At 59.5% G+C, this 56818-nt stretch carries 54 protein-coding genes, 1 tRNA gene and 5 pseudogenes (1 of these 60 only partly in view); 39 read left to right on the top strand and 21 right to left on the bottom strand.

Annotated features, from left to right (window positions below; genetic code table 11):
* Positions 1 to 75 precede the first annotated feature (75 nt).
* Positions 76 to 693, bottom strand: coding sequence for a response regulator transcription factor (locus ACFQ3C_RS15275; protein ID WP_380793573.1), 618 nt, complete (start codon positions 691 to 693; stop codon positions 76 to 78).
* 100 nt (positions 694 to 793) lie between these two features.
* Between ACFQ3C_RS15275 and ACFQ3C_RS15280 the strand changes: the two genes are divergently transcribed.
* Both ACFQ3C_RS15280 and ACFQ3C_RS15285 read left to right on the top strand, forming a co-directional pair.
* Positions 794 to 928 (top strand): hypothetical protein, encoded by a 135-nt coding sequence (locus ACFQ3C_RS15280; protein ID WP_380793576.1) that lies wholly within the window; start codon positions 794 to 796, stop codon positions 926 to 928.
* Between the two features lie 6 nt (positions 929 to 934).
* Entirely contained in the window at positions 935 to 3595 is a 2661-nt protein-coding gene (locus tag ACFQ3C_RS15285; protein ID WP_380793580.1) for an ATP-binding protein, read from the top strand.
* Positions 3596 to 3717: 122 nt separating this feature from the next.
* Here the strand turns inward: ACFQ3C_RS15285 and ACFQ3C_RS15290 are convergent, their stop codons facing one another.
* Both ACFQ3C_RS15290 and ACFQ3C_RS15295 read right to left on the bottom strand, forming a co-directional pair.
* On the bottom strand, positions 3718 to 4305 hold the full coding sequence (locus tag ACFQ3C_RS15290) for a hypothetical protein (protein WP_380793584.1): 588 nt from the start codon (positions 4303 to 4305) through the stop codon (positions 3718 to 3720).
* Positions 4306 to 4316: 11 nt separating this feature from the next.
* The gene (locus ACFQ3C_RS15295) at positions 4317 to 4955 is read right to left on the bottom strand and encodes a hypothetical protein (protein WP_380793587.1); all 639 of its coding nucleotides are present in this window, start codon (positions 4953 to 4955) and stop codon (positions 4317 to 4319) included.
* An 803-nt stretch (positions 4956 to 5758) separates the two neighbouring features.
* On the opposite strand from ACFQ3C_RS15295, the gene ACFQ3C_RS15300 reads away from it, so the two are divergent.
* The 16 genes and pseudogenes from ACFQ3C_RS15300 to ACFQ3C_RS15375 all read left to right on the top strand — a co-directional run bounded on the left by ACFQ3C_RS15300 (position 5759) and on the right by ACFQ3C_RS15375 (position 20811).
* Entirely contained in the window at positions 5759 to 6328 is a 570-nt protein-coding gene (locus tag ACFQ3C_RS15300) for a hypothetical protein (RefSeq protein WP_380793589.1), read from the top strand.
* Positions 6329 to 6487: 159 nt separating this feature from the next.
* Positions 6488 to 6994, top strand: a complete 507-nt coding sequence (locus tag ACFQ3C_RS15305; protein ID WP_380793591.1) for a hypothetical protein — start codon at positions 6488 to 6490, stop codon at positions 6992 to 6994.
* A 30-nt stretch (positions 6995 to 7024) separates the two neighbouring features.
* Positions 7025 to 7510: an A24 family peptidase gene (locus tag ACFQ3C_RS15310; RefSeq protein ID WP_380793593.1), complete on the top strand. Its 486-nt coding sequence runs from the start codon at positions 7025 to 7027 to the stop codon at positions 7508 to 7510.
* Positions 7511 to 7682: 172 nt separating this feature from the next.
* A complete protein-coding gene (locus ACFQ3C_RS15315; RefSeq protein ID WP_380793595.1) occupies positions 7683 to 9302 on the top strand; it encodes a pilus assembly protein TadG-related protein in 1620 nt (539 codons plus the stop codon).
* A 228-nt stretch (positions 9303 to 9530) separates the two neighbouring features.
* Positions 9531 to 10170: pseudogene (locus ACFQ3C_RS15320) on the top strand (transposase); the annotation flags it as partial.
* A 70-nt stretch (positions 10171 to 10240) separates the two neighbouring features.
* A complete protein-coding gene (locus tag ACFQ3C_RS15325) occupies positions 10241 to 10444 on the top strand; it encodes a hypothetical protein (RefSeq protein ID WP_380793597.1) in 204 nt (67 codons plus the stop codon).
* Between the two features lie 793 nt (positions 10445 to 11237).
* Entirely contained in the window at positions 11238 to 11474 is a 237-nt protein-coding gene (locus ACFQ3C_RS15330) for a Flp family type IVb pilin (RefSeq protein ID WP_380793599.1), read from the top strand.
* A 230-nt stretch (positions 11475 to 11704) separates the two neighbouring features.
* On the top strand, positions 11705 to 12754 hold the full coding sequence (gene cpaB / locus ACFQ3C_RS15335) for a Flp pilus assembly protein CpaB (protein WP_380793601.1): 1050 nt from the start codon (positions 11705 to 11707) through the stop codon (positions 12752 to 12754).
* Positions 12755 to 12842: 88 nt separating this feature from the next.
* On the top strand, positions 12843 to 14276 hold the full coding sequence (locus ACFQ3C_RS15340; protein ID WP_380793603.1) for a type II and III secretion system protein family protein: 1434 nt from the start codon (positions 12843 to 12845) through the stop codon (positions 14274 to 14276).
* Between the two features lie 307 nt (positions 14277 to 14583).
* Positions 14584 to 15078 carry a TadE/TadG family type IV pilus assembly protein gene (locus ACFQ3C_RS15345; protein WP_380793605.1) on the top strand — a complete coding sequence of 165 codons (495 nt, stop codon included), beginning with the start codon at positions 14584 to 14586 and terminating at the stop codon, positions 15076 to 15078.
* Positions 15072 to 15683: a TadE/TadG family type IV pilus assembly protein gene (locus tag ACFQ3C_RS15350; protein WP_380793607.1), complete on the top strand. Its 612-nt coding sequence runs from the start codon at positions 15072 to 15074 to the stop codon at positions 15681 to 15683. The genes ACFQ3C_RS15345 and ACFQ3C_RS15350 overlap by 7 nt, the downstream gene beginning before the upstream one ends.
* Complete coding sequence (locus tag ACFQ3C_RS15355) at positions 15680 to 16867, top strand: response regulator (RefSeq protein WP_380793609.1); 1188 nt, start codon at positions 15680 to 15682, stop codon at positions 16865 to 16867. The genes ACFQ3C_RS15350 and ACFQ3C_RS15355 overlap by 4 nt, the downstream gene beginning before the upstream one ends.
* On the top strand, positions 16864 to 17421 hold the full coding sequence (locus tag ACFQ3C_RS15360) for a L,D-transpeptidase (RefSeq protein WP_380793611.1): 558 nt from the start codon (positions 16864 to 16866) through the stop codon (positions 17419 to 17421). The genes ACFQ3C_RS15355 and ACFQ3C_RS15360 overlap by 4 nt, the downstream gene beginning before the upstream one ends.
* A 25-nt stretch (positions 17422 to 17446) precedes the next feature.
* Positions 17447 to 18886 (top strand): CpaF family protein, encoded by a 1440-nt coding sequence (locus tag ACFQ3C_RS15365; RefSeq protein ID WP_380793613.1) that lies wholly within the window; start codon positions 17447 to 17449, stop codon positions 18884 to 18886.
* A gap of 48 nt (positions 18887 to 18934) precedes the next feature.
* Complete coding sequence (locus tag ACFQ3C_RS15370) at positions 18935 to 19843, top strand: type II secretion system F family protein (RefSeq protein WP_380793615.1); 909 nt, start codon at positions 18935 to 18937, stop codon at positions 19841 to 19843.
* 38 nt (positions 19844 to 19881) lie between these two features.
* Positions 19882 to 20811 (top strand): type II secretion system F family protein, encoded by a 930-nt coding sequence (locus tag ACFQ3C_RS15375; RefSeq protein ID WP_380793617.1) that lies wholly within the window; start codon positions 19882 to 19884, stop codon positions 20809 to 20811.
* 126 nt (positions 20812 to 20937) lie between these two features.
* Here ACFQ3C_RS15375 and ACFQ3C_RS15380 read toward each other — a convergent pair.
* The 8 genes and pseudogenes from ACFQ3C_RS15380 to ACFQ3C_RS15415 all read right to left on the bottom strand — a co-directional run bounded on the left by ACFQ3C_RS15380 (position 20938) and on the right by ACFQ3C_RS15415 (position 28915).
* Positions 20938 to 22065: pseudogene (locus ACFQ3C_RS15380) on the bottom strand (IS3 family transposase).
* Between the two features lie 72 nt (positions 22066 to 22137).
* Positions 22138 to 22543, bottom strand: a pseudogene (locus ACFQ3C_RS15385) (transposase); the annotation flags it as partial.
* 147 nt (positions 22544 to 22690) lie between these two features.
* Positions 22691 to 23743 carry a hypothetical protein gene (locus ACFQ3C_RS15390; RefSeq protein ID WP_380793619.1) on the bottom strand — a complete coding sequence of 351 codons (1053 nt, stop codon included), beginning with the start codon at positions 23741 to 23743 and terminating at the stop codon, positions 22691 to 22693.
* Positions 23744 to 24079: 336 nt separating this feature from the next.
* Positions 24080 to 25168, bottom strand: a complete 1089-nt coding sequence (locus ACFQ3C_RS15395) for an MBOAT family O-acyltransferase (RefSeq protein WP_380793621.1) — start codon at positions 25166 to 25168, stop codon at positions 24080 to 24082.
* Positions 25161 to 26267 (bottom strand): hypothetical protein, encoded by a 1107-nt coding sequence (locus ACFQ3C_RS15400; protein ID WP_380793623.1) that lies wholly within the window; start codon positions 26265 to 26267, stop codon positions 25161 to 25163. Before ACFQ3C_RS15400 ends, ACFQ3C_RS15395 begins: the two co-directional genes overlap by 8 nt.
* Positions 26268 to 26284: 17 nt before the next feature.
* Positions 26285 to 27802 carry an AMP-binding protein gene (locus ACFQ3C_RS15405; RefSeq protein WP_380793625.1) on the bottom strand — a complete coding sequence of 506 codons (1518 nt, stop codon included), beginning with the start codon at positions 27800 to 27802 and terminating at the stop codon, positions 26285 to 26287.
* Positions 27799 to 28053: an acyl carrier protein gene (locus tag ACFQ3C_RS15410; RefSeq protein ID WP_380793627.1), complete on the bottom strand. Its 255-nt coding sequence runs from the start codon at positions 28051 to 28053 to the stop codon at positions 27799 to 27801. The genes ACFQ3C_RS15405 and ACFQ3C_RS15410 overlap by 4 nt, the downstream gene beginning before the upstream one ends.
* Positions 28043 to 28915, bottom strand: coding sequence for a hypothetical protein (locus ACFQ3C_RS15415; protein WP_380793629.1), 873 nt, complete (start codon positions 28913 to 28915; stop codon positions 28043 to 28045). The genes ACFQ3C_RS15410 and ACFQ3C_RS15415 overlap by 11 nt, the downstream gene beginning before the upstream one ends.
* A 59-nt stretch (positions 28916 to 28974) precedes the next feature.
* Here ACFQ3C_RS15415 and ACFQ3C_RS15420 point away from each other — a divergent pair.
* Positions 28975 to 29184: pseudogene (locus ACFQ3C_RS15420) on the top strand (IS481 family transposase); the annotation flags it as partial.
* 186 nt (positions 29185 to 29370) lie between these two features.
* Here the strand turns inward: ACFQ3C_RS15420 and ACFQ3C_RS15425 are convergent.
* A tRNA-Ser gene (locus ACFQ3C_RS15425) sits at positions 29371 to 29460 on the bottom strand.
* Between the two features lie 201 nt (positions 29461 to 29661).
* On the opposite strand from ACFQ3C_RS15425, the gene ACFQ3C_RS15430 reads away from it, so the two are divergent.
* The 8 genes and pseudogenes from ACFQ3C_RS15430 to ACFQ3C_RS15465 all read left to right on the top strand — a co-directional run bounded on the left by ACFQ3C_RS15430 (position 29662) and on the right by ACFQ3C_RS15465 (position 36895).
* Positions 29662 to 30558, top strand: a complete 897-nt coding sequence (locus ACFQ3C_RS15430) for a DUF2059 domain-containing protein (protein ID WP_380793631.1) — start codon at positions 29662 to 29664, stop codon at positions 30556 to 30558.
* 1 nt (position 30559) lies between these two features.
* The gene (locus tag ACFQ3C_RS15435; RefSeq protein ID WP_380793633.1) at positions 30560 to 31495 is read left to right on the top strand and encodes a DUF2059 domain-containing protein; all 936 of its coding nucleotides are present in this window, start codon (positions 30560 to 30562) and stop codon (positions 31493 to 31495) included.
* Between the two features lie 256 nt (positions 31496 to 31751).
* A pseudogene (rplU, locus tag ACFQ3C_RS15440) lies at positions 31752 to 32210 on the top strand (50S ribosomal protein L21); the annotation flags it as partial.
* Positions 32211 to 32264: 54 nt separating this feature from the next.
* Positions 32265 to 32534 (top strand): 50S ribosomal protein L27, encoded by a 270-nt coding sequence (rpmA, locus tag ACFQ3C_RS15445; protein WP_380793635.1) that lies wholly within the window; start codon positions 32265 to 32267, stop codon positions 32532 to 32534.
* 290 nt (positions 32535 to 32824) lie between these two features.
* Positions 32825 to 33364, top strand: coding sequence for a GNAT family N-acetyltransferase (locus tag ACFQ3C_RS15450; protein WP_380793637.1), 540 nt, complete (start codon positions 32825 to 32827; stop codon positions 33362 to 33364).
* Between the two features lie 32 nt (positions 33365 to 33396).
* The gene (gene obgE / locus ACFQ3C_RS15455; protein WP_380793639.1) at positions 33397 to 34437 is read left to right on the top strand and encodes a GTPase ObgE; all 1041 of its coding nucleotides are present in this window, start codon (positions 33397 to 33399) and stop codon (positions 34435 to 34437) included.
* A 26-nt stretch (positions 34438 to 34463) separates the two neighbouring features.
* On the top strand, positions 34464 to 35561 hold the full coding sequence (gene proB / locus ACFQ3C_RS15460; protein WP_380794113.1) for a glutamate 5-kinase: 1098 nt from the start codon (positions 34464 to 34466) through the stop codon (positions 35559 to 35561).
* 23 nt (positions 35562 to 35584) lie between these two features.
* Entirely contained in the window at positions 35585 to 36895 is a 1311-nt protein-coding gene (locus ACFQ3C_RS15465; protein ID WP_380794116.1) for a glutamate-5-semialdehyde dehydrogenase, read from the top strand.
* A gap of 6 nt (positions 36896 to 36901) precedes the next feature.
* Here the strand turns inward: ACFQ3C_RS15465 and ACFQ3C_RS15470 are convergent, their stop codons facing one another.
* Positions 36902 to 37471, bottom strand: coding sequence for a histidine phosphotransferase family protein (locus ACFQ3C_RS15470; RefSeq protein ID WP_380793642.1), 570 nt, complete (start codon positions 37469 to 37471; stop codon positions 36902 to 36904).
* 56 nt (positions 37472 to 37527) lie between these two features.
* Here ACFQ3C_RS15470 and ACFQ3C_RS15475 point away from each other — a divergent pair, with 56 nt between their 5' ends.
* The 3 genes from ACFQ3C_RS15475 (at position 37528) to ACFQ3C_RS15485 (ending at position 39526) form a co-directional block, all read left to right on the top strand.
* Positions 37528 to 37716, top strand: a complete 189-nt coding sequence (locus tag ACFQ3C_RS15475) for a DUF3553 domain-containing protein (RefSeq protein ID WP_380793643.1) — start codon at positions 37528 to 37530, stop codon at positions 37714 to 37716.
* Positions 37717 to 37907: 191 nt separating this feature from the next.
* Positions 37908 to 38696: a GNAT family N-acetyltransferase gene (locus tag ACFQ3C_RS15480; RefSeq protein ID WP_380793645.1), complete on the top strand. Its 789-nt coding sequence runs from the start codon at positions 37908 to 37910 to the stop codon at positions 38694 to 38696.
* On the top strand, positions 38693 to 39526 hold the full coding sequence (locus tag ACFQ3C_RS15485) for a lysophospholipid acyltransferase family protein (RefSeq protein ID WP_380793647.1): 834 nt from the start codon (positions 38693 to 38695) through the stop codon (positions 39524 to 39526). The genes ACFQ3C_RS15480 and ACFQ3C_RS15485 overlap by 4 nt, the downstream gene beginning before the upstream one ends.
* Positions 39527 to 39533: 7 nt before the next feature.
* Here ACFQ3C_RS15485 and ACFQ3C_RS15490 read toward each other — a convergent pair whose 3' ends face one another.
* The gene (locus ACFQ3C_RS15490) at positions 39534 to 40169 is read right to left on the bottom strand and encodes a thiamine phosphate synthase (RefSeq protein ID WP_380793649.1); all 636 of its coding nucleotides are present in this window, start codon (positions 40167 to 40169) and stop codon (positions 39534 to 39536) included.
* Positions 40170 to 40307: 138 nt separating this feature from the next.
* On the opposite strand from ACFQ3C_RS15490, the gene ACFQ3C_RS15495 reads away from it, so the two are divergent.
* Genes ACFQ3C_RS15495 through ACFQ3C_RS15505 form a run of 3 tightly spaced genes read left to right on the top strand, consistent with a single transcriptional unit; the run spans position 40308 to position 43753 of the window.
* Positions 40308 to 41051, top strand: a complete 744-nt coding sequence (locus tag ACFQ3C_RS15495; protein WP_380793651.1) for an RNA methyltransferase — start codon at positions 40308 to 40310, stop codon at positions 41049 to 41051.
* A gap of 54 nt (positions 41052 to 41105) precedes the next feature.
* The gene (gene ctaA, locus ACFQ3C_RS15500; RefSeq protein ID WP_380793653.1) at positions 41106 to 42254 is read left to right on the top strand and encodes a heme A synthase; all 1149 of its coding nucleotides are present in this window, start codon (positions 41106 to 41108) and stop codon (positions 42252 to 42254) included.
* Entirely contained in the window at positions 42251 to 43753 is a 1503-nt protein-coding gene (locus ACFQ3C_RS15505) for a carboxypeptidase M32 (RefSeq protein WP_380793655.1), read from the top strand. The genes ctaA and ACFQ3C_RS15505 overlap by 4 nt, the downstream gene beginning before the upstream one ends.
* A 6-nt stretch (positions 43754 to 43759) precedes the next feature.
* Here the strand turns inward: ACFQ3C_RS15505 and ACFQ3C_RS15510 are convergent, their stop codons facing one another.
* Positions 43760 to 44110, bottom strand: a complete 351-nt coding sequence (locus ACFQ3C_RS15510; RefSeq protein ID WP_380793657.1) for a DUF6614 family protein — start codon at positions 44108 to 44110, stop codon at positions 43760 to 43762.
* A 148-nt stretch (positions 44111 to 44258) separates the two neighbouring features.
* Entirely contained in the window at positions 44259 to 46991 is a 2733-nt protein-coding gene (gene gyrA, locus ACFQ3C_RS15515) for a DNA gyrase subunit A (RefSeq protein WP_380793659.1), read from the bottom strand.
* Between the two features lie 194 nt (positions 46992 to 47185).
* Between gyrA and ACFQ3C_RS15520 the strand changes: the two genes are divergently transcribed.
* Positions 47186 to 47455 (top strand): usg protein, encoded by a 270-nt coding sequence (locus ACFQ3C_RS15520; protein WP_380793661.1) that lies wholly within the window; start codon positions 47186 to 47188, stop codon positions 47453 to 47455.
* Between the two features lie 53 nt (positions 47456 to 47508).
* On the opposite strand, the gene ACFQ3C_RS15525 is transcribed toward ACFQ3C_RS15520, so the two are convergent.
* Complete coding sequence (locus ACFQ3C_RS15525) at positions 47509 to 48069, bottom strand: lipid-binding SYLF domain-containing protein (RefSeq protein ID WP_380793663.1); 561 nt, start codon at positions 48067 to 48069, stop codon at positions 47509 to 47511.
* A 181-nt stretch (positions 48070 to 48250) separates the two neighbouring features.
* Positions 48251 to 49252 (bottom strand): porphobilinogen synthase, encoded by a 1002-nt coding sequence (hemB, locus tag ACFQ3C_RS15530; RefSeq protein ID WP_380793665.1) that lies wholly within the window; start codon positions 49250 to 49252, stop codon positions 48251 to 48253.
* Between the two features lie 118 nt (positions 49253 to 49370).
* Between hemB and ACFQ3C_RS15535 the strand changes: the two genes are divergently transcribed.
* Both ACFQ3C_RS15535 and mfd read left to right on the top strand, forming a co-directional pair.
* The gene (locus ACFQ3C_RS15535; protein WP_380793667.1) at positions 49371 to 49916 is read left to right on the top strand and encodes a component of SufBCD complex; all 546 of its coding nucleotides are present in this window, start codon (positions 49371 to 49373) and stop codon (positions 49914 to 49916) included.
* Positions 49917 to 49925: 9 nt separating this feature from the next.
* Positions 49926 to 53393, top strand: coding sequence for a transcription-repair coupling factor (gene mfd / locus ACFQ3C_RS15540; RefSeq protein WP_380793669.1), 3468 nt, complete (start codon positions 49926 to 49928; stop codon positions 53391 to 53393).
* Between the two features lie 34 nt (positions 53394 to 53427).
* Here the strand turns inward: mfd and ACFQ3C_RS15545 are convergent, their stop codons facing one another.
* From ACFQ3C_RS15545 to ACFQ3C_RS15555, 3 genes are read right to left on the bottom strand one after another with little or no spacing between them, the layout of a single operon-like run.
* Positions 53428 to 54003 carry an HD domain-containing protein gene (locus ACFQ3C_RS15545; protein ID WP_380793671.1) on the bottom strand — a complete coding sequence of 192 codons (576 nt, stop codon included), beginning with the start codon at positions 54001 to 54003 and terminating at the stop codon, positions 53428 to 53430.
* The gene (locus ACFQ3C_RS15550) at positions 54000 to 54242 is read right to left on the bottom strand and encodes a hypothetical protein (protein WP_380793673.1); all 243 of its coding nucleotides are present in this window, start codon (positions 54240 to 54242) and stop codon (positions 54000 to 54002) included. The genes ACFQ3C_RS15545 and ACFQ3C_RS15550 overlap by 4 nt, the downstream gene beginning before the upstream one ends.
* Positions 54243 to 54246: 4 nt before the next feature.
* On the bottom strand, positions 54247 to 54903 hold the full coding sequence (locus ACFQ3C_RS15555; RefSeq protein WP_380793675.1) for an alpha/beta hydrolase: 657 nt from the start codon (positions 54901 to 54903) through the stop codon (positions 54247 to 54249).
* A gap of 157 nt (positions 54904 to 55060) precedes the next feature.
* Between ACFQ3C_RS15555 and ACFQ3C_RS15560 the strand changes: the two genes are divergently transcribed.
* The 3 genes from ACFQ3C_RS15560 to sufB all read left to right on the top strand — a co-directional run.
* On the top strand, positions 55061 to 55528 hold the full coding sequence (locus ACFQ3C_RS15560) for a Fe-S cluster assembly transcriptional regulator IscR (RefSeq protein WP_380793677.1): 468 nt from the start codon (positions 55061 to 55063) through the stop codon (positions 55526 to 55528).
* A 39-nt stretch (positions 55529 to 55567) separates the two neighbouring features.
* Complete coding sequence (locus tag ACFQ3C_RS15565) at positions 55568 to 56608, top strand: cysteine desulfurase family protein (protein ID WP_380793679.1); 1041 nt, start codon at positions 55568 to 55570, stop codon at positions 56606 to 56608.
* Positions 56609 to 56669: 61 nt separating this feature from the next.
* On the top strand, positions 56670 to 56818 hold the beginning of the coding sequence (gene sufB / locus ACFQ3C_RS15570) for a Fe-S cluster assembly protein SufB (RefSeq protein WP_380793681.1). 1372 nt of this gene lie beyond the right edge of the window; the window shows 149 of its 1521 coding nt (coding positions 1-149); it begins with the start codon at positions 56670 to 56672; its stop codon lies beyond the right edge, outside the window.

Consider the following 56818-nt stretch of genomic DNA (forward strand, 5'->3'; position numbering starts at 1 on the left):
ACCTGCGGCACAGATGCGAAAGCCGGGCATGAAGCCCGGCTTTTTGCGTGGCGGCCTGTTCAGGCGGGCCTCAGATCAGATCAGGTGCAGATCACGTGCGATCAGGGCGGCATGGGTGCGGTTGCGCGCATCCAGCTTGCGGCTGAGGGTTCTGAAGTGCAGCTTGACCGTCACCTCCTGCACGTCGAGATCCTGGGCGATTTCCCGGTTGGATTTGCCAGCACAGATACCTTGCAGAACCTCCCGTTCCCGACGGGTCAGCACCGGTGTGCCGCGCGTCTGGGCATCGCCCGCTGTGTCACCTGTTTCCCGTGGGCGGGCGACGTCCCCAGCCAGAATCCGCTTGATGCGGTCAACCAGGGCGTTCGGCGCCAGCGTCTTGGGCAGATAATCCGCCGCACCATCCAGAATCGCGCGATGTTCGATATCCTCGGACGTGGTGCCGGTCAGCAATGCCACGGGTCCGGGGCGGTTCGCCTCGAGGCAGCGGATCAGCCCGCTGGGCATCGTCATGCCGGGCATGGTCAGGTCCAGCAGCACAAGATCGAACGCGCCGTCGGTGCCGATGAGCGCCAATGCGCCGTCAAGATCACGGCTTTGGCTGACATCCACATCAACTTCTTTGGCAAGGTAGCTTGCAAGCGTTTCGCGCACGAGATCGTGGTCGTCCGCGATCAGTATTCTTGATTTCAAGTCATCATTCCCGCATTTCGCAAAAGCTTTGGCATATCCCCGCTTTTGCCTGTTATTAAATCTATGATAATGTCCAAGTTGACTTTTTTCCAGCGCACAGTTGCCTGATGTCGATGCGAAAACAGATGCTGTGAAAAGCGCGATTGAAATGGCGAGTATCCCGGTTTCATCAGCATCCGGGCCGACGATGAAAACGCGCCGTGAACAGATGAATGTGGCTTTTGGTGGGGCATGAAGGACCGTGACTGAGGAGAACCGTCCTGACGATGCCGGCGACCGTTTCAGGCTGCGTGTCCTGCCCTTCATTGCCGCCATTTGCGCCACGCTGTCGCTTTCTGTCCTGATGATCCAGATACCCGGCATATGGCGGCAGATCGACAGGTTGAGCCAGGCAGATATCCTGGCCATCAGCCGTGCCGCGGATGATCTGGAAGCGACATATCTTGAGATGGAGCTTGGCGTTCTGCAGGCCATGGGCCGCAATGGGCAGGCCATGGATCTGTTGCGCGGGCAAGACGACGCCTTGAGGGCCGGGATCGCCCGGCTGGAACAGGCGGTCACCGCGTGGGCGACCTTGCCGGACCCTGCGCTGCTGGCGGAAACGATGCGATCACTCGACGCCTTCAGCGGCCAAAGCGCGATCCTGTCGGCATCCCTCCGCGCGAATGATGCGGAAGCCACCGACGCGCTGGCGCTTGTGGTGTCATCGCTCAAGGATACCCGCGCAACGCTTGCCGAAGTGCTGGACGCCACCGACCGGATGATTGCCCTGAATGACGTGAAGGCCCGAAGCGACCTTGGGCGTTCGCTGTTCCTGCTTGTGGTGGCCACGGTGCTGCTGTTCGCCTCGACCGCTGTTCTGGCCTCGGTTTTCTGGCGGCTCTACCGGATCAACCTGCAAAGGGTAAAGGAAAACCGTCTGGTCAGCGCACGGCTGGAAACGGTTGTGGATACCTCGCAGGATGCGATCATCGTGACCGATCCGTCAGGCAGCATCACGGGGTTCAGCCGTGCGGCCGAAACCATCTTCGGCATGGCCGGCAGCATCGCCCGCGGGCGCATGATCGGCGACATGATAAGCGAGGCCGACGGCCGCGCCCTGTCACCGGAGCGGATGGGCAGGGCGCAGGTCCAGCGCATGCAGATGGTCGGCCGCGATGCGGTCGGCAGCGAATTTCCGGTCGAGGTATCGCTTGGCACAGCCCTGCGGGACGGCAATACGATCCATGTCCTTTTTCTGCGCGACATCTCTGCCCGGCTTGCGGCGGAACAGGATTTGCGCGCCTCGCGCGACAAGGCGCTGGCCAGTGAACGCGCCAAGGCGCATTTCCTGGCGGTGATGAGCCACGAGATGCGTACACCGCTGACCGGCATCCTTGGCGCGATCGAATTGATGCAGACGAATGCCGACGGTCTGGACAGGAAGGACTACCTGGATATCCTTCAATCATCGGGCGAGCTTTTGCTGGGCCATATCAACGATGTGCTGGACCTGACCGAGATCGAGTCCATGGGCATCAATCTGACAGAGCGCGCCTTCGATCTGGATGCGCTTCTGGACGAGGTGACACGCAGTCTCAGGCCATCGGCGGAACGTCAGTCCAGCACCCTCACATTGCACAAATCCGCCCCCGGGCTGGGATGGTTCCGCGGCGATCCGGTGCGTATCCGCCAAATCCTTATCAACCTGATCGGCAACGCCATCAAGTTCACCCTCAAGGGCAGCATTGACATCGAGGTGCATGTCGCCCCCGACACCGAGGGTCTGGTACTGGACCGCCAGCGGATCGAGATACAGATCGCCGATACCGGAACCGGGATCGCGCAGAACCAGCTTGACCGCATCTTCGAGGATTTCGTCCGGCTTGAGGACACGGCCACGCGCAAGACCGAAGGCACCGGATTGGGGCTTGGCATCGTCAAGCGCCTGGTCAACGCCATGGGCGGCAAACTGGGGGCCGAAAGCGTTCTGGGCGCGGGAAGCCTGTTCTGGGTAAGCCTGCCGCTGCCCCCGGTCGAATTGCCCGTGGACCTTGGCACGGCCGAGACTGACCCGTCGGATGTGCCCCGGTCCAAGGTTCTGGTGGTCGAGGACAACGCCATCAATCGTTTCATTCTGCGGCAGATGTTGACACGGGACGGGCACCACGTGGCCGAAGCGTCCGATGGCGGCGAAGGGGTCGCCCTTGCCGCAGCCGAGACCTTTGACCTGATCCTGATGGACATCAACATGCCCCAGATGAATGGCGTTCAGGCCGCCCAGGCCATTCGCTCGGGCAAGGGCAAATCCGCCGGCGCGCGGATCGTGGCGCTGACCGCGCATGTCTTTGATCATGATCTGCGACGCTTCAGGGATGCCGGCATGGATGATGTCGTCATCAAACCCCTGCGCTGGGATGGTCTGCGGCGGGTGATACGGGGCAGTCAGGCCGCCGCCGCAGGGGGGCAACCGGACGAGGCGGCCCTGACCGGCGGCGCATCTTCGCCACCATTGCTGGACCGGGACGTTCTGACCCATTTGCAGGATACGCTGGGCCCTGAACAACTTGGCCGGCTGCTGGACAGGTTCACCACCGAGGCCGAAACCGCCCTTGCCGAGATCCGCGACGGTCTTGAAGGGTCCCGTCAGGTGCTGCGCGACCGTCTGCATGGTTTCGCGGGGGCCAGCGCAACATTCGGCGCACGCCGTCTTCACAGTCATCTTGGCATGCTCGAGGATGAGGTGCTTGCGATGGCGGCCACCGATCTTGCACGCCTACCGGTCCGGCTGGAAGGTCTGTGGGATCTCACCCGCAGGGAAGTGCGCGCCGTGCGCGCATCGCTGCCCGGCGTCGCCCGCACTGCCGAAATCCGTCTGAAAGGTCCGTTGCGCGACGCAAACGATCCGCGCCGGATGATCTGAAGACCTGATCAACACTCTTTTAGGTTATTGCTTCAGGAAGGCCGTTATCAAGGGGCGGTGAAGAAATAAAATATTGAAAAAAAAATTTCGCTTGATTGGCTTCTGGATGTACAACTTTAGCGCTACTTTGGGTTTGTTTCGGGATTTGAGGCTTCTTGATTGGAAGCGACAGTTTCATTGCCCTCTGCAACCCACAGCCATTCTCTGAATGCCTTGCGTCTTTGGGCTTGGGCCTCGCCAATGTATCGTTTCAACAACCTTTGCCTTCCCCTATTCGCAACAAGCTTTTCCAGAAGAGACATTATTGATACTAGTGACCGAACTCCTTTTTCTGAAATTGCTCCGTGATCAAGCGCGCCAAATAAGTGCTGCGCCGCCTCTTGTGCCCCTTTTGGATTGTCAGGCTCACAAGATCGCTCAGCTTCAAAGGCCTGAAGGGCGCGTTCAGCTGCAACCAGCTTTGTTTCCGCCTCTGCAAGAGCCAGCGCCCGAAATTCCATTTCGTCCCGTGGGACGAAACCCCTCATCGGGCGTGACGGATCATCCAGAATAATGGCAAGCCAACAGGCGATACTTTCGGGGTCGGGGCGCCCAGTGGCGCCATGCCTGATCGCATTCGCTGCAACGACAGACTTGCCCTGGGCGGTCTTGGGGCCTGTGCTTTTCTGTGCATTTGCCTTGTTTCGAACCGCGATCTTGACATTGCTCATTCCTTGATCACCTAGGCCTGGATCGGGCGGGCTCTTTGAAGCAGGTCGTAATCACGCTTGACCTCGCGCCGACGTTTCTCCAACTGCTGAACCTTGCTATCGTGGTCCGTCACCGAGCTGCGGGAGGACCGATAGGCTTCCTTCATCAAGTCAAATGGCTCCAGACCGAGAGAAGCGATTTCTTGATGTGCTGCGATCCGGGTCTGAATATCATCGGAAATTGCACGATCCGCCAGGGCGAGACCTGCCGCCAAGGCGTCTTCCTCATCAAAGTCATCTGGTGGCTGCCAATCTTGCTTCGTTCCGCCAGCACGTATATGTGCATCCCACTGTTCATCAACACCGACCTCGTGTTCGTATTGGAGATATGCTGCGACGGCCTTGCAGATCTCGTCCCGGATGATGTCGCGCAGTCCCGTCTCGCGCATGCGCCTCTGCAGCAATAGCTCCCATTCTATGGATACGAGGTTTTCCGCCACAACACATTCGTAGGGTGTTGTCGGGGCGAGATCCTGAGTTAGCGCTGTGTGAAACGCAAGGAATGAGCCTGGCTCTTCCCCGATGATCTGATCTCTGCCGGGCAGTATGTCTGCGAAAGAGGTCAGGTTGAACCGACCGGGGTCAGGCGCGACGATGGTTTTCTTTGGCATTTTTTCATTTCCACGAAGCTATCGATCTATTGCTGAAGACTGCTTCGTTGCATCTGCCATTTTGCATGGCTACTATATCTTGCTTAATGCAAAAATTCAACACCGATATCTTGATTGGTGTATTACGGGTTTCTTTTTAGCTCAAAAGTATATCGTTACATCAACCAATAGTGTCATCTTAAGCTCGACTGGTTTAGGCGAGTTCACAAGTGCCGAGGCTTGTTTCTTACGAGGTGACGGAATTATGGCGAGCGTGTTGCCGTTGATCTCTGTGCATCGACCCGGAGTTAAACCCGGACCCATAAAGTTTCAAACTTAGGGACTTGCGCAAACCTCAAGGTGGTAGGTGCAGCCTCGTCTGCCTGCAACTTGAAGAGCGATCGGCACGCCCCAGCCACATGATTTATACATGTGACAGGGGAGCTTGCGCGCGGCTTGTCCTGTCTCGTCGCGCTAAAAACAACAATTGACTGAAGGGATGCAGCGCACCGTGAACGAATGCCCTGCAAAGGCCGTAAATCCGACCCAAAATGGCCAATTCCCCCGGGCAGATTTATAGATAACAGGAAACAATGAGGCCTGAAATGCTGGAAATTCTATCTGCTGCGCTGATTTCTGTGCTGACATTGCGCGCTCTGGCGGGGTCAATTGTCACAACCGGTGGACGGCTTGCGCTGCCGCAACTCGACCTTGGATCCCTGCGCCTATGGATCCTGCTGTCCTTGGCGGCAGTCCTCGTTTTCAAGCCACTTTACGGATCCGCGTTGGTTCTCGCGCTCTTGCTTCACGAAATGGGACATGTCATGGCGCATCGGCTTTTGGGGCACGAGGATGCGCGTTTCCGCCTTGCACCGCTGTTTACGACCACCCCGATTTCCGAACGCACAATTCCTAGCCATGCGCGGGATTTCTTCGTGACCATCATGGGGGCGGGCTTCAGCCTTGTGCCGATGATCGTGACCCTTGTTGCCGCCGACATGGTCAAAACCGTCGCGCCGGGACTTGCGAGCATCCTTATTGCCATCGGATCGGCGATCGGCGCTCTGAACTTCATCAACCTGTTGCCGCTTCTGCCGCTGGACGGGGGGCGCTGCCTGCGCCAGATCCTGGTTACGCTGAGCCCACGAACCGGTCTGCATATCCTGCTGTCCTTGTCAGCCTGCGCGGCAGCCGTGTCGTTCGTACAAGAGTCCCTGTCTTTGATCGCGTTGGTTTGCCTGGGCGGTCTTGTCTTCTTCCGTCCTGAACCTGCCATCAGTGACAAGGCGCCCATGTCCAAGGGCATGGCGGCACTGGCGCTTGCAGCCTATGGCTTCACAATGGCCGCACATGCTACCGGTGGATGGTGGCTGATCCGCTGGTATTTCTGGTAATAAACGATATCCAAAAGCATGGATGTATTTTTGGTTAGTGATAAATAAGGCACAGGGACTTCAAGCAGATGTTCACGCCAGTTTACAGATGCATGTCGTTCAATTTATCGTTCCTTTAATTGAGCAGCAAAGTTGGGCCGAAAAATGCGAGCCACTATCATGATTGTATCCCTGATGGGACTTGCCGCCTGTACGGAAGGTGGCATTGCGAACTTCTCGTCCTTCGGAGATAAAGCGTCGACGATATCTGACACATCTGACCGCGACTATTACCCGGACGATCAGTTGCTTGTCGCAGCAAAGCTTCAGTTCCAGAACGACAACTATGGCAAGGCCAACAGCTTGTTCAAGCGGGCGCTGGACGTGGCGCCAAATGACCCTCAGGCGCTGCTGGGCTATGCGGCCACATCCGATATGTTGCGTCGCTTTGACCAATCCGACATGGCTTATCGCAAGCTGCAGCCGATCATCGGGAACCGGATCGAGTTTCACAACAACTATGGCTATTCTCAGTTGCTGCGAGGCAACCTTCAGGTGGCGCGTCGCCATTTCCTAATTGCCTATGAGATGGACCCCAGCAATGAATTCTCGGCCAACAATCTCGAACTGCTACGCAATTCGGTGAATTACCAGCGCCGCTCGCGTGGTGATCTGCGCGGGATCTAAGGGATCACAGGGGATCGGACGAACTGAGCCATGGCAGTAGCCTATCAGATCATGATTTGGTTCTGTTTTGGTTTCCTTCTGTATCTGGCTTGGCAGGATTTCCTGACTTTCCGTATCCGCAACCGTGATGTTCTGATTTTTTCGGGCATGGTTCTGGCGCTACTTGCCTTGCGTGGGTTTGAAGGTGCGCTTCCTGATGTTATGGCAGGGCTGCTCTTGTTTGGGCTGGGCTTCGTCATGTGGTTGCTGGGCGCCATGGGGGCAGGGGACGTCAAGCTTTACCTGCCTCTCGGTGTCTTCGTGGGTTGGTCGATGCTGCCGATCTATGTAGTGTTCCTGCTGCTGGGCTCAGTGCTGCTGCTGATGTCGATCCTGGCGGCGCGGCGGTTTCCCTCGGAAAAGGGGCTCCTGCGCGCGCGTCTTACGAAGATAGCGAGAACCAAGGGCGTACCTTATGCTGTGCCGATGGCCTTTGGCGCGATACTGACCATGTTGCCGCATGCCATCCAAATGTGATCAAGCCTTGGTTTACAGAGTGCACGGCTTTCGGCATAGTGATAAAATGAAGAAGGTAGGCGCAAATTTGCAGGTTTTCCTAGACCGGCAGATTTGGTTGCCGGTCCTATTAGTTGCCGGAAACGCGCCTTCTTCCATCATCAGTTACGCCCTTTGCTAAAGGACTGTCCTAATGCGTTTTTTCCGATCCGACAGCGGTTATGCGTTGGTTCTCACGCTTCTGTTCATGCCGGTTTTCATTGGTATGTCTTTGTTAGTCATTGACATCAGTCGCGGCAACAATGCCCATTCCGACCTGCAGGCCGCAGCTGACGCCCTCGCGCTGGCTGGTGCGCGTGAGCTGGATGGGGGCGTCGATTCCATCGACCGCGCCATCGAGGCGATGCAAGAAATAAGCAACACGGTCAGTTTCTTGGGCCGCACTGATGAGGACGCGAGCATACGCCTAACTTTCGGGGTCGAGGGCGACCCGGTTGCATTCGAAGTGAGGTTTTTAACGGAACTTCCGGAAAATGATGACGATCCGGTAGATTTGTCAGCTTGCGTAACCCATCCGTCAAGTACTTGTGATAGCCCAGTCGAGAACACGGACCAAACTACTGCGCGGTTCGTTAATGTCCGCGCGCAGTCGCGCGATCTCGGCCCGTTTTTTGGTCTGTTTTTCGACGGGGTGAACCCAGTTGTCAATGTGCCGATAGCAGCTGTGGCTGTGGCTGCTTATCGGGAAGTCGCGTGTGAAGCGCCACCAATGTTCGTGTGCAACCCTTTGGCAGGGAACCTGACTTACAGTAGCGTTTCGGAGGCCTTTAACGCAGGGTGGTTTCATGCCCGCCTTTTCAGGCTCAGGGACAATTCCAACTCAGGCAACTTCGGCTTCCTGAACCTTGGTGACCTGCTGGGTGTGGGGAACCTTACCAACCCAACTTTCAGGCAGGATATTCTTCCAGCAAACCAAACTCTCGACAGTTGTGGCGTGACACTTGATAGCCTGGAAACCCGAACGGGTCAGATCACTTCCTTTAATGACGAATACAATACACGTTTCGGACTGTACCGGCAGAACCCGCTAACAGCCTATGCCAGCGATGTCGTTGTCCGAAAGGGCTTCATCATGGAAAGCAATGGATGCCGTGGGGAAATTGATCCTACTTTCAGGGATTACCTTTTGAACGCATCATCGATAGACCCGGCGCTTTTTTCAATAGATTCAACCGATGGTTCTTGGACCTATAATGGATTTAACCTGGCAGCAATGGGATATCCTGCCAATTATACGATGCCGGAACCTCTGGATGGAGTAGTGATTGGCGGTGCATCTGTGACCGACGGCAACGACCACATATGGCCTGTAGAAGACTATTTGAGGTTCAATTACCCTGCAGAGGCTGACGATATATTGGCAGAGATCGTCCCACAATCGTATGCCGCAGGCGACGACGTCGCAAACCCGAACATTGATACACCATCTCGCCATGATGTGTACCTTTACGAAGTTGCTAACAGGAACACATTGGGCGATGTCACGGATCCTGATCCGCTAGAGGCTAGCTGTACCGCAGCACCTACAGTTGATGAGGGGCGGATAATGTATCTGGCAATCGGTGATTGCTCTGGAGGGTTGACGGGCGGGTCGCTGCCGATTGAAGTCATCACTTATGCCAGAGTATTTTTGACAAACCCCGTGACTGGTCCTTCCGACCCGGCTATCACCTTCGAGGTCATCGACGTTACAGATCAAGGTGCGGGAACGACTGACTTGGTCTTCCGTGATGAAGCTTATCTGGTGCGCTGAGGCCGTAGGCCTTTTTGTTCGTTAGAAAGGGGCATAACCTTAGCTGTGCCCCTTTTGCCATTTCCGGTCCGCTTTCCACGGCCGCGAAAGCTTTACTCGCTTTAGATGCTATTTTGCTGGCGACTACTAACTCTAGAGTTAGCCACGAGAATCTGCACAGATGATGACGTGCTCCCCTGAAACGTCCGGAATTTAAAGTTAGTCTGTTCGTTACGCAGTAGACAGTCGATGAAGCGATCAAGGCTCACTGAAGAACAGGTCATCTGCATTTTGAGCATCAGTCAAGGCTTGGCGCGAAAGAGTTGTGTTTTAAGCACGGGGTCAGTGATGCAACCTTTTATAAATGGCGGGCCAAATTTGGGTGCATGGACGTGTCGGACGCCGAGAAGTTGAGCGCGCTGGAGGCCGAGAATCCCAAACTCAAGAAGCTTCTGGCCGAGCAGAGGATGGACGTCTCGACGCCCAAGAAAATTTTGGCAAAAAACTTCTAAGGCCTGGTACTCGGCGTCGCGCCGTGGACTGGGCCGTGACACAGAAGGGATACCTGCAGCGGCGGGCCTTAGCTTTGGCAGGGATCGATCTGCGGGTGTATCGGCGACTAACAACGCGTTCAGAAGACACTGACTTGCGGGCGCGCGTCAAAGATTTGTCGTCGAAATGACAGTGGTTCGAGTGTCAGCGGCTGCAGATCCTCCTGCGGCGAGAGAATTGGTCCGCAAACTGGAAGAAGTTGTGTCACATCAACAAGGAAGAGGGGGTCACCGCGCGCACACGTGGCTGCAGGAAGCAAGCTCTCGGCACCTGAGCACCCATAGCAATCTCGCAGGGGCTAAATCAGCTCTGGAGCCTTGAATTCGCGTCCGACAGCCCGTCCTGAGAAGTGGCTGCGAAAATCTCAAAAGCTGGGATAAGTAAATTTTCTGCGCAACAGCAGCATGATGCTGCGAGCTCTGCTGATCCAGGAAGACTTCAAGGTCGGACGACTGCATGTGGCCACACTGATGAAGCGCATGGGGTTCGAGGCGCTCTATCGCAAGCCCACCACCTCGAAACCAGCAAAGGATCAACAGATATATCCTTATTTCCTTAGAAAGCTGCCAATCACCCAGTCCAATCAGCTCTGGGCGACCATTGCCCGATAGGTGATTGCTCGCAATCCCCGTAAGGAGACATTACGTGCATTCCCGTGCGGAGCTTCATTTACTTGGCTGCCGTGCTGTACTGGTTCACACGACGCGTCTTGGCATGGCATTTGTCGATCAATCTGCAGGCAGGTGTCTTCTGCGAAGCTGCCTAAGAGGCACTAGTGAAGCACGGCACGCCCGAAATCTTCATCAACAATCAAGGAAGTCAACTCACCGCGACCGAGTTCAACAAAGTCCTTGCTGCGCCTGGGACCAAGATCAGAGTGGATGGCAAGGGCGCCTGACGGAACATCAAATACGAAGAGGTCAACCTCCGGGCCTGTGCCAGCGTACACAAGGCGCGGACAGGCATCAGTCGATATCTCAGCTTCTACAATAGCCGACGGCCACCTTCATCGCTTGACGGGAAAACGCTCGAATACTGTTCAGAGAAACCGAATTACCTCTACTCGCGAATCGGAATTGTGGCAAAAAAATGCAAATTGTGGCAAAAATAGTCGCAACAGTTGGTGGACTTTCGACCGTTAAAACTATCCTAAAGTATAGGTAATGTCTCTTGTTTCTTGAACAATCCTTCAGAATTTTACTGAATGATCGCTCAAAGCGCTGAATATCAATCAACACTTGAACTATACAAAGGGTTAGAGCAAATATTGAGGCATAAGGAAGGCGGGAAGCCACCGACCTTGTAACAGAGTGGTAGAGAGTTCGGCATTTTGGCAAATTTTGGGCGAGGCGGGGGCCAGCGCTCTAAGCAACAAACACTTGAAACTGATGGAGAATTAAAATGATGATCAAGGCAATCACCACGCTTCAGGCGTACAGCGCCACAAAGATTAAGAAGTTCCGCAAGGAAGAAGATGGTTTGGCGCTGACCGAATACCTGGTCGTTCTTGGCCTTCTGGTGGGAGGTGTCATCGTAGCGGTTGGTCTGTTCGGGGACGCCTTGTCCGACACGTGGGACAACTGGACGACTTGGGTCGGAGGCCTGGATGACAACGTCGTTGCTGCTCCTGCTGCTCCTTAAAGCAGACAGCCGACTGTCACTATTTGACAACTGGTTTTCATAACCAGAGAGTTCCCCGGTTTATTTTTTGTAAACTGGGGAACTTTATTTATAGTGAAACTTGATCATGGGCTCTTATGTGGGCTTGTTTTTCTGAGTTCCCAAGCGGCGTAAGACCGAGGCCTGGCACCGTAGATGCCTTTAAACAAGGGTCGGGTTTCCCGAACGGGTAGAGCAATAGGACTTTTATGATGCGGGCATCGACTTTTTTAAGCATAGCAATAGCTATTATGCTAGCGGTAGCCGCCGTATTCGGCGTGCAGACATATCTGGATAGTCAACGCCAGCAGATTGAGCAGGCCTCCCGAGGTGAGCGCGGAGTGCCTTTGAACACAATCGTAGTGGCGCGCAGTCAGATGCGTTTTGGCGAGCGGATAACCGCGGAAAAACTTCAGGTGATCCCCTGGGCGAGTGAAACCCTACCTGATGGTGCGTTTACCGATACGGCTGCGATCGAAGGTGCGACGGACGAGACCGCTCGTTTCGTTCTGTCTTCGATTGAGCGAGGTGAGCCGGTCTTGGCTAGTAAGATCACAGATCCCGGGCAGCGAGCTAAGCTTTCTACTGCCATCTCGCCCGGGAAGAAGGCGGTGTCTATTCGGGTGAATGACGTGCTGGGAGTGGCGGGCTTCGTGCTCCCTGGCGATCGCGTCGATGTTTTGCTGACGCGCAATGGAGGAGGGCGCGGCGGAGAGGCGTTTGTCGATGTGTTGCTTCAGGGTGTGCGTGTCGTGGCCATAGACCAGACTGCCGACGATACGCGAGACCAGCCTAGCGTTGTGCGCACCGTGACATTCGAAGTGACTACCGAGGAGGCGCAGAAGTTGACCCTTGGCGCGACCGTAGGCACCCTCTCGCTGGCATTGCTAAACGTCGTGTCGGCTGATGGCGAAGTGCCCGAGCGAATGACCCTGAGCGAGCTTGACGATAGCGCATCGGCAGCGGCGCTGGCTGCTGAACGGGCTGCCGCCGAGGAGGCACAGCGAAGGATCGAGCAGGAGCGTCTTGATGCGCAGACTGCGCGTCTGGCTGCGTTGGAAGAGATGATTCGCAGCATGGGCAGCGACGTGACCGATAAACTTGCCGAAGTCGAGCAGAACCTCGTCGCCGCACGTGCCGGCGAACCGCAGGTCGTGGAAAAAGAAGTGGTCGTCGAGGTGCCGCCTGCAGCGCCAAGCTTTGTCACTATCGGCGTGGCGCGGAACGGTCAACGCCAGGAATACAGAGTGGAAACCAAATGACATGCCCCGGAATTAAGGGGCATGCTTCGACCTAGAGGCAGACAGGGCGCCGCATTCACAAGGCGCCGTAACACGGAGCGGGACGAACATGAAGCATTTGAAAGACAGGTTGACAGGTTTTGGGCAGGGGGTCGTGGCATTTGCTTCGCACGCCCTGTTCCTTGCCATCATGGTGCCGGCGCTTGCGGGATGGGCCGCGACGCTACATGCCCAGGAGCGTATGGTAGCGCTGGGTGGTGACAGCGTGGTGGAACCCTTGATGTTGAAACCCGGCTTTACCCTGACGGTGCGAACTGATCGCCCGTTCAACGATATCGTGGTCGGAAATACTTCGGTCGCGGATGTGTTTCCACTGACCAACAGCTCGGTCTATGTGCAGGCCAACAACCCCGGCTCCACGAACGTGTCCTTCTATGGGCAGAACAAGGAATTGCTGGGTGCGATGATCCTGAATGTGCGGGTCGATTTCGAGGAATTGCAGCAGGCGATCAACCGTGCGGTCCCGAATGCGCAAGTTTCTGTGGCCAATTTGAACGGGCGCGTGCGTGTGTCTGGCGAGGTACGTGACGGGCCATCGCTTGATCGTGTTCTCGAGATTGCGCAGCAGTTCAGCGATCAGCCGGTGGTGAACGCTATCCGCATTACCGATCCGCAGCAGGTCCAGTTGGATGTCCGGATTCTGGAAGTCAGCCGCCGCGCCGGGCGTGAACTGGGCGTGGAGCTGTCAAGCAATCGCATGACGACAGGAGGTAGGGGTGGAAGTGTCCCCTTCGGCAGCTTCGTGGGCAACCTTCTGGCCGGCGCTGGCGCCGATATCGACATCGTGATCAATGCGCTGGAAACCAAGGGGCTGGCCCGTCGTCTCGCAAACCCGACCCTAGTGACGTCCAATGGGGTAGAGGCCAATTTCGTGGTCGGCGGCGAGGTTCCGATCGATTCTTTTGAACGGGACGCAGACGGCAATGTCACCGTGAGCGGCACCGATTACCGTGAATATGGTGTGCGACTGAACTTCCGCCCGGTGGTTCTGGACGATTCGCTGATCAGCCTGCGGATCCGTCCTGAAGTCAGCGATATCGACACTTCGGCTCCTACTGCTGCTGGAGATGTGGCCTTCATCACGCGTCGCGCTGATACCACCGTGTCGCTGCGCGACGGGCAGAGCTTTGCGATTGCAGGTCTTCTGCAGACCGACAACGAGCGCAACGTTCAGCAGGTTCCGTGGATCGGGCAGATCCCGATCCTGGGTGCTCTATTCCGTTCGACCGAGTTCCAGAAGCGGGAAACCGATCTGGTGATCCTGGTAACCCCGCGCCTTGTACGCCCCAGCACGCAGAACGAGCCACTTGGCTCTCCGCTGGATAATGCGCGGGCGTCCAACGATGTCGAGCTGTTTCTGCTGGGCATGCTGGAAGTAAACAAGGACATGATCCGTTCCTTCGTCGATGGCGAAGGTATCATCGGTCCCTATGGCCACATGATTGATCTGGAGTTTGATGATGCGCTTGTCCAAAAGAAATAGGGCCTTGGTCGCCGTTATGCTGCTGGCTAGCCTTTCGGCCTGCGCGGATTATCTTAATCGCCGTGATTCCGTGAGTTTCGGGGCTGGTGATGCCTCGGAGAGTAACACGGGGATTCACACGATTAATCCGTTCCCTCCCGCGGCCTCGAACACCACAATTGTCGTGGATGGCTGAAACCTGAGGCGCGGCAGGGTGATAGCTTTGCCGCGCCTCTTTCGGATCGGGCCGGTCGATCGTTGATTTCGAAAGCGCGGCAAGGCGTTAGCGTTGGCATGCATTGAAGCAGTTTGGGTCCATATGTCGGCTATGAACAGAAAATCCGCTCTTCAGAGGCTCCGGACTTTCGTTTCGGGGACAGAGGGTGCTCTGTTTACCGAAACACTGATCGTTGTTCCTGTCGTTACGATTTTTGCTGTGGGCATCCTGGAATTTGGAAATGTCTTCTGGCAGCGAAGTCAGGTTCAAGTAGGGGTGCGGGACGCCGCGCGTTACATGGCGCGCTGTCGCGCCATAGCGCCTTACAATACCTGTACTCAGGACATCGCCCGCAACCTGGCATTTTATGGTAACCCTGCGGGAACTGGCACACCGCGTGTGCCGGGCTGGGATGGAGTAGCGCCTGATGATACGTCTCTTGTTGAGCTGGAATTTTTCAACCTTCCGACAACAGCGATCCCCACACCCGAAATTATAACTGTGACCGGACGGCACCAATATACAGGTTCGCCTTTGTTCGGCCTGCTGCAGATCGATGCCTTCACCTTCACCTACACGCATAACCAGAGGTACATGGGATGGTGAAGCGCGCGCGACTTTTCCGCCGCTCCGAGGAAGGGGCTACCTTGGTCGAAGGGCTTATTGTTTTTCCGATCATCCTCCTAACCTTTGCCACCTTCATAGAATTCGGCGTGGCCGTGGTGCAATGGAACCAGACCGTCAAGGCGATGCAATATGGTGCGCGGTTTCTAGCCGTATCAGACCCTTTAGTAAGTTTGGGACCATTTGAGACGTATACCTCCCCAGCCCCTGAAGTTGGCGACCCTGTTCCACAAGACGGATTACAAATTTCCTGTGGAGCCGGGGCTGCGGCTTGCAACACTGACGGGATAAACCGGTTGGTGTTTGGAAGCTCAACAGATCTGACGTGCGACCCGAGTGCCGGAAACCGGCTTGGGATGTGCGATTTGAACGGTCTGATCAGGCCGGAAAACATCCGTGTCACCTATTATCGTTCCGGCCTTGGCTATGTGGGGCGCCCCGGCGGGCCGGTGGTGTCGATCACTGTCGAGACACGTGATCTGAACTTCAATTTTTTCTTCCTTGGCGCACTGCTGGGGCTTAACAACATCACTATCCCCGCTCATCCCGTCACCATCACAAGCGAAGATCTGTCAAACACAATATGAATATGATTGAAAACGATATTCTTCCCGGGCGCAACAAGATGCGCAAGAATACGGTGCTGGTCCTGGATACAGGGCAGCCCGACTTCTCCGTCATCGCTCACCATGTCGAGAAGATGTCGCATTTCCTGCGTGAGGTTGCGACATTCGAAGAAATGATGCGCGCACCGGGCGGCTATACGCCCGATATCATAGTCTTGGACATTGGCAGTGTGACGGCATCGGAACTTGAGATACTTTCCTCGATCCGAGGGCATTATGGCGACGTTCCTATCGTGATCGTCTCCGAGGCGCTGGATGATGCCCAGGTGCGCAAACTTCTGAAGCTCAAGGTGCATGATTGGCTGCGCAAGCCGGTGAATTTCGGTGAATTCCTCAATTCGATCCAGAGCGGAATCCGGACTTCTAAGCAGTCCAGCACGCGTGTGCATGCGATCATTTCCGCTGTCGGCGGGTCGGGGGCCACGACTGTTGCTGTATCGCTGTCCGAGATCATTGCGCGCCGTCTGGCTAAGGATAAGGCGAATGGGAGCGTTGCACTGTTCGACCTGGATTTCTCAACCGGGTCATGTGGTTACTTGCTCAACCTTACATCGGGCTTTAACCTTGACAGCGTGATCTCAAACCCCAGCCGGATCGACAGCGAGTTCGTGAATCTGCTGCAGCAGAAGCATGATCACGGCATGATCGTCTATTCCTTTAAGCGCCGCGAAGTTGTGACCAGCCTCAACTGTTATGAGCTGGTGCTGAGGATGCTGGATGTGGTGACCGTGCAGCACACTCATACAGTGCTGGATATTCCCTATTATGAGACAGACTGGCGCCAGGATGTATTATCAGGCGTCAATACCGTCACGATTGTCTGTGAAATGAACCTGCCCTCGATCAAGCACACGATGGACATGTTGGAAAGCATCCGCGAGATGGGCGGCCCCAAGAAGCCTGTGCATGTACTTATCAACAAGCGGCGCAAGGGGCTCTTCAGCGGGGACCGCATCCCCAAGGCCAAGCTGAAGCAGTTGTTCGGCGAGACACCCTTCGATTACCTGCCGGACGAGCACGATCTGATGGCCGAGGCAATGGATCGCGGCGTGACGCTGAGCGATGTCAACTCGTCTTCCAAGTTTTTAAAGGCGCTGACGAAGTACGCCAATGACGTGGTGTTGGCAGAAAAGGTGCAGGCATGACGACCCGTCTGACACGTCGCGACGCGCTTGCCGGTTTGACGGCTCTGTCCGTTTTTCCGGGTATGGCGCAGGCCGAACTGAAGCGCGTGCCCCGTGACCATGGCGCGACATCGCGCCAGATTGTGCCTTTTCAAAGCAATGAGAAGCCGGGCACGATCATCATTTCGAACACCGAGCGCACGCTGCATGTGGTGCTGGGCAACAACCAGGCGGCGCGTTATGAGATCAGCGTGGGACGCGACGGTTTTGTCTGGACCGGCACAACGACCGTCGGACGAAAAGCCACTTGGCCGGAATGGCGTCCGCCAGCCGATATGCGGCGCCGCGATCCGTCGTTGCCGACCTTCGTGCCCTCGGGTCCCTATAACCCATTGGGCGCGCGTGCTATTTACCTTTATAGCGGGGGCCGCGACACGCTTTACCGCATCCATGGCACCAACAACGCCGAGACCGTGGGCGGATACGAGACATCGGGATGTTTTCGATTGACCAATGCCGATGTAATCGAGTTGTTCGACAAAGTTGCTGTTGGAACGAAAGTGATAGTGAAATGAGTCTCATGCGACGGGAGGATAACACGTGGTAGGTCGGTTTTTCAGAAAGCCTCCGGAACAGGAACAGCCACAGGGGCTTGGCGGACATGCGCCGCTGCATCCTGACGCCAGCCCGCGGGGTGCAGATCAGACACCCGATACATCAATTGTGCCACCGCCTGCCGCCACTCGCAATCCCGATGACGCCGCAGGGATGCCCGACATGGTCGCAGAACGGGTCAACCTGCATCGCTATCTGCTGGACAAGATCAACCTAGCGGTCCTTGATCAGATGGAAGAGACGCAACTTCATAACGAGTTGCGACCCCTTGTGCGTGACTATGTCAAGGCGCAGAATCTCCCTCTAAACGCTAAGGAACTCGATTCGCTGATCTCCGATCTTGGCGACGAGATGCTTGGCCTCGGTCCAATCGAGCCGCTTCTGAAGGACGATACGATCTCGGATATCCTGATTGTGGGACCAAAGACGGTCTATATCGAACGGGGCGGGCGGTTGAAGAGGACCGATGTGCGCTTCAAGGACGAACAGCATCTTCTGCGGATCATTAACAAAATTGTGGCATCGGTCGGCCGACGCGTCGATGAGTCCTCGCCTCTCGTCGATGCTCGCTTAGCAGATGGCTCGCGCGTCAACGCAGCAATTAGACCCGTGGCCGTGGACGGCCCACAGGTCTCGATCCGAAAATTTTCGAAAAAGCCGCTCCAGCTTGAAACGCTTGTGAATTACGGCGCTATCCCCCCCGGTATGGCGAAACTTCTTGCCGCGGCCGTCGAAGGCAAGATTTCGATGGTGATTTCGGGCGGAACAGGCTCAGGCAAGACTACGTTTCTGAATGCGCTATCGGCCTTCATTCCGCATGAAGAACGTCTTGTAACAATCGAGGATGCAGCAGAACTTCAATTACAGCAGCCGCATGTAGTCCGGCTTGAAACGCGCCCGCCAACTTTGGATGGACGCAACGAAATTGCGCAGCGTGATCTCGTAAAGAACGCGCTGCGGATGCGGCCTGACCGCATCATTATCGGCGAGGTGAGGGGAGGCGAGGCATTCGACATGCTTCAGGCCATGAACACGGGTCATGAAGGCTCTATGTCCACGATCCATGCCAACAACCCGCGCGATGCACTCAGCCGTATGGAACAGATGGTCGGCATGGCTGGAATGCCCATGAGCCAGCTAAGCATCCGTTCGCAGATCGCTTCCGCTATTCAATTGATCATCCAGTTGTCGCGCATGCGGGACGGCTCGCGGCGGGTGACGGCGATTTCGGAGCTGACAGGGATGGAGGGCGACGTCGTCCAGATCCAGGATATCATGAAATACCAGCGCACTGGGGTGGACGACGACGGGCGCGTAATAGGAGAATTCCGCCCGACAGGGATCCGTCCGCGGTTCCTGTCCGATATCAGCACCATCGGCCTTAAGGTGGACATGTCCATCTTCGATCCGACCACCAAGCTCTGACGGGGTCCAATGTCAATTATAGTCATATACGGCTTCATTTTCGGCGCAGTGCTGCTACTTTCCGATGTGATCCTACGGCGTCTTTTTAGCGCGCGCAGCGCAAATCGCGAGACCAACGCGCGGATGGAGCGGCTGAAGGGCGGTGCCGATCAGTTGACAGCCTATAAAGGTCTGCTAAGCGATCGCGGCGTCGATCGCGTCGGATTTTTTTCGTTTGGATGGTTGTCGCGGATCTACCGGCAATCCGGTCTTTTGCTGTCTGTTCCTCGTCGTGTTTTCTATGCGATGGTCATCATGCTGGGAGCATGGCTTGTTGCGGCCTGGCTAACCCCTGACACGACATTTCGTGTTCTTCTGACGCTTGCAATCGGTCCAGGCGCGATTATTGCGCTAGTAATGCGGGCACGGACGCGGCGCATCGCGAAATTCGTCGAACAGCTTCCTGATGCGCTAGACATTATTGTGCGCAGTATGAACTCAGGCCATCCGCTGACCTCTGCGATCGCACTCGTGGGCCGTGAGATGCCAGATCCGATCGGCAGCGAATTTGGTATTCTTAGTGATCAGCTTACTTTCGGCTCCGAACTGGACGACGCGATGCTGCGTATGGTGGACCGAGTCGGTGCGGATGAGCTGAACCTGCTGACCGTGACCGTAACCGTGCAGCGCAGCACTGGCGGCAACCTGTCCGAAATCCTCGAGAACCTTTCGGGAATGATCCGCGACCGGTCCATGCTGCGCAACAAGATTCGTGCGATCTCGGCCGAGGGGCGGATCACATCGATCATTATGGCTGCCTTTCCCTTCCTTCTCTATCTTATGATATCGACCCTGGTTCCTTCATATTTCGATCCGGTCTGGGACAGCGGCTATGGCACCGTGGTGGTCGTCACGATCCTGGTCCTTATGAGCATTGGCATGCTGATCCTAAACAAACTTGTGAGATTCGACTTCTGAATTAATGACCATAGAAAGCGGGAAAATGGCAAAACACCATGAATGACACATTGATCCTCGTCGCGGTCTTCGTTGCCGTCCTGATCCTGATCTTTACCATTCTAAATTCTGTGGTGCGCAGCCGCGAGATCAGGCGCAATCTGGATCAGGTATCGGTTGAGCAACAACTGCGCGATGCGCGAGCTGAGGCGGTTTTTGCCTCTGAAAACGACGACATCCAGCATTATTACGAGGTGATGCGCCGCAACGAGCCTCAAGGTCTTGAGATGCGCCTAATAAGGGCCGGATATTTTTCCCGGGACGCCAAGCGGACATTTCAACTTCTCCGCCTGGCGGTGACCTCTGTCGTCTTTCCATTCGTTTGGTATGGAGTGATGAATCTTTCGGGGGCATTGACCTCAACCATTGCGTTGGTTCTAGCAGCAATCGTGTCGGGTCTCGCTTTCATCTTGGTTAACGCGATGCTGGATCGACAGGCCAATAAGAACCAGATTGCTTATCGTCGTCTTTTCCCGGATTTTATGGATCTTCTAGTTGTTTGCGTGGACTCAGGCATGAGCATCGAGGCCGCAATCGACCGCGTGGCTCACGAATTCCTGCACACCAAGCCAAGCTTCGGCCAGCATTTGTCCATTATCTCTCTTGAGGTGCGCGCAGGCCGTCCGTTGCATGAGGCACTGAATAACTTTGCTAACCGAATTCACTTGGACGAGGCGCGCACGCTCTCGGTCCTGTTCCGCCAATCGATGGAGTTAGGATCAAGTGTAATCAAGACCCTGCGTGTCTTCAGCAAGGAAATGCGTCAGACACGCCTCATCAAAGCCGAGGAAAAGGCAAACGCGTTGCCGATCAAGATGCTGTTCCCGATGGCAACCTGCCTTTTTCCGGTGAATCTTATCATCGTGTTGGTTCCGATCATGATGCAGATCGCGGAACTGTTCTCGACCATGGCGCCATCTGGCAACTGAGGAACAGGAACTGTTTGCGTGCTGGTTGTCGACCAACTGTCCGCAAACGCATCTGTGTTTGAGTGGCCAATTACGAAGAAACTTTGAACTACTGGGCTGCCCCCATCGAGTGGTCCGGTGTGAATGTTAGTGTATGGTCGGCCTCTGGTCTATTGGGACGATGCTTTCGGGTGCTGGTGGCCGGTATCCCAGAGCGCTGTGCGGTCTGACTGTGTTGTAGTGGCGCCGCCATCTCTCGATCAGGATCTGGGCCTCTCGCAGCGTATAGAAGACCTCGCCGTTCAAAAGCTCGTCCCGGAAGCGGGCATTGAAGCTTTCGCAATAGCCGTTCTCCCATGGAGATCCTGGTGCGATGAAGGCCGTCTTGGCGCCTACCGCGCCAATCCAGGTGCGCACCTTCTTGGCGATAAATTCCGCGCCATTGTCGGACCTTATAAACGCGGGCGGGCCGCGCAAGATGAACAAGTCAGTCAGAGCATCGACCACGTCGGTTGAATTGAGCTTGCGTTTGACACGGATGACCAGGGCCTCCTTCGTGAACTCATCGATGATATTGAGGGTGCGGAAGATCCGCCCGTCGTGGGTTCGATCCTGGACGAAGTCATAGGACCAAACGTGGTTTGGGCGTTCTGGCCGCAGCCGGACGCACGACCCATCATTCAGCCAGAGCCGTCCCTTCTTGGGTTGTTTTTGCGGGACTTTCAGCCCCTCCTGCCGCCAGATCCGTTCGACCGTCTTATGGTTCACATGCCAGCCGCTGTTGTTCAGCATCCCGGTGATCATGCGATATCCATAGCGCCCGAACACTCGCGCCAGCTCAATGATGTCATCGGTCAGTTGCTCTTCGTCCGGCAGGCCACAGGGAACCTTGCGCTGCGTGGAACGATGCTGCCCGAGGGTGCGGCAAGCCCGGCGCTCAGACACGCCAAGGGCCTGCCGCACATGATCTATGCACTGACGACGGCGGGGAAGGGCTCAGAAGTTTCCCCGGGCGGCCTCGGTCAGGATCATCTTGTCCAGCGTCAAGTCCGACACGGCACGCCTGAGCCGGGCTTTCTCGGTCTCCAACTCCTTCAGCCGCTTCAACTGATCACGGCTCATGCCACCATATTCTTTGCGCCATCGATAATAGGTCTGCTGCGTTACGCCGATCTGCCGAACAGCATCAGCGATCGAGTTGCCCTGTCCTTGCAGAACTTCAACCTGCCGCAGCTTCAGCACGATCTCTTCCGGTTTGTCTCGCTTTCCAGCCATCTCTTGGTCCTCCTGAAATCGGGATAAGAATATCCCACTTGGTGGACCACTTCAGTGGGGGCACTCCAGTGCCCGGAAGTCAGTGTCTTCCGATCGCGTTGGCGGTCGTCGATACACACGCGGATCAATCCCCGCCAAAGCGCAGTCCCTCAGCTGCGGTATCCCTTCTGTGTCATGGCCCAGTCTAGGGCACGCCGCCGCGCACCAGGCTTCGGAAGTTTTTTCCCAGCATTTCCTTCAATATGGGCACATCCATCATCTTTTCGGTCGTTAGCTTCTTGAACTGAGCATTCTCGGTCTCCAGCGCCATCAGCTTCTTCGCATCCGACACTTCCATGCTGCCAAACTTGGCACGCCATTTGTAAAAGATCGTATCGCTGACGCTGTGCTTCCGACACAGACCCTTGGCCCCAAGCCCCGCTTGTTGTTCTTTCAATATGCCAATGATCTGTGCTTTCGTGAACCATGAACACTTCATCGTCTGTCTCCTTCGATAGGAGACAGACTTACCGCAAATCGCGGACTTTTGCGGGGAGCAGGTCAACTAAGAAGTATGCAAGCTGCTGCCGCGCAGGCTTGGACCAATTTGGGCGCAGGTGCACCCGGCACCGTTTCTTTTTTGGGCCTACGATTCGAGGTCGAGAGTCTTTTGCAGGTCCGGCTTGCGCAGCTTCCAGATCTTGCTGTCAACGATGTAGTGGTGGAAGTTGACAATCTGGTAAAGCACGATCGTTGCCGAGAGCCCTGCAAAGAAAAGCCAGTCTATCGCGCGCAAAACACCCCAGTAGATGACGCCGGTGATCGCGACGCAAACCAACATGTAGAGCCAGAGACGACCGTCCTGGGAAATGTAAGACAGGAACTTCGCGTCTTTGTCCACGCCCTTGCCAAATCGTTTGTTGTTGAACATCCAGACAAACAGAATGTACTGAGCATTGTGCCAGATGTTGATCATCAGCCAGCCAAGTGTGATGTCGCTCGTCGCCACATAAGCGAGGTAGAATATGGTGAAGTGCGTAAGCAGATACATTGTATGCACCGCCGCCAAACGTCCCTCTTTCGCAGCGACGAAGCGGGCAAGAACCCAATAGGTCAACAACGCGACGGCAATGTATCCGCTAACATCCGCAACCATGGACGGAACAGGGAATGACCATAGTTCCATCCCGATAAACGTTGGGTGTTGCTCGGCAGAGCGCGAAATAATGCCGAAAACCGGAATCGAATAGAAGATCCCCTGATCCAGCCAACCATTTTCGTAAAGCGCTTCGCGATCCTTGCCGCGATACGCCCGCGAAATACCCCAGCTCTGGCGCGTGTAGTGATACCATTGCCAATAGAAATAAATGGTTACGACCACCCAAAGCCCGAAGATCCACACCACCCCGAGCGTGCCAACAATCACAGCGGGCAACAGAACAAAAAGCAATGATTTGTGCTCTGCGTAGCTTTCCTTGTCGAAACAGATGCGTGTGTAGGTCGAGATGACGTGGTGATACCCGAGAAACCAAAGGTCGATGACGAGAATCGGATAAAACAGCGAAGGCTCTAGTAGGATAACCGCACCCGTGATGCAAGACAGGGCCAAAAGCCCGAAGATGAAAAAGAAATCAAATCGTGCGTTTCTGATCCACGGAAGCTCCACGTTTGATCGGGGTTGGATTTCTGCATCTGTCACTGCTCTGATCCTGCTCGGTTTTTTTAATAGCTCTTCCTTTTACGCGAGCTATCGGTTTTTTCATAGTTCTTCCTTTACGCGAGCTATCGGAAAACTAAGGCGAGTTTTGGGCTGAAGCTCGACAATTCTGGTTTTGGGCTAAGATTGTGTCGGAGCGGCTTCAGCTGTGCCTTTTCGATCCAACTTTACGCGCGCTTTTGCCTTACTCGGATTATGAGTGCTCTTTTTAGAAGCGGACGTAGGGCGCTTCGGTTGCGTCAAAGGTTCCGAAAACGATCCACAACCCAAGGATGATCGTGCAGACCAAGATGTACAAGATGCGCTTGTGATCCATCTTCAAAACCAAACTCTATGTGCGACCGACGACAACGAAACCACGTATGTCAGCGACACAACCCGGATGGCGAGCGGTGGAAAACCGTTTCTTTTGGCCCACGGCATACCATAGGCCAGCCCCACGCCGTGCCCGAGCCCCCAGATCAGGAAGTTTGGTGAAAAGTCGTGCCATAAGCCCATAAATACAAAAGCAGATATCAGCGCGACCTTTGCGTTAGCCCAAGTCACCATAATTGGCAGGTATATATATTGCATCACAAAATCTGCCATCGATCTGTGCCATCTCTTCCAGTAGTCTCCTAGATCACGCGCAAGATGCGGTTTGTCGAAGTTCTGCGGCACGGAAAAACCGAGTACGAGGGCTACACCTTCCGCCGTGCGCGAGTACCCGTAGAACGTTCCGAAAAGGAAACCGAACGAAAAAAGAGGCAAGAGCACAAAATGCAGCCCAGCGTAGGCCAAAGTGTTTCCATGCTGTGCAAAGCCGTGTTCGAGCATGCGAATATGCTCGACCCCCATACTCATGAAGCCCGAGATTGCAAAAAGAAACACGAAGCCTTCAAAAATCCGATAATATCCTTCACCAAATTGCGGCAGATTTCGTTTCTTCAGATCCTTCATCACATCCAAGCCGTTAAAAACCGGACCGGAGGGCAGGGCAGCGAAAAAGAAACTCGCTGCAAGAAGCGCGGGCAGGTAGTCTGAAAATAGTATTTTTTTCTTGATGGCCTGCGCCGTGGTCATCATTTGACGGATAATGAAAAACGCGCTGCCGAGAAACAGGACCGGCGCGCCGCGCAGCTCGTTGAATACATCCGGAACGAACAACAGCAGCAAGACAAGGTAAGGTGCCCGGGCACTCAAGCGCGGGTTGTCGATCCGGTTGCAGATGCACAGCACCGCTATATTCGCAGCGATTGCAAAGGCCGCAAACAACAACGCGGTTACATTCGTGATGAAGAGAAGCAAGATCCCAGGAGCGGTTATCCAGAAGAGGCGGGCCCCGAGAGATGTGCCGAGTCCGGGCAACCCGTTTGCGAGGCCGAGCACGACGAGGATCAGCAAAATATATGAGACCGCATCAATCACGTTGTGCCATCACCTCGATCAGCGTCTCAAGGCGCGCGGACAACAGCGCCGTTGTCAGCACGCCAGTCGGGAATTTCTCGATATGCGCATCGTCATACCAATACGTGCTGAAGTCCGTCCCGATTTGATCGTAGATTTCGAGGACCTCCACGCCATCAGGGAGCAACTTAACCAGATACTCCAGGGCGGCGGGATCGATCCGGTATCCATAAAGCGGCATAGGGACGACAAGGACATGCGCTCCGACGGCTAGTGCTCTTTCCACCATATCCAAAAAATAACGCATTTCGCCTTGCCTGTAACCGGCCTGGAAATCGTAAGGATAACTCCGGCCCACAGGTTGAGATGTTTGCCAGTCCTGCAGGTCCCGCGTTGCGGCGCCCTCTTCGAGCTCCGCCCTCAGCCCGAATATGAAGTCAGGCAATGGGCCCTCGATGCGGTAGTCGTCATAGGCAAAGGAAAAATCTGCCGGCCAGGAGGCTTCGCGCGCGAAATCAGCGCGTTCGCAATCTTCAATCGACCAGCTGTCAAAAGGCGCTTTGGCGAACTGATAGGCCAAGGCTCCTGCACGCGAGACGGCGCCGCGCAGTCTGAACTGCCACAGGGCCGATAGGGCTTCCGGCTCAGTATATGGCATTGCGACAGACGGTTGCGTTAGCAATTGCCCGAAACTCATCAGATTGAGATCGCGCGTCAGAAGGTAGTGTTCGGAGGGCGTTCCGTTTGCCGCCGGCGCTAGGCGAGCAACTGTGCGTGGTGTTATGAACGTGGGCTCAAGAACGACAACGTCAGGTGCCCCGCGCCGTTGTAGATAGGTTTCGAGCAGCGCATCGGAAACGCGCAGAGTGATGTTGCCCATGGCGATGCGGTCGACGGTAAGATCGCTCCGCAGATCGGTTTGCAACCTACCCTGAATGGCAACAGGATCGAAGGCCACACCGGAGCGGCTGCTGCCAATCAGCAAGACATTCGCTGGTGGCTTGTCCGCGCGCGCAAGCGCAAGGTTGCATCGTGACAAATTGGTCGCGGGCCCCCCGCGCGCGCGGTCGATCCACATAAGCGCACCGATCACCGCGACCAGAGCCAATAGCGCGATCATGGATTTGGCGCGGCCAATCAACACTCGTTTTCTTCCAGAAGTGATTGCAGCGCTATACGGTCCAGTTTGCCATGAGGTGTGACCGGAAGAGCTTTGACGCTGATGCAGCGTTTGGGCAGCATGTAGGTTGGCAAGCCGAGGGGTTCGGCCGCGAGACGTGGGATGAGGTCCTGACCTTCAATGAAAAGAACAAGTTCTGTAGGTTGCTGGCGGGGATATGTGACGACGGCCAGAGCGTCTGTTTTCAGAGCTTTGCGCAAGTGCCATTCGACTTCCATAAGTTCGATCCGATGCCCGCGGATTTTGACCTGATGATCAAGCCGACCAAGGTGGAAAAGCCGACCGTCCCGCCAAAGCACCCGGTCGCCTGTCTTGTAGTAGACTGAGCCCCGCGCGTCGTGAAAAAAAGGTGGCGTAATTGCCGCGTCCGCGTACCCGCAAAAACATTGAGGGGTCTTGAGCAGCAGTTCCCCCGACCTGCTCGTTGTGGTTGAGTGCAGAGGAAAAAAGGTGTGGTCGTCGAGCAGAGCGATCTCGCAGTTCGGAATAGGGACACCGATCGAGACCACGTCGATCTCGGACAAGTCTTCGCGATCTTCCCACTTCTGCGCGGTAACCGCGACGGTACACTCTGTCGGACCATATGAATTCCAGACCGTGGCACCGGGGATCGCCGCCTGCCATTCCCGCGCGATGCTGACTGTCAGAGGCTCACCATTGAAAATTGAAAGGCGAACGCTTTCGAGCGCCAAAGGCTGGCGTTTTTGGTTGGACAGTATCACGCGGACGAGAGACGGAACCGAAATCCAAACCGTTATTTGATTTTTCGAAATAAATTCTGCCGGATTGAAAAGGTCTATCTGGCGCGCCGGACAAAGTGTGCAGCCACTGAGCAAGGCCTGATATATTTCGTGGACGCTGAAATCGAAGGAAAGCTCGCAGACCTGAGAGCAGACGCTGTCTGGCGGATAGGGGATCGTCTGTGTAATATTATCGGCGAATGCCAGCAGGTTGTCATAGGTGATCGGCACGCCCTTTGGCTGTCCGGTAGAGCCGGATGTATAAAGGATATATGCGATCGTGTTTTTGCTGCGTCTCCCGGCCAAGGCACTGGCGCCCCAATCCGCACCTTCCAAATCCGAGTCGACTGAAAGAATACGGTCAGGCTCAATACCCAAGTCTAGGGCCTTGTCTTGCAGCTTGGGGTCGCAGAATACATGCTCTATGCCTGCAGCCTCGATGATTGTGCGAAGACGGCTCGTCGGGTACCTCGGGTTCAGGGGCACATAAGCACGCCCCTCGGATATTGCCGCCCACATTGCCGCATAAGCCTCTGCGGACCGGTCGAGCAACAATCCAACTGGGGATTGCGCCTTGGGTTCAGCGCAATGCAAGACCGCGCGAAACGCGCCGACCATTTGGCCGAACTCGGCGTAGGTGATCCGTCGTGAAGCGTCGCGAACGGCCAAGGCGTCGGCGCGGATTTCGACAACCGCCTGAAAGCGGCGCAACAAGTCTTTGCGACCATCGGTCACTGCGCAGTCTCTTTGCGCAAGAACTCGGTCAGGGTTGAAATGGAGGTGTAATGTATCGCCTCGTCGAAGTCCGGGCTGATGCCAAAGACTTCGTTGACCCCCATAAACACCTTCATAAAGCTCATGGAATCCCACTCAGTTATGGTGTCCATCGAGTCGTCGGGTGAAATCGAAAGATCACCCTTACCACTGTCTTCTCTCAGCGTGTCCTGAACAATGGAAATAACGCGCAATTGCAGGTCATCGGTCATAAATTTTCTCCTCCAGAGGCAGGGCAAGCTTCTCGTAAAGTCTGCGTTCAGCCTTGCTCCAATCAGCGACGGCACCAATCTGGTAGGCCGCCCTATGGTTGGTTCTATGCGCTGACAAGGCAGCGCAACTTTCTACATTTTCATGCGAATTGCCGCCTATAGCTCCAAGGAGCGCCTCCCAGAACTTTCGTGGCTCGTCGACCAGGTCTTCGAAAAGAAGCTTATGTCGCGTATTCGAATCTTGGATAAAGTGGAACAGACGCTTGTTTACCGCACTCCAAAGCCAAATGTTGCGCTGAATGCCCGTCCACTCGTCCCAAACCTTGCCGAATTCGCTGTCCTCTGAGGGTTTCAGTCGCCCAAGCTCGATGAATTTTTCTCTGTCCGTCAAGGGCTTTTGTCGGTCTGGCCAGCCTGCGGGTTGCATATCTTCACCAGTCACGATGGTTGCCGACCTGACGAAGCCCTCGCAGCGTCGAAAGATTGCAAGAAACTTCGCCTCGGGGTGCAGGTTCGCGAAAGCCTCCATGAAAGGAGTGTTGTTGAAGGCAATGTCGACGAAAGTAGACGCATCGCCAGCAGCCTTGGCCAATACAGCTTTCGACCGCATCTGTTCGGCTATGCGCGTGGCATATCCCGGATCGTACCATGCCTTACGGTTGTGATAGTTCACGAGGGGGAGAATTGCTGGCTTGGTCTCTTCAACCAACTGCCCCTCATGCGTCGCTAAAATATCCGGAAGGGTGTTGAGCGTTTTCGCGATGAACATCGTCGCCGTTCGGCCTGTGCTGGCACAAAAGGCCAGTGAGAACCCAAAGGTTTTTCCGCGTTTCTGCTCCAAGCTCGCCGCCGCGTCGACCATTACCAGATTGCTCCTATTTTAAGAGTAAAACCTAGCATCCGCTTTGCTCGAAGCGCAACAAGGACGCGACCGTCAAACACTTCCACTACGAAGACCACAACCAGTTGCGAACACATCTTGCCGACTTCATGGCAGACTACAACGTCGCCCGCAGGCTCAGAACTTTCAGCGGGCTTACGCCTTACGAATACATCTGCAAGATCTGGACTTCGGAACCAGATCGATTCATCCCAAATCCGATCCACCAAATGCTGGGACTGAACACCTAGTTATTTTGTTAGCAAGGAAATTTAGCCCTAACCGAAGCGCGTGATGGTGCCTTTAGAGGCCGGGCAGTTAAATTGCGCAATCGGGGGATTGCGGGTGTCTCTTCTGAAGATGACATAGCCCAAGAGCCCTACAACCCAGAGAAAAACAGGACAAGAAAGATTGTGCTGACAGACACAAAAGTAAGATGGCGGAGAGACAGGGATTCGAACCCTGGGACCCCTTGCAGGATCAACGGTTTTCGAGACCGCCCCGTTCGACCACTCCGGCACCTCTCCGCGGTCTGGTGGCTGCGTTTAATCTCTCCCGTGGGCGGTGACAAGGGGGCTTTTCGCAAATCTTTCCCGATGTTTCCGGCAAGGGCGCGTCCGGTTTTACGGCTTCACCGGGTTTTGCATTGTCTGCCCGGACAAATGGCTTAGGCTTTGCCCCATGAGATGCCCCGGCCGGCATCGTTCCAGGACAAGGACACCGCACAGATGATCCATCGGATAACCCTCCCGTCGCGTATCGGCCCCGGTCTGACCGGCATAGCCCTGATGTGGCGGATGGCTTGGGTTTTGCTAGTTTGCGCGCTCTGGGCCCCGCAAGCAGCACCTCTGTGGGCGCAGGCCGGGCAGGATCGTGACCGGCTGGAAGCGTTTCTGACCGTGACCGGCTTTGACAAGGCGCTGGAATCGATTGCCCTGTCGGCGGGGGATGCCCCGTTGATGCTGGGGCGGGATGTGTCGGAATTCGGCGGCGACTGGACCCGCGCCGTGGCCGAGATATTCGATACCGATCTGATGCATGACATGGCGATCGGCATCCTTGATCGCGCACTTGAAGATGATCTGCTGACCCATGCCGTCGATTTCTACGCCTCGGACCTGGGGCGGCGGCTTGTCGCGGTCGAGAACGCAGCGCATCTGTCCGACGATGCGGAAGGTGCCCGCGCCGACGGCGAAAGCATCATCGCCGATCTGGTGCGGCAGGGCGCGCCGCGCCTGACCATCCTGCAACGCATGGGGCCGGCCATCGACCCGCAGGATACATCTGTTCGCGCGGTGGAAGAGATACAGGTCAGGTTCCTGCTGAGTGCCGCGGCCGCCGGTGTTTTGCCGATGGAGCTGGACGAGGCGACCCTGCGCAGCCTGATGGCCGACCAGCGCGGAGAGCTGCGCCAGAGGATGCGCGAATCCGCGCTGATTCAGTCCGCCCATGTCTACAAGAGCTTTTCGGATGCCGAGCTTGAAGCCTATGTGGCCGCACTGGAACATCCCAGCATGCAGCGTGTCTACGAGTTGATGAACGGCATCCAGTACGAGATCATGGCTAACCGCTTCGAGGTGCTGGCCCGCCGCATGGCAGACCTCCACCCCGGTGAGGAATTGTGACATGCCCCTGCGCCGCGTCCTTTCACTTGTCCACAGCGCGGCCGGCGCGCTGCTGTCGCTTGCCCTGCTGCTGGGGCTGGCTGCCGCACTGATCCCGGCGGCCCAGGCACAGGCCCAGGCCCAGTCACAGGCCCAGTCACAGGCGCAAGCTGGCCAGGATGGGGACCGGATCAGCCATCTGATGGCCTTGATGGGCATGGAAGAGATTGTCCAGATCATGCGCGAGGAAGGTCTGGCCTATGGTGGCGAGCTTGGCCGCGGCATGCTGTCCGGCGAAGGCGGGCCGATCTGGGACCAGCAGGTGGACCGCATCTATGACGTCGCGGCGATGACCGCTCTTGTGCAAGCACGGTTCCGCGCGGCTTTCGGCACCGCCGATCCCGAACCGCTGATCGACTTTTTCGAAGACGAGACCGGGCAACAGATCGTGGCTCTGGAAATCGCCGCGCGCCGGGCCTTCATGGACGAACAGATCGAGGAGACGGCGCGCGAAGCCTTTCGCGAGGTCGAGGCCGATCTGGACGCGCCCAGCCCCCGCGCCATTGATCCGCATCTCTCCGCCATCGAATCCTATGTGGAGGCGAATGACCTGATCGGTTTCAACGTGATGGGGGCGATGAACGCCAACATGCTGTTCTATCGCGGCCTGATCGACGGCGGCGCGTTGAACATGACTGAGGCGGAAATCCTGTCCGATGTCTGGGAACAGGAGGAAGAGACGCACGCCGAAACCCGTGAATGGCTTTATGCCTTCTTGATGCTGGCCTATCAGCCGCTTGATGCGGGGCAGATCAGCGCCTATGCGGATCTGTCCCTGACCCCGCATGGCCGCGCCATGAACCGGGCGCTGTTCTCGGCCTTTGACGACATGTATGGTGCATTGTCCCATGCCCTCGGGCTGGCGATCGCGGCGCGGATCATGACCGAGGATCTTTGATCCCGCAGCCCCCGGGTTCTGCCGACCGGGCCGCAGGCGGGGCAGGGGGAATGCCCGCCAAGCCCCTTGACTTCCCCTCGGATGGGCCGCATAAGCCGCCATCTCGGAAGGGGCGCAGTGCCTCTGCCGTGATGTTTATTCACAACCGTCCGCAAGGGCGCGCTGTTCGAGGTGGCTGGCAGACCTTCCCAGGGGAGGAAAGCAGCCGAAACGCCCGCAAGGGGACCACAGGACGCGGTAACAAGGGAAGACAGATATGTTCGCGGTTCTGAAAACCGGCGGCAAACAGTACAAGGTCCAGGCCGGCGATACGCTGCGCGTGGAGAAACTGGCCGCTGATGCAGGTGAAACAGTCCAATTCAACGAAGTGCTGATGCTGGGTGGTGACACCACCGTTCTCGGCGCGCCCATGGTGGCAGGCGCCGCCGTGCAGGCCGAAGTGATCGATCAGGTCAAGGGTGAGAAAGTCATCCACTTCGTCAAGCGTCGTCGTAAGCACGGCTCGCAGCGCACCAAGGGTCACCGTCAGAAGCTGACCCTCGTCCGGATCACCGAGATCCTGGCAGCCGGCGCTGACAAGACGGGCGTGAAGGCCGCAATCGGCACCATCCCGGCTGGCGCCGCAGTGGCAGAAGCTGCCCCCGCGACCAAAGCCGCGCCCGCCAAGAAGGCCGCAAAGGCGAAAGCCCCCGCTGCCGCTGCGGGCGACGCTGCCGCGAAACCGAAACGCGCCGCCAAAAAAGCGGCCGAGACCAAGGAGTAATCCCCCATGGCACATAAAAAAGCAGGCGGTTCCTCCCGCAACGGTCGCGACTCTGACGGCCGGCGCCTTGGCGTCAAGCTGTTCGGCGGCCAGGCCGCGATCCCGGGCAACATCATCGTGCGTCAGCGCGGCACCAAGTGGTGGCCGGGCGAGGGCGTGGGCATCGGTCGTGACCACACGATCTTCGCCACGAGCGAGGGCAAGGTAACCTTCCATAAGGGCCTCAAGGGCCGCACCTTCATTTCGGTTCTGCCGGTGGCGGAGGCCGCTGAATAAGCCGTTCTTCAGGTGACATGCATCAGGGGACCGGCAAGACCGCCGGTCCCCTTTTCCTTTTCCGCAGGTCCGGCGCGTGACAGCCCGGCTCTGGCTCTGCGGGGGCCGGGTTTCGTCCAGATATGTTCACAGAACTGCCATGCAGTCATGTCACAGACAGGGGCAGACCAGTGACAGACCTGCAAGTTTCTCCGGGGAGGGGGCGACCGGCAGGCGTGAAGAGTAACAGCGCGACAGGGGGCCAGACCCCGCACGGTTTCAGCACCACGTATTTTCGGAGGAGAACGCGGATGAAGATCGATCCCATCTATGCCCAGCCGGTGATTGCGACCGAGCGCTTCGACCTGCGCCCGCTGCGCCAGTCGGACAAGGGGCTGATCGAGATGTATGGCGCGGACCGTCGTGTGGCCATGAACACCCGCGCGATCCCCCATCCGCTGCCGCCCGGCGCGATTGAGGCTTTCGTGACCCGCGCCATGGATCCGAATCGCACCGAAGATGTTTGGGCCCTGGATGGCAGCCACCATGGTGGCGCCGAGGTGATGGGCCTGATCAGCCTGACGCCGATGGATCGCAACCAGTCTGAGGTCAGCTTTTGGGTGGCGCCGGCCTATTGGAATTCCGGTGTCGCCTCGGCCGCGGTGGCGGCCCTTGTTGCGGCCAATCCGCGGGGCTGCCGCACCATGTTTGCCGAAGTGTTCCAGGACAACCCGGCCTCCGCACGGGTGATGACGAATTGCGGTTTCGAATATCTGGGCGATGCCGAAGCCTTTTCGGTCGCCCGTGGCGCCAAGGTGGCAACCTGGACCTACAGCCGAAAACTTGATTGAGCAGAGCAGTGCCTTTGCGATAGGGGAAGACCATGAAGTTTCTTGATCTCGCAAAGGTCTATATCCGGTCCGGTTCGGGCGGCGGTGGGGCAGTCAGCTTCCGGCGCGAGAAATTCATTGAATTCGGCGGCCCCGATGGGGGCGACGGCGGCTCTGGCGGCTCTGTCTGGGTCGAGGCGGTGGACGGGCTGAACACGCTGATCGATTTCCGCTATCAGCAGCATTTCTTTGCGCAGAACGGCCAACCCGGCATGGGCCGGCAACGGACCGGCAAGGATGGCGACGATATCGTGCTGCGCGTACCCGTCGGCACCGAGATCCTGGACGAGGACGAAGAAACCGTGGTCGCCGACATGACCGAGGTGGGCCAGCGCGTGCTGTTGGCGCGCGGCGGCAATGGCGGCTGGGGCAACCTGCATTTCAAGACCTCGACCAACCAGGCCCCGCGCCGCGCCAACCCCGGCCAGGAAGGCGTGGATCGCACGCTCTGGCTGCGGCTCAAGCTGATCGCGGATGCCGGGCTGCTGGGGCTGCCCAATGCGGGCAAGTCCACCTTTCTGGCGGCCGTGTCCAATGCGCGGCCCAAGATCGCGGATTATCCCTTTACCACGCTGCATCCGAACCTAGGTGTCGTGGGCATCGACAATGCCGAATTCGTCATGGCCGATATCCCCGGCCTGATCGCCGGCGCCTCCGAGGGCAAGGGCCTGGGTGATCGGTTCCTGGGCCATGTCGAACGCTGCGCGGTGCTGCTGCATCTGGTCGACGGCACGTCCGAGACCGTGGCCGAGGATTATCGCGCCATCATCACCGAGCTTGAGCTTTATGGCGGTGATCTGGCCGACAAGCCGCGGGTCACCGCGCTCAACAAGATCGACGCGCTGGATGACGAGGAACGCGCCGAGGCGCGCGCCGCGCTTGAGGCTGAATGCGGCGGTCCCGTCCTGATGCTGTCGGGTGTCACGGGCGAGGGCGTGCCCGAGGTGCTGCGCGCGGTGCGCGCGCAGATCACCGCGGACCGGCTGCGGATGAAACAGGCCGATGCGGATGAGGAACAGCCGTGGCGCCCCTGAGCGAAGCAAAGGCATCTCCCCTCCGGCTGACTGCGGCGCGGCGCGTCGTGGTCAAGATCGGCTCGGCCCTGCTGGTGGACCGGACGACCGGCAAGCTGCGCCAGGACTGGCTGGCCGCATTGGCGCAGGATGTGGTCTGGCTCAAGGCGCTGGGTGTTGATGTGGTGCTTGTCTCGTCGGGGTCGATCGCGCTTGGGCGCGGGGTTCTGGGCCTGCCCGCCACGACACTGGCGCTGGAACAGTCGCAGGCCGCCGCAGCCGTTGGGCAGATCAGGCTGGCCCGCGCCTATGAGGAGGTGCTGGCCCCGCATGGCATCACCACCGGACAGGTGCTGGTCACGCTGGAGGACAGCACCGACCGCCGTCGCTACCTCAATTCCCGCGCCACGATGGAGATGCTGATCGGCCTCGGCGTCGTGCCCATCGTGAACGAGAATGACACCGTGGCCACCGATGAAATCCGCTATGGCGACAATGACCGCCTGGCCGCGCAGGTCGCGGTGACAGTGGGCGCGGATCAGCTGGTGCTTCTGTCGGATGTGGATGGTTTCTATTCCGCCAATCCGCAACAGGACGCGGATGCGCGGCATTTTCCCGTGATCGACCGTATCACCCCGCAGATCGAGGCGATGGCCGGGGATGCAGGATCGGGCCTGTCCAAGGGCGGCATGAAGACCAAGCTGATGGCCGCGCGCACGGCCACTGCCGCCGGCTGCGCCATGGCGATCACCGAAGGCTCGGTCATGCGTCCGCTGCAAGCCCTTGAACAGGGCGCGCGCGCCACATGGTTCACCGCGACCGAGGATCCGCAAGCCGCACGCAAGCGCTGGATCGCCGCCATGAAACCGCGCGGCGAGGTGACGCTGGATGCCGGTGCCGTGCGCGCGCTGGAAAGTGGCAAAAGCCTGCTGCCCGCGGGTGTGATCGCCGTGACCGGGCGCTTCGGGCGCGGTGATCCAGTGGCCATCCTCGGCCCTGACGGGGCTGCTCTGGGTCAGGGGTTGATCCGCTACACCGCCGCGGAAACAACCCTGATCCGGGGCCATCGCAGCGACGAGATCGAGGCGCTTCTGGGCTATCCGGGGCGCGCTGCATTGATTCACCGTGACGACATGGCGCTTTGATTCTTACTTTCTTTTTGCCGAAAATATCCCCGCCGGAGGCATCCGGCCCTGCCAGGGACCACAGACAGATGACGCAGAACCAGACCCTTGCCGACCAGATGGATGACATCGGACGCCGTGCCCGCGCGGCGGCGGCAGAGCTGGCCTTTGCGCCGGCTGCGGCAAAGGCCCAGGCCCTGACCGCCGCGGCCGACGCGATCGCGGCGCAAAGCGATGCGATCGTCGCTGCGAATGCGCTTGATCTGGATTATGGCCGCACGAAGGGGCTCAGCCCTGCGATGATGGACCGACTGATGCTGGACCCCTCCCGGATCAGATCCATCGCCGATGGCTTGCGCGCCGTGGCCGCACAGGATGATCCCGTGGGCCGTGTGCTGGCGGCATGGGACCGGCCCAACGGGTTGCATATCCGCCGCGTGGCCACGCCCCTGGGCGTGATCGGGGTGATCTATGAAAGCCGGCCGAATGTGACCGCCGATGCCGGTGCGCTGTGTCTCAAGGCGGGCAATGCGGTGATCCTGCGCGGTGGATCGGAAAGCTTTCATTCGTCAGAGGCGATCCATGCCTGCCTGGTTGCGGGATTGCGGGCGGCGGGTTTGCCGCAGGATGCGATCCAACTGGTTCCCACCCGCGACCGCGAGGCCGTGACCGCGATGTTGCGGATGACGGAGTGGATCGACGTGATCGTGCCGCGTGGGGGCAAGGGCCTTGTGGGCCTGGTGCAACGCGAAGCGCGTGTGCCAGTCTTTGCCCATCTGGAAGGGATCGTGCATATCTATGTCGATGCCGCGGCAGACCCCGCAGTGGCGCGCCGCGTTGTGCTGAACGCCAAGACCCGCCGCACCGGGATCTGCGGGGCCGCGGAATGCCTGCTGATCCACCGCGATGTCGCCGCGTCTCTTGGCGCGGATCTGGTCCGCGACCTCCTTGCCGCCGGGGTCGAGGTGCGCGCCGACGCGGCGCTGCAATCCGTGCCCGGAACCGTGCCGGCCAAGCCGGACGATTGGGGGCGAGAGTTTCTTGACATGATCATCGCGGCCCGCGTCGTTGATGATGTCGATGCGGCCATTGCCCATATCCGGCAATACGGATCGAACCATACCGATTGCATCCTGACCGAAGACGCCCATGCCGTGACGCGGTTTTTCGAGCGGTTGGACAGCGCGATCCTGATGCATAATTCATCGACCCAGTTCGCGGATGGCGGGGAATTCGGCATGGGGGCGGAAATCGGGATCGCGACAGGCAAGCTGCATGCGCGGGGGCCCGTTGGCGCCGAACAGCTGACCAGTTTCAAATATCTTGTGACCAGTCAGGGTGCGATCCGGTCCTGACCGCGCTCAGTAGCGCAACAGGATGTCATGCTCGGTGATCCGCAGGCTGATCCGGCGGCCCGCCTCTTGCAGCAGGACCGGCAACAGGGCGAATTGCACCTCGGACGGGCTGATGTCGATGGCCTGACCGGGGGTTTCCAGCGCAGACCAGAGGTCTGGTGTCTGGCGAAGCTTGTCGGCACTGGCGCTGATGGCCCAGAGGTCGGCCTCGCGGGTCAGGCTGATCCGACCGCCATAGGGCATTGCGGTTTCGAAGCACTGCAACGCCAGAAAGGCCAGTCGCACCTCGACACGCGGAATATCCTCCAGCGGGCCCCAATGAAAACTGACCCGCGCACCCTGTGCGATCGCCTTGAGGATGCTGACGATTTCAGCCCGCCCCATCATCTGCTGTTCCGCGGCCATCCCGTAAGCCACACGGAAGAAACGGATACGCGCATTGGCGTTCTCGACACTGTCCGAGATCAGCGCTACCTCTGGGGTCAGCGCTGCCCCCGACATCTGCATCAGTTCCAGACCATTGCTGATAGCGCCGATCGGACTGATCAGGTCGTGACAGATACGCGAGCCTATCAAGGCGGCCAGATTATGGATAGTTTGGCCCAAAGAGGTCTCCGATACGAGGTTACGACATGTCCGATCTGAACGCGATACTGGAGCCCGGAATGCTGGTGTGTCACCCCGACCAACCTGACTGGGGGGTGGGACAAGTTCAATCCAATATCGCGGGCCGGATCACGGTCAATTTTCCGGAGGTCGGCAAGGTTGTCATCGACGGCTCCCGGATCGGTCTTCTGCCTGTCTTTGATCACCCAAATTAGTTAACAAATGGTTACCGCCTGGTTACCGCTGGTGGTGACCGCCGGTTACCGCGGATGGAATCTGTCCATCCTTGCCGGCCATGGGAGGGACAGATCGTGCGCGCCAGGACCCTTTGCCGTCGCGGCGACGGTTGCCATGTACCGGGCAGTTTCCTAGAAACGTGCAAGCGCACTCAATGCCTGGCCACCGCATGACCGAAGCCCCCCCGCAATTCGCCGTCAGGCTGGCCACTGATCAGTCCGATCTGCATGCGGCGCAGCGCCTGCGCTATCAGGTGTTCGTCACCGAGCTGGGTGGGGGTGGTGACATGGTCGATCATGACAATCGCCGCGAACAGGACCGTTTCGATCCGTTTTTCGATCATCTGCTGCTGCTGGATCAATCGCGGCCGGACCCTGATCAGGTGGTGGGCGTCTACCGTCTGCTGCGCGCCGATCAGGCCGTCGCGGCGGGGCAGTTCTATTCCGAGGACGAATATGACCTCGCCCCCCTCAGGGCCAGTGGGCGGCGCCTGCTCGAACTGGGGCGGTCCTGCCTGCATCCGGCCTATCGCGGGGGTATGGGCATGTTTCACCTCTGGCACGCGCTGGCGGCCTATGTCGATGCCCATGGGATCGAGGTTCTTTTCGGTGTGGCAAGCTTTCACGGAACCGATCCGCAGGCCCTGGCCGCACCGCTGACGCTGCTGCATCACCGGCACCTGGCCCCGCCAGACCTGCGCGTCACGGCCCGCCCGCCGGGCCGCACCGCGATGGATCTGATCCCGCCCGACACGCTTGACCGGCGCGCCGCGATGCTGGCCGTGCCCGCGCTGATCAAGGCCTATCTGCGGCTGGGCGGATTCGTGGGGCAGGGCGCTTTCATCGACCATGCCTTCAACACGACCGATGTCTGCCTGATTCTGGATGTGGCGCGGATGAATGAAACGCAACGCGCCATCTACAGACGGCCTGTCCCCACACGACCGGAGCCGTCATGACCGGCAGCTGGACCCCGCCACCGGAACCGCCGGCCGAGGCCCTGACACCCGCCGGCTGGGTGCGCCTGACCCTGCGCGGCACGATCCTTGGCAGCCTGACCTTTGGCGGTCTCGGGCTGATGCTGCTGCTGCGCCTGATCGAACGCCCGCTGTTCGGGCTGCACCGTCCCTTCACCCCTTACCTGACGCAGATCGTGTGCCGATGTGCCTTCCTGATCCTGGGCATGGGGCATGTGGTGCGCGGCAAACCCATGCAAGAGCGCGGCGCGGTGGTTGCCAATCACGTGTCATGGCTGGATATCTTCGCGCTGAATGCGCGCAAACGGATCTATTTCGTCTCGAAATCCGAGGTGGCGCGATGGCCCGCCATCGGCTGGCTTGCGCGGGCCACGGGAACGCTGTTCATCAACCGCGATCCGCGTGACGCGCGCCGCCAACAGGTGTTGTTCGAACGGCGCCTTCTGGCGGGGCATCGGCTGTTGTTCTTTCCCGAAGGCACATCGACCGATGGCCTGCAGGTGCTGCCCTTCAAATCAACGCTGTTTCAGGCTTTCCTGTCCGATGAGTTGCGGCACCGGCTGTTCATCCAGCCCGTCACGCTGCGCTATCATGCACCAGAGGGGGCTGATCCGCGGTTCTACGGCTGGTGGGGCGAGATGGATTTCGGCCCGCATCTGGTCAGGGTGCTGGCCGCCCCGCGCAACGGCACGGTCGAGGTGATCTATCACGCCCCCGTACGCGTCGATACCTTTCCCAACCGCAAGTCGCTGGCCGCCCATGTGGAACAGACCGTCCGTGACGGCCTGCTGCATGGCATGGCGCAGGTCTAGGGCTGGATCAGATCTGCATGGCGCGGCCGAGGCGCGCCAGTTCCGCCACCGGATCGGCCGCTGACCAGATCTCGTCACCCAAGGCGATGAAATCGGTGATCGGCGCCAGGGTGCGGATCAGGTCTTCGGTCAACGCCCCTTCGGCCACAACCGGCACCTCGATGATCTCGGACCACCATTCGAAGATCTCCAGATCGGCGCGGCTGCCGTCACCCAGAGGCGTTTCGCCAACAGGGCCGAAGCTGACGTAATCGGCCCCGGCCTCGCCGGCGGTCATCCCCTCGTGGCGCTGGATGCCGCAGAAGGCGCCGACGATCGCATCAGGGCCCAAATCCTTGCGGACCTTGCGGACCGAACGCGCCCCATCGGTCAGATGGACACCGTCCAGCCCGAGCCGCTCCACCATCAACACATGGCGTTCGATCACAAGCGCCACATCGCGCGCATGGGTCACCTCGCGCAGCGCATCTGCGGCGCGGGCGATATTGTCCTCATCCTTGCTGGCCAGGGCCAGGCGCACGCAAGCCACGTCCTGCGCGTCCAGCACGCGGGCCAGCAGATCGGGAAAAACCTCAAGATCGAAGCTGGGCGGCGTGATCAGGTAGAGTTGTGGCTGTTGCGGGGCGTCAGGCGTATCGGCCATTCCGGTCAGGCTCCTTCAAGGTCATGCAGGTGTCATAACGGGGAAATTCGGCTTTGACCATCGGGCACGACACATGGCTTATCGCTTGGAAACGGAACCGGCTTGGCGTATCACGCGCCAGCCCTGCCGGAGATACCGATGCCCAGTCCCACGCCCCAACCCGCCTTTGTCCTGGTCCGCCCCCAGATGGGCGAAAACATCGGCGCCGCCGCGCGCGCCATGTGGAATTTCGGGCTGGACCGGATGCATGTGGTCGGCCCCCGCGACGGCTGGCCCAACGGCCGTGCGGTCGCCATGGCCAGCGGTGCGGGTCGCCTGCTGGACGAGGCGCAGCTGCATGCCGATCTGCCCGGCGCATTGGCCGATACGACATTCACCTTCGCCACCACCGCGCGCGGCCGTGGGTTGACCAAACCGGTCTACAGCCCGGAACGCGCCATGCAGATGGCGGCCGAAATGATCGCGCGCGGCGAAAAGGTCGCGGTGCTTTTCGGCCCCGAGCGCGCGGGCCTGGAAAACGAGGATGTGGCACAGGCCAATGCCATCATCTCGGTCCCGGTCAATCCGGAATTCCCCAGCCTGAACCTGGCGCAATGCGTGCTGCTGACGGCCTATGAATGGCGCCGCCAGACCGAACAGGTGCAGCATGAAACCGTCGAGATGGGCCGCACCGACTGGGCCAATGGCACCGAGGTCGAGGCATTGGCCCGCCATTATGAGGATACGCTGGATCAGGCGGGCTTTTTCTTTCCGGACTCCAAGGCCGACAGCATGAAGCTGAACCTGCGCAACCTGTGGTCCCGGATGCGCCTGACCCGGGCCGATGTGCAGACGCTGCATGGCATCCTGCGTCAAATGGTGCGCTGGAAAGACCGGGGTTAGGATCTGGACGAAGGCCGGGTGAGGCCCTAGGTTCGCCACCGACAGGAGACGATGATGACCAAGAAACGCGCGATTTTCGAAGAGGTTGCAACCGACCGGCCACAGGCCCCGTCACCCCGGGGCGGTCTGATCGACAAGGGCAGCACCGGCGCCCGTGGCGCAATCCGCATCTGGCTGATGGTTCTGTTCGCGCTTGTGATGGTGATGATCGCCGTGGGCGGTCTGACCCGCCTGACCGACAGCGGCCTCAGCATCACCGAATGGCGCCCCCTGACGGGCGCGATCCCGCCGCTGAACCAGGCCGACTGGGAAGCGGAATTCGCCAAGTACCAGCAGATCCCGCAGTTCCAGATCCAGAACCGCTGGATGGAACTGGATGATTTCAAATTCATCTACTGGTGGGAATGGGGTCATCGGCAACTCGGCCGCGTGATCGGCCTGGTCTGGGGCCTGGGCTTTCTGGGCTTTCTGCTGGCGCGCAAGATCCCCGCGGGCTGGACGCCGCGCCTGCTGTTCATCGGCGCGCTTGGCGGGCTTCAGGGCTTCGTGGGGTGGTGGATGGTGGCCTCTGGCCTGACCGGGTCGATGACCAGTGTCGCCAGCTATCGCCTGGCCACGCATCTGGGGCTGGCTTTCATCATCCTTGGCTTCATCGCCTGGTTCGTGTTCCAGCTTGGCCGCAGCGAAAGGGATCTTTTGCAGGCACGCCGCGCCAAGGAGGACAAGCTGTTCCGCCTGTCCACCGGTTGGATGCATTTCGCCTTCCTCCAGATCATCCTTGGCGCGCTGGTCGCCGGGATCGACGCGGGCCGGTCCTATACAGACTGGCCGCTGATGGGTGGGCAGGTGATTCCGCCAAACCCGTTCATGCTGAACCCGCTCTGGACCAATTTCTTTGAGAACCCGGGGCTTGTGCAGTTCATTCACCGTGTCAGCGGTTATCTTCTGCTGATTTTCGGGATCGTGGTCTGGATGCGCGCCCGCAAAAGCGCGCATGAGGCGACGCGGGCGGCCTTTACCCTGGCCTTCGGTGCACTTGTGGCGCAGGTGGTGCTGGGTATCGTGACGGTGATGACCGGCGCGATATGGGAAATCGCCATCGCGCATCAGGTGCTGGCGGTGATCCTGTGGGTGCTGATCCTGCGGGCGCGCCACCTTGCGGCCTTTCCGGTCGTCACCTCGATCCGGGGGGCACGGGCATGACCGTTGCGGGCACAAGCAACACCGCCGGTGCCTTTGACGCGCTGATGGCCCATGAACGCACCACCTTTGCCCTGGGCCAGGTGGCGGGGCGGCTGGGCTGGGACCAGGAAACCATGATGCCGCGCGGCGCCGCCGATCAGCGGTCCGAAGAAATGGCCGCCATGGAATCGGTGCTGCATGCCCGACGCACCGACCCGCGTATCGCCGACTGGCTGGAGGCTGTCGATACCGCGGCGCTGGATGATACGGGCCGCGCGCAACTGCGCCATATCCGGCGCAATTTCGACCGCGCCCGCAAACTGCCCGCTGACCTGGCCCAGGAACTGGCCCGCCTGACCAGCCGCGCCCAGGGCCAATGGGCCGAGGCCCGCGCGGCCGAAGATGTCGCGTCGTTTCTGCCCGTGCTGGCACGGATCGTCGCATTGAAGCGCGAGGAGGCGGCCGCCCTGGCTGCGGGGGGCGATCCTTATGATGCGCTGCTGGACGATTATGAACCCGGCGCGAAAGCCGCCGACCTCGAGGCGATGTTCACTGCCCTGCGTGGCCCGCTTGTCGCGTTGCGCGCCGCCTGCCTGGCGCAACCGGCGCCCAAGGGGCTGACAGGGCTGTTCGACGAGGCGGCGCAGATGCAGCTGACCGACAAGCTTGCCCGCGCCTTTGGCTATGACTTCAGCATCGGGCGTCTGGACAAGGCCGTGCATCCATTTTCCAGCGGATCGGGGCGCGATGTGCGGATCACCACGCGCACCAACCCTGTCGATCCGTTCAACTGTTTCTATTCGACCATCCACGAGGTCGGGCACGCCTGCTATGAGCAGGGGATCGACGCGGCCTATGCGCTGACACCCTTGGGGCAGGGCGTCTCGATGGGGGTGCACGAAAGCCAAAGCCGCATCTATGAAAACCAGATCGGCCGCAGCCGTGCTTTCACGGGGTGGCTTTACGGCCAGATGCGCGCGGCTTTCGGCGATTTCGGGATCGCGGATGAAGACGCGTTCTATGCGGCCGTGAACCGCTTGCATAATGGCTTCATCCGCACAGAAGCCGATGAGGTACAATATAACCTGCATGTGCTGCTGCGCTTCGATCTGGAACGCGCGCTGATCGCGGGCGATCTGGCGGTGGCCGATCTGGAAGCCGCCTGGAATGACCGTTTCCTGGCGGATTTCGGATTTGCCGTGGACAAGCCCTCGCATGGTTGTTTGCAGGATGTGCATTGGTCGGTGGGGCTGTTTGGCTATTTCCCGACCTATAGCCTTGGCAATGTCTACGCCGGCTGCCTGCACCAGGCGATGCGGGCCGCGCTGCCCGGTCTGGATGCACAACTGGCGCAGGGCGACACATCCGGCGCGACCGGCTGGCTGCGCGAGACTGTGCAGCGTCACGGCGGGCTTTATACCCCGCGCGAGGTGATTGCCCGCGCATCGGGGATGGCACCAAGCGAGGCGCCGCTTCTGGCCTATCTCAAGGACAAGTTCAGCGCGCTTTACGCCCTGTAGGCCGCGTCAGATCAGCGCCATGCGCTCTGATCGTTCCGGATCGGGGAAAGGCCGGTAAAGCGCGAAATGCGCGGCGGCCACCAGCGTGTTGACCGCACGGTAGAGGCTGGCCACGTGATCGTCCTTGCGCCCCAGCATCCGAAACGCCTGATCCAGCTGTGCAAGGTCCCTGACTTCGACCTCAAGCAGAAAATTGCGGTGGCAATCGGACGCAAGGTTCAGCTTGCGGCGCAACAGCCGCCAGTTTTCGATCACGCCTTCGGACTTCAGATGCGACATCCAAAGGTCGACCGCATTGGCGAAGGCCAGCGCCTTTGCATCATCCTTGAGATCGATCGAGCAGCTGTAAAGGTTCATCGGCCATCCCCGCGTTGCAGTGACACCACCATGCATCAGCGGGATTACCATGCGGTTAAGACGGAAAAAGGGGGGCTGTCTGCCCCCCTTCCGACCCCTGCGGGATCGACCCCCCGAGGATATTTCACGCAAGAAGAAAGCCCCTGCGCTATTCGGTTTCGGCCTCGTCCTCGTCCGCCTGATCGGCGATCCGGGCAACAGACACCACGAATTCGCCCGCGCCGGTGTTGAACACCTTGACGCCGCCGGCCGACCGCGAGCGGAAGGAAATCCCCTCGACGGGTACCCGGATCGACTGCCCCCTGGAGGTGGCAAGCATCACCTGATCGTCCATCTCGACCGGGAAGGAGGCGACAAGCGCGCCGCCGCGCATCGCCTTGTCCATGGCCGTGACGCCCATGCCGCCGCGTCCGCGCACGGGGTAATCATGGCTGGACGACAGCTTGCCCGACCCGTTGGCGGTGATGGTGAGGATCAGGTTTTCCGCCGCCGACATCTCGGCATAGCGTTCCTGGCTGATACCCGCATCGGCATTGCCCTCGTCCTCGTCGCTTTCGGTCTCTTCGGTGACGCCGGCAACAAGGCGGCGCATCTTGAGATAGGCGGCGCGTTCATCGGCCCCGGCCTCGAAATGGCGGATCACGGACATCGACACCACGCGGTCATCGCCCTGCAGCCGGATCCCCCGGACCCCGGTGGAATCGCGGCCCTTGAAGACCCGCACATCGGTGGTGGAAAAGCGGATCGCGCGGCCTGAATCCGTGACCAGCATCACGTCGTCATCTTCCGAACAGATGCGCGCGTTCACCAGCTCCACGCCCTCGGGCAGTTTCATGGCGATCTTGCCGTTACGCATCACATTGGTGAAATCCGACAGCGCATTGCGCCGCACGTCGCCCGCCGAAGTGGCGAAGACGATCTGCAGATCGTCCCATTCCGTATCGGGCCGGTCGACCGGCATGATCGCGGCGATGGAAACCCCTGTCGGGATTGGCAGGATATTGACGATCGCCTTGCCCTTGGACGTGCGCCCCCCCAGCGGCAGGCGCCATGTCTTGAGCTTGTAGACCATGCCATCGGTGGTGAAGAACAAAAGCTGGTCATGGGTATTGGCCACGAAGAGCGTGGTGACCACGTCCTCTTCCTTGGTCTGCATCCCTGACAGGCCCTTGCCGCCGCGTTTCTGCGACCGGAAATCGGCCAGCGGCGTTCGCTTGATATAGCCGCCCGAGGTGATGGTCACGACCATGTCCTCGCGCTCGATCAGATCCTCGTCATCCAGGTCGCCCGCCCAGTCCACGATCTCGGTCCGGCGCGGCACGGCAAAGAGCTCTTTCACCTCGCGCAGCTCGTCCGAGATGATGCCCATGATCCGTTCGCGGCTGGCCAGGATTTCCAGGTATTCGCGGATCTTGGCGGCCAGCTCCTGCAACTCGTCCGTGACTTCCTTGACGCCCAGTTGGGTCAGGCGCTGCAGGCGCAGCTCCAGGATGGCGCGGGCCTGGACTTCGGACAGGTGATAGGTGCCATCCTCGTTCACCGTATGGGACGGGTCGTCGATCAGCCGGATGTATTCGGCGATATCGCGGGCAGGCCAGGCGCGGCTCATCAGCCGGTCGCGCGCATCGGCGGCATCGGCAGAGCTGCGGATCGTCGCCACGACCTCGTCCACATTGGTGACGGCCACGGCCAGACCGCACAGGATATGGCTGCGCTCGCGCGCCTTGCGCAGTTCATAGGCGGTGCGGCGGGCCACGACCTCTTCGCGAAAGCCGATGAAACTGGACAGGAACCGCAGCAGCGTGAGTTGTTCGGGCCGCCCGCCGTTCAGCGCCAGCATGTTGCAGCCGAAATAGGTCTGCATCGGCGTGAAGCGGTAAAGCTGGTTCAGCACCACCTCGGGGGTTGCGTCGCGCTTGAGTTCGATCACCACGCGCACGCCGTTGCGATCGCTTTCGTCCTGCACATGGGCGACGCCTTCGATCTTCTTTTCGCGGACCTGTTCGGCAATCTTCTCGATCATCGCGGCCTTGTTCACCTGGTAGGGGATTTCCTCGACGACGATTGCATAGCGGTCCTTGCGGAGTTCCTCGACCCTGGTCTTGGCGCGGATGATGACGCTGCCGCGCCCCTCAAGATAGGCCTTGCGCGCCCCGGACCGGCCCAGCATCAGCCCGCCGGTCGGGAAATCGGGACCCGGCACATATTCGATCAGGTCTTCCGAGGTCAGATCCGGGTTGTCGATCAGCGCCAGCGTGGCATCGACCACTTCGCCCAGGTTATGCGGCGGGATGTTCGTGGCCATGCCGACAGCGATGCCGCCTGCGCCATTGACCAGCATGTTCGGGAACCGGGCGGGCAGCACCGTGGGTTCGCGGTCCTTGCCATCATAGTTGTCCTGGAAATTGACCGTGTCCTTGTCGATGTCGGCCAGCAGGAAGGCGGCGGGTTTGTCCATCCGCACTTCGGTATAGCGCATGGCGGCGGCATTATCGCCATCCATCGAGCCGAAGTTGCCCTGACCGTCAAGCAGCGGCAGGGACATCGAGAAATCCTGCGCCATCCGCACCAGCGCGTCATAGATCGCGCTGTCGCCATGGGGGTGGTATTTACCCATCACGTCGCCCACCGGACGGGCCGATTTGCGATAGGGCTTGTCATGCGTGTTGCCGACCTCGTGCATCGCGTAAAGGATGCGGCGGTGCACAGGTTTCAGGCCATCACGCAGATCGGGAATCGCGCGGCTGACGATCACGCTCATCGCATAATCGAGATAGGAGGTCTTCATCTCCTCGGTGATCGAGATTGTAGGCCCATCGTAGACAACCCGCGCAGGCGTGTTTTCGTCTTCGTTTTCAGGGGTTTCCGGCGTATCGTTCACGTGATTAGCCCGCTCTGTCCAGTTTCACAATATCTTGTTGGAAAGACTATATCAGAGGCAGGATATGGGGTGCAATGCCGCATGCCCCGCAGCCTTGGCAGCCAGGGCCATGATCTGCTAATACATTGTTTTCGTTGAAAAGTAAAACAATGCTGGCATGATTTTACCATCGAGTCGCAAGAACAGGTGAAATCATGCAGGCTTCCGACACCGAACTGATGCTGAAAGGCTATGGCCTGACCACGGCCGAATTCTTCTATCGCATGCCCGATTACCGCAATGTGCTGAACAGCTTTGTCTGGCAGGATTACGACCTGGCGCCGGATCATCCGCGCCTGTTCAGGTTCATCGAATTCTGGCAGGCCGAGATCGAAGGGCCGCTGCATTCGGTGCGCTTCACGCACCGCAAGATGATCTCACCGGGGGAATGGCGCAATGTCGTGGGGGAATTCCACCTGCATTGAGACGCGCGCACAGGCAAAGGGGCAGGTGGCCGTGGCGTCTGCCCCTGACCGTATCAGGGAATGATGCGCGTGTATTTCACGCCTTCCAGCGTGGCACCGACCATCAGGCCGGCCTGGCCGAAGATCAGGGCAACGACAGGCGCGGTCGAGGTCGTGGTTTCCGCGCGCAGGTTGTCGGCGCGGTCGCTGATCACGTATTCCACATCGGCGCCCGCCGCCCAACCCGAGGATCTGCGGAAGCGTTGCAGCGCGTCATCGGTCATGAAGAACAGCACATGCGCGAATTGCTGCGCGCCGATCTGGAGGCCGAAACTGCCCTTGGCGGCGGAATAGTAATCGACCGTGGTGCCGCTGACCCGCAGCGCGCCGCGCCCGTAGCCGCCACCGAAGCCAAAGCCCGCCTCGGTGATCAGGGGCATGACCAGTTGCCCGACCGACTTGCTGGCAAGGTCGCGGGTGTTGGGATAGGTCGCATAGAGATAGTTCATCGTGGCATCGACACGGTTGTCGATGACGGCCGACCCGGGGCTGCCGATCCCGTTGCCGCAGCCTGCGGTCAATCCTGCGCCTGCCAATGCTGTCAGGGTAAAGGTCCGTCTGCTCATCTTTGTCATGTGTCTTGCCTGTTCCGTTATGCTGCTGCCGCTGTTCTTTTGTTTGCGCCGGATGTTTGCATCTCCGGCTATGCGCTGAATATAGAGGCAAATCAGCGCCCTGTCACCAACTCTTGCGGCGGTGGGTCGGGCGGGCGACCGATCTGGCAAGACTTCGCCCAAGGGATGTGGTTCCCGTGGCTCAGGCCCCGGCCAGCTTGCGCGCGACGGCGGGGGCGAAATAGGTCAGGATCCCGTCACAGCCGGCGCGCCGGAAACACATCAGGCTTTCCAACATGGCCCTTTCGCCGTCAATCCAGCCGTTCTGCGCCGCGGCCTGTATCATCGCGTATTCGCCCGACACCTGATAGGCATAGGTCGGCGCGCCGAAGCTATCCTTGACCCTGCGGCAGATATCCAGATAGGGCATGCCGGGCTTGACCATGACCATGTCGGCCCCCTCGCGCAGGTCACGTTCGACCAGGCGGATCGCCTCGTCGGAATTGGCGGGGTTCATCTGATAGGTGGTCTTGTCGCCCTTCAGCGCACCGGATGCGCCTACCGCATCCCTGAACGGGCCATAGAAGGCCGAGGCATATTTGGCCGCATAGCTGAGCAGCATGACATTGCTGTGCCCGCCCGCCTCAAGCGCCTGCCGGATCGCACCGATCCGGCCATCCATCATGTCGGAGGGCCCGATGATATCGGCCCCCGCTTCGGCCTGGCTGAGCGCCTGTTTGACCAGCGCCGCGACGGTTTCGTCGTTCAGGATCACGCCATCGCGCCAGAACCCGTCATGCCCGTCCGAATTATAGGGATCCAGCGCCACATCGGTCATCACCGCGATGCCGGGCACGGCGGCCTTGATGGCGCGGGTGGCGCGGTTGCTCAGGTTCTCGGGGTTCCAGGCTTCGGCGCAGTCGCGGGTTTTTTTCGCGGGGTCGGTATAGGGAAAAAGGCAGATCGCGGGAATGCCCAGATCCGCCGCCTCGCGCGCGGCTTCGACCACGCGATCGACCGAGCGGCGCATCACACCCGGCATCGAGGGCACAGGCTCTTCCACCCCTTCGCCATCGCGGACGAAAACCGGCCAGATCAGATTGCCCACGGACAGGGTGTTTTCCTGCGTCAGCGCCCGGATCGCGGGGGATTGGCGGGTGCGGCGAAAGCGGGTGGCGGGGTAGGCGGCCTGGCTGGGGATCATCACAACGTCATCTCATGCTGGTTTTCTCATGCGTCGCATGGATATTGCTTCATCTCAAGGGTAGGAATTGCTGAATTTCGCCGCTATGGAAGCAAACACGTTTTAAAGGGCCTTTCAATTGGACTTGTTCTCCACCCTGAGCGAAGCGATCAACCTGCGTTCGTTCTCGAACCTCTGGTACTGGATCATGCTGGCCGTCGTGTGGTCCAGCACGACCCATTGGGTACTGGGTGTGCCCTATGACATGGTCGTGCGCGCGGCTTCCCAGGGCGGCGAGGCCGAGGCCGACCTGAACGATATCGTCCGCGTGAATGTGAACCGTATTCTCTATATCTCGCAGATGTCCGGGCTGTGGATTGTGGGCTTCGGCACCTTCTTTCTGACCCTGCTGGGGCTGACCGGCTTCGTCTACGGCGTTCAGTTGTCTCAGTCCGTATTCCTGGTGGCCTTTCCGATGTTCATCGTGGGGTTTTTGTCCCTCAGAACCGCCAGGCGCCTGCGCCGCGACGGCCCGACCGGCAAGGCGCTGCACAAGATCCTGCAACGGCACCGTCTTGTGGTGCAGGGAATCGGCGTCGTGTCGGTTTTCATAACCGCGCTGTGGGGAATGTATCAGAACCTGAACTATATGATCCCCGATCATATCATCAGACCCCTTGGATAACCCCCGCGCATGACCGAACAGACCCGCATCACCGTTGGCGGTGCCCCCGAAGGATTTGACGCACGCCTGGTCCTGAAAGAGATCGAGCGCCGCGCCGCACCCGTCCTGCATGTGGCCCGCGATGACAAGCGGATGGCCGCGATGCAGGCCGCCTTGCGTTTCTTTGCGCCCGACATGCCGGTGATCACCTTCCCCGCCTGGGATTGCCTGCCCTATGACCGGGTCAGCCCGAATGCCGATATCTCGGCCGCGCGGATGGCGACGCTGGCGGGGCTGGTGCATGGCATGCCCGCACGGTTCATCCTGCTGACAACGATCAGCGCCGCGATGCAGCGCATCCCCGCGCGCGACGTGCTGCGCGAGGCGGCCTTCAGCGCGCGCGTCGGCGGCCGCCTGGACGAGTCAGCGCTGCGTGCCTTTCTTGTACGGATGGGCTTTTCCCAGGCCCCCACGGTGATGGAACCCGGCGATTACGCGATCCGGGGCGGCATCATCGACATCTTTCCACCGGGCGAGGGCGGTCCGGTCCGGCTGGACCTTTTCGGCGATGTGCTGGACGGGGCGCGCCGGTTCGATCCGGCCACGCAGCGGACCACCGAAAAGCTGGATATCATCGAACTGGCGCCCGTCTCGGAAGTCATCCTTGATCCGGCGGCCATCACCCGGTTCCGCCAGAACTACCGCATCGAATTCGGCGCGGCAGGCACCGATGACCCGCTCTACGAGGCGGTCAGCGCGGGGCGCAAACATGCGGGCATCGAACACTGGCTGCCATTCTTTCATGACCGGCTGGAAACCATTTTCGACTATCTGCCCCAGGCCACGGTCACCCAGGATGACCAGGTCACGCCGACGCGCCTGTCACGGTGGGACAGTATCGCCGATCAATATGAAACCCGCCGCCTGGCCATGACCCAGAAAGGGCGGATGGACACGGTCTACAAACCCGTGCCGCCGGGGCTGCTCTATCTGGATGACACAACCTGGGAGGCCGCCACCGCCGCGCACCGGGTCATGCAGTTCAATCCGCTGGCCCAGGCGACAGGACCGGGCGTCATTGACGCGGGCGGGCGGATCGGGCGCAGCTTTGCACCCGAACGCCAACAGGAAAACCTGAGCCTTTTCGCAGCCTTGGCATCCCATGTGAAAGCGCGGATGGACAAGGGGCCGGTGCTGATCGCCTCATATTCCGAAGGGGCGCGCGAAAGACTGGACGGGTTGGTCGCGGATGAGGGGCTGATCGGCGCGGTCCATGTGGCTGATGCGCGCGGCATCGGCAAGCATGGCCTGCACCTTGCGGTCTGGCCGCTGGACCAGGGCTTCGAGGCCGAGGGCCTGACCGTGATCAGCGAACAGGATGTGCTGGGCGACCGGCTGATCCGCGCCCCGAAGAAACGCCGTCGCGCCAATGACTTCCTGACCGAAACGCAAAGCCTGTCGCCCGGCGATCTGGTTGTGCATGTCGATCACGGGGTCGGCCGCTATCTCGGGCTTGAGGTCGTGACCGCGCTGGGTGCGGCGCATGAATGCCTGACGCTGGAATATGCAGAAGGCGCAAAGCTTTACCTGCCGGTCGAGAATATCGAACTGCTCAGCCGGTTCGGCCATGAGGAAGGGCTGCTCGACAAGCTGGGGGGCGGCGCATGGCAGGCCAAGAAGGCGCGGCTCAAGGAACGCATCCGTGAAATGGCCGATCGGCTGATCCGGGTCGCGGCCGAACGCGCCCTGCGCACGGCCCCCGTGCTGGAGCCGCAGCATCACGCCTGGGAAGCTTTCAGCGCGCGTTTCCCCTATATGGAAACCGACGACCAGATGCGCGCGATCGAGGATGTTCTGGCCGATCTGGGATCGGGCAACCCGATGGACAGGCTGATCTGTGGCGATGTGGGTTTCGGCAAGACCGAAGTGGCCATGCGCGCGGCCTTCGTGGCGGCCATGTGCGGCGTGCAGGTTGCGGTGATCGCCCCCACGACCCTGCTGGCACGGCAGCATTTCAAAAGCTTCGCGGAACGCTTCCGGGGCTTCCCGCTGGAGGTGCGCGCCCTGTCGCGCTTTGTCAGCGCCAAGGATGCACAGACCACGCGCGACGGTCTGGCGCGCGGCACGGTCGATATCGTGGTGGGCACCCATGCGCTGCTGGCCAAGGGCGTCAGTTTCAAGAACCTCGGCCTGCTGATCATCGACGAAGAGCAGCATTTCGGCGTCGGCCACAAAGAGCGGCTCAAGCAATTGCGTAGCGATATCCATGTCTTGACGCTGACAGCCACGCCAATTCCGCGTACGCTGCAACTGTCGCTGTCGGGGGTGCGCGATCTGTCGATCATCGGCACGCCCCCTGTCGACCGGCTGTCGATCCGCACCTATGTGTCCGAATTCGACGGTGTCACCATCCGCGAGGCGCTGCTGCGCGAGCATTTCCGCGGCGGCCAAAGCTTCTTTGTGGTGCCCCGCATCAGTGACCTGCCCGAGATCGAGGAATTCCTGAAGACCCAGGTGCCCGAAGTCAGCTATGTCGTGGCCCATGGCCAGATGGCGGCGGGCGAACTGGATAACCGGATGAATGCCTTCTATGACGGCAAATACGATGTGCTGCTGGCCACGACCATCGTGGAATCGGGCCTTGATATCCCCACGGCCAACACGATGGTGATCCACCGCGCCGATATGTTCGGCCTTAGCCAGCTCTACCAGATCCGGGGGCGCGTGGGGCGGTCCAAGACCCGCGCCTATGCCTATCTGACCACGAAACCGCGCGGCAAGCTGACACCCGCCGCCGAAAAACGCCTGCGCGTGCTGGGCAGCCTGGACACGCTGGGCGCGGGCTTCACCCTGGCCAGCCAGGACCTGGACATTCGCGGCGCCGGCAACCTGCTGGGCGAAGAACAGTCAGGCCAGATGCGCGACGTGGGCTACGAGCTTTACCAGCAGATGCTGGAAGACGCGATCGCCAAGATCAAGGCGGGCGAGATGGAAGGCCTGTCGGACAGCGACGGGCAATGGGCGCCATCCATCAACCTGGGCGTGGCCGTTCTGATCCCCGAGGATTATGTGCCCGATCTGGATGTGCGGCTGGGATTGTATCGTCGTCTCAGTAACTTGCATACCAAAGTTGAACTGGAAGGCTTCGCCGCCGAGCTGATCGACCGTTTCGGTCCGCTGCCGCGCGAGGTGAACACGCTGCTCTTGATCGTGCGGATCAAGGAGATGTGCAAGAAGGCCGGGATCTCGCGGCTGGACGGCGGACCAAAGGGCGCCACGATCCAGTTTCACAACGACAAGTTCGCCTCGCCCCAGGGATTAGTCGAATTCATCGGCGCGCAGAACGGATTGGCCAAGGTGCGCGACAACAAGATCGTGGTGCAGCGCGACTGGACGTCGGAGAAGGAAAAGATCCGTGGCGCCTATGCGATTGCCCGCGATCTGGCCGAAAAGGTCGTGGCTGAAAGAAAACGTGGCGCGGCACCGGTAAAAAGCTGATCCCAAACATCAGCCAAGATCGGCAAGCCATTGATCAAACGCCAAAAAAGGCGCGTATACGCGGGTTGATCCAGTCCCATAGGGTCGGCGCGCCATGGGCGATCTTGCTGCCCACGCGGGACACCAGCCTATCATAGCTGACATCGTATTCGGTCCAGCTGCCCCCGCCTGCGGCGAGGTTCTGATTGGGGGGCTGGAACCGGTCCAGCGACTTGGCAAAGCGTGCGTCAACCGTCTGGTTTGCCTCGAATTCTTCCCACAGGGCGCGCAGACTCTCGGCCTGGTCGGCAGGCAGCAGGCCGAAAATGCGATCGGCGGCGGCGGATTCGTCCTGTTGCAGGGCCGTCGCGTCATGGCTGCCAAAGATCGGGGCATCGCCCGCGTCGATCTCGACCAGGTCATGGATCAGCAGCATGCGGATAACCCGGTCGATCGCCACGCCTTGGGGGGCATGTTCAGCCAGAACAAGCGCATAGAGGGCGATGTGCCAGCTATGTTCACCAGAATTCTCGTAGCGTGACCCATCGCACAGCCGGGTGGCGCGGTTCACCGATTTCAGACGGCAGGCCTCGGTCAGAAAGGCCATCTGCGCATCCAGCCGAGGGGTCATTCCGGCGGTGCTTTCTTGCGGTCGGCCATCGCCTTCTTGACGCGGTCGCGCAGCAAGCGCCGGGCCCGCGTCTCGGCGGTACGGACACGGATCGCGGTCATGAAAGCCTCTTCGGTCACGGTCGAGGATGTGCCCAGCGTCCGGGCAATGTCGTCGATCAGCGTCGGGTCACCCAGGGCCTCGACCGCGTCCAGCACATCCTTGGCAAGTGCATCGGCAAGGTCTTCGGTCACGCCCATGGGATCACCGCGAATTTTCCGTCAGGCGGCGCTTCACGTAATCCGTGACGGTGCCGATCATCTGATCCATATGGCCGGGACCGTCAAAGAAATGGCCCGCACCTTCGATCTGTTCATGGGTGATCGTGATGCCGCGCTGTTCGTGCAGCTTGCCGACAAGATTTGCCGTATCGGCAGGCGGGGCCACGCGATCGGCCGTGCCGTTGATCACAAGCCCCGAAGCCGGGCAGGGCGCCAGGAACGAGAAATCGTACATATTCGCCGGAGGGGCCACCGAGATGAAGCCCGTGATCTCGGGGCGGCGCATCAGCAACTGCATCCCGATCCAGGCCCCGAAGGAAAAGCCCGCAACCCAGCAATGCTTGGAATTGTTGTTCATGGATTGCAGGTAATCCAGCGCCGAGGCGGCATCCGACAACTCTCCGATGCCCTGGTCGTATTCGCCCTGGCTGCGCCCCACACCGCGGAAATTGAACCGCAGCACCGTGAAGCCCATGTTGTAGAAGGCATAATGCAGGTTGTAGACGACCTTGTTGTTCATCGTGCCGCCGAACTGCGGATGCGGATGCAGCACGATGGCGATTGGCGCGTCACGTTCCTTTTGCGGGTGATACCGGCCTTCGAGCCGGCCTTCGGGGCCGGGAAATATTACCTCGGGCATATTGGTTTCTGATCTCCTGGATGGGTGCGGCAATTATTCTTGACGAATTTGCTCAAGCACCTTAGAACGTTTCTAAATCGGATTGTGCGGCCGTGCCGGGTTCAAGCCAGATAAGCCTTGCGCCCCCTCACGTCAATGAATTCACGAAGGCTATCCTATGAAACTGAGCACGAAGGGCCGCTATGCGATGGTTGCGCTTGTCGATATGGCGCTGCAACCGGCGGGTTGCCTGGTGACGCTGGGCGAGATTTCGAAGCGCCAGGACATCTCCTTGCCCTATCTCGAGCAGCTGTTCGTCAAGCTGCGTCGCGCGGGCCTGGTCGAGTCCGTGCGCGGCCCCGGCGGCGGCTACCGCCTGTCGCGCCCCGCCAGCGAAATCCGCGTGGTCGAGGTGCTGGGCGCGGTCGATGAAACCGTGGACGCGATGCATCGTGGCGAGGGGGCCAGCGGCGCGGTGTCGGGCAGTCGCGCCCAATCGGTGACGAACCGTCTGTGGGAAGGGCTGAGCGCCCATGTCTATGTCTATCTGCACCAGACCCGGCTGTCAGACGTGGTACGCAACGACCTGGCGCCCTGTCCGGCGGTGCCGTCGCTGTTTTCCATGCCTGTCGTGGATGAGGCCTGAGGTGGATTTGAGTATTTCTGGAACGATGAAAGGCTGAGGGTGCGCGTCTATCTGGACCATAACGCAACAACGCCGCTGCGGGCCGAGGCCCGTGACGCGATGCTGCGCGCCATGGATGTGGTGGGCAACCCGTCTTCGGTCCATGCCGAGGGGCGCGCGGCCAAATCGCTGGTCGAGGCGGCGCGCGCGCAAGTGGCCGCCGCACTTGGGGCAGAGGGCGCGGATGTGATCTTTACCTCTGGCGCGACGGAAGCCGCGGCGCTGGCGCTTGCGGGCCGGGGCCTGCACGGCGCCGAGATAGAGCACGAGGCCGTGGCGGCCTGGGTCGCCACCGATCTGGCGGTGAACCGGGCCGGGATGGTGACGGTGACCGATCCTGGCCAGTCGACGCTGCAACTGGCCAATTCCGAAACCGGCGTGATCCAGACGCTGCCCGAAGGGCTGGCGGTGTCGGACATGACGCAGGCCTTTGGCAAGCTGCCGCTGGCCTTCAACTGGGCGGGTTGCACGATGGCGCTGGTCTCGGCGCACAAGCTGGGCGGTCCCAAGGGCATCGGCGCGCTGGTGATCAGGCGCGGCACCGATCTTGCGGCGCAGCTGCGTGGCGGCGGGCAGGAAATGGGCCGGCGCGCCGGCACCGAGAACATCATCGGCATCGCCGGTTTCGGGGCCGCGGCCGCGGCGGCGGCGCGCGATCTGGCCGATGGGGCCTGGGATCGGGTTGCGGAACTTAGAAATATTCTAGAAAAGGCCATTGAGGCCGGGGCGCCGGACACTATTTTTCCCGGAAGGGAGGCCCAGCGGCTGCCCAACACCAGTTGTTTCGCCACCCCCGGCTGGAAGGGCGAAACGCAGGTGATGCAGATGGATCTGGCCGGTTTCGCCATTTCGGCGGGATCTGCCTGTTCCAGCGGAAAGGTCCGCGCCAGCCGTGTGCTGCGCGCCATGGGATATGACGATGACGTGGCCAGCGGGGCGATCCGCGTCTCGTTGTCGCCATCGACCCGCAAGGATGATGTGCTGCGCTTTGCCGAGACCTGGCTGGCCAAGCGCAGCAAGTTTGCCGCGCGCGCGGCATGAGGAACAGGGCGCCCGACGGTTGGGGCGCGACAGACAGAAGACGCGAACAGGAGTGCAGGGCATGACCACGTTGAAAGAAGAAATCCGCGAAGGCGTCGACCGCGAAACGGTCGAGGCGGTGCGCGAGGTGGGCAGCACCTACAAGCATGGCTGGAATACCGAGATCGAGATGGAATACGCGCCCAAGGGCGTGAACCCCGATATCGTGCG

It is taken from the genome of Seohaeicola saemankumensis (assembly GCF_042678485.1).
GTDB lineage: Bacteria > Pseudomonadota > Alphaproteobacteria > Rhodobacterales > Rhodobacteraceae > Seohaeicola > Seohaeicola saemankumensis.

Bases quoted from the DNA above. Each gene is read 5' to 3' on its own strand.
- ACFQ3C_RS15290 (WP_380793584.1), bottom strand. From the start codon at position 4,305: ATGAGCAATGTCAAGATCGCGGTTCGAAACAAGGCAAATGCACAGAAA.
- ACFQ3C_RS15295 (WP_380793587.1), bottom strand. From the start codon at position 4,955: ATGCCAAAGAAAACCATCGTCGCGCCTGACCCCGGTCGGTTCAACCTG.
- ACFQ3C_RS15300 (WP_380793589.1), top strand. From the start codon at position 5,759: ATGGCGCATCGGCTTTTGGGGCACGAGGATGCGCGTTTCCGCCTTGCA.
- ACFQ3C_RS15305 (WP_380793591.1), top strand. From the start codon at position 6,488: ATGATTGTATCCCTGATGGGACTTGCCGCCTGTACGGAAGGTGGCATT.
- ACFQ3C_RS15310 (WP_380793593.1), top strand. From the start codon at position 7,025: ATGGCAGTAGCCTATCAGATCATGATTTGGTTCTGTTTTGGTTTCCTT.
- ACFQ3C_RS15315 (WP_380793595.1), top strand. From the start codon at position 7,683: ATGCGTTTTTTCCGATCCGACAGCGGTTATGCGTTGGTTCTCACGCTT.
- ACFQ3C_RS15325 (WP_380793597.1), top strand. From the start codon at position 10,241: ATGCTGCGAGCTCTGCTGATCCAGGAAGACTTCAAGGTCGGACGACTG.
- ACFQ3C_RS15330 (WP_380793599.1), top strand. From the start codon at position 11,238: ATGATCAAGGCAATCACCACGCTTCAGGCGTACAGCGCCACAAAGATT.
- cpaB (WP_380793601.1), top strand. From the start codon at position 11,705: ATGCGGGCATCGACTTTTTTAAGCATAGCAATAGCTATTATGCTAGCG.
- ACFQ3C_RS15340 (WP_380793603.1), top strand. From the start codon at position 12,843: ATGAAGCATTTGAAAGACAGGTTGACAGGTTTTGGGCAGGGGGTCGTG.
- ACFQ3C_RS15345 (WP_380793605.1), top strand. From the start codon at position 14,584: ATGAACAGAAAATCCGCTCTTCAGAGGCTCCGGACTTTCGTTTCGGGG.
- ACFQ3C_RS15350 (WP_380793607.1), top strand. From the start codon at position 15,072: ATGGTGAAGCGCGCGCGACTTTTCCGCCGCTCCGAGGAAGGGGCTACC.
- ACFQ3C_RS15355 (WP_380793609.1), top strand. From the start codon at position 15,680: ATGAATATGATTGAAAACGATATTCTTCCCGGGCGCAACAAGATGCGC.
- ACFQ3C_RS15360 (WP_380793611.1), top strand. From the start codon at position 16,864: ATGACGACCCGTCTGACACGTCGCGACGCGCTTGCCGGTTTGACGGCT.
- ACFQ3C_RS15375 (WP_380793617.1), top strand. From the start codon at position 19,882: ATGAATGACACATTGATCCTCGTCGCGGTCTTCGTTGCCGTCCTGATC.
- ACFQ3C_RS15400 (WP_380793623.1), bottom strand. From the start codon at position 26,267: ATGATCGCGCTATTGGCTCTGGTCGCGGTGATCGGTGCGCTTATGTGG.
- ACFQ3C_RS15410 (WP_380793627.1), bottom strand. From the start codon at position 28,053: ATGACCGATGACCTGCAATTGCGCGTTATTTCCATTGTTCAGGACACG.
- ACFQ3C_RS15415 (WP_380793629.1), bottom strand. From the start codon at position 28,915: ATGGTCGACGCGGCGGCGAGCTTGGAGCAGAAACGCGGAAAAACCTTT.
- ACFQ3C_RS15430 (WP_380793631.1), top strand. From the start codon at position 29,662: ATGATCCATCGGATAACCCTCCCGTCGCGTATCGGCCCCGGTCTGACC.
- ACFQ3C_RS15435 (WP_380793633.1), top strand. From the start codon at position 30,560: ATGCCCCTGCGCCGCGTCCTTTCACTTGTCCACAGCGCGGCCGGCGCG.
- rpmA (WP_380793635.1), top strand. From the start codon at position 32,265: ATGGCACATAAAAAAGCAGGCGGTTCCTCCCGCAACGGTCGCGACTCT.
- ACFQ3C_RS15450 (WP_380793637.1), top strand. From the start codon at position 32,825: ATGAAGATCGATCCCATCTATGCCCAGCCGGTGATTGCGACCGAGCGC.
- obgE (WP_380793639.1), top strand. From the start codon at position 33,397: ATGAAGTTTCTTGATCTCGCAAAGGTCTATATCCGGTCCGGTTCGGGC.
- ACFQ3C_RS15475 (WP_380793643.1), top strand. From the start codon at position 37,528: ATGTCCGATCTGAACGCGATACTGGAGCCCGGAATGCTGGTGTGTCAC.
- ACFQ3C_RS15480 (WP_380793645.1), top strand. From the start codon at position 37,908: ATGACCGAAGCCCCCCCGCAATTCGCCGTCAGGCTGGCCACTGATCAG.
- ACFQ3C_RS15485 (WP_380793647.1), top strand. From the start codon at position 38,693: ATGACCGGCAGCTGGACCCCGCCACCGGAACCGCCGGCCGAGGCCCTG.
- ACFQ3C_RS15490 (WP_380793649.1), bottom strand. From the start codon at position 40,169: ATGGCCGATACGCCTGACGCCCCGCAACAGCCACAACTCTACCTGATC.
- ACFQ3C_RS15495 (WP_380793651.1), top strand. From the start codon at position 40,308: ATGCCCAGTCCCACGCCCCAACCCGCCTTTGTCCTGGTCCGCCCCCAG.
- ctaA (WP_380793653.1), top strand. From the start codon at position 41,106: ATGACCAAGAAACGCGCGATTTTCGAAGAGGTTGCAACCGACCGGCCA.
- ACFQ3C_RS15505 (WP_380793655.1), top strand. From the start codon at position 42,251: ATGACCGTTGCGGGCACAAGCAACACCGCCGGTGCCTTTGACGCGCTG.
- ACFQ3C_RS15510 (WP_380793657.1), bottom strand. From the start codon at position 44,110: ATGAACCTTTACAGCTGCTCGATCGATCTCAAGGATGATGCAAAGGCG.
- ACFQ3C_RS15520 (WP_380793661.1), top strand. From the start codon at position 47,186: ATGCAGGCTTCCGACACCGAACTGATGCTGAAAGGCTATGGCCTGACC.
- ACFQ3C_RS15525 (WP_380793663.1), bottom strand. From the start codon at position 48,069: ATGACAAAGATGAGCAGACGGACCTTTACCCTGACAGCATTGGCAGGC.
- hemB (WP_380793665.1), bottom strand. From the start codon at position 49,252: ATGATCCCCAGCCAGGCCGCCTACCCCGCCACCCGCTTTCGCCGCACC.
- mfd (WP_380793669.1), top strand. From the start codon at position 49,926: ATGACCGAACAGACCCGCATCACCGTTGGCGGTGCCCCCGAAGGATTT.
- ACFQ3C_RS15545 (WP_380793671.1), bottom strand. From the start codon at position 54,003: ATGACCCCTCGGCTGGATGCGCAGATGGCCTTTCTGACCGAGGCCTGC.
- ACFQ3C_RS15550 (WP_380793673.1), bottom strand. From the start codon at position 54,242: ATGGGCGTGACCGAAGACCTTGCCGATGCACTTGCCAAGGATGTGCTG.
- ACFQ3C_RS15555 (WP_380793675.1), bottom strand. From the start codon at position 54,903: ATGCCCGAGGTAATATTTCCCGGCCCCGAAGGCCGGCTCGAAGGCCGG.
- ACFQ3C_RS15560 (WP_380793677.1), top strand. From the start codon at position 55,061: ATGAAACTGAGCACGAAGGGCCGCTATGCGATGGTTGCGCTTGTCGAT.